The organism is Limnohabitans sp. Hippo3 (genome assembly GCF_003063665.1).
Classification (GTDB): domain Bacteria; phylum Pseudomonadota; class Gammaproteobacteria; order Burkholderiales; family Burkholderiaceae_C; genus Limnohabitans_A.
Map to the genome: position 1 here is coordinate 54523 of NZ_NESF01000003.1, position 53736 is coordinate 108258.

The 53736-nt window shown below is 62.3% G+C and carries 56 protein-coding genes (2 of these 56 cut by a window edge); 30 read left to right on the forward strand and 26 right to left on the reverse strand.

Going from position 1 to position 53736, the window contains the following annotated elements:
- Positions 1-2196, forward strand: partial view of a DNA topoisomerase (ATP-hydrolyzing) subunit B gene (gene gyrB, locus B9Z34_RS06070; protein WP_108427227.1) — the 3' portion only. It extends 408 nt beyond the left edge of the window; only the last 2196 of its 2604 coding nucleotides appear in the window; the start codon falls outside the window, past its left edge; it ends in the stop codon at positions 2194-2196.
- 52 nt (positions 2197-2248) lie between these two features.
- Here gyrB and B9Z34_RS06075 read toward each other — a convergent pair whose 3' ends face one another.
- The 3 genes from B9Z34_RS06075 to B9Z34_RS06085 are packed head-to-tail and all read right to left on the reverse strand — an operon-like array spanning position 2249 to position 4322.
- Positions 2249-3505 carry a type II toxin-antitoxin system HipA family toxin gene (locus tag B9Z34_RS06075; RefSeq protein WP_108427228.1) on the reverse strand — a complete coding sequence of 419 codons (1257 nt, stop codon included), beginning with the start codon at positions 3503-3505 and terminating at the stop codon, positions 2249-2251.
- Positions 3502-3870, reverse strand: coding sequence for a helix-turn-helix domain-containing protein (locus B9Z34_RS06080; RefSeq protein ID WP_108427229.1), 369 nt, complete (start codon positions 3868-3870; stop codon positions 3502-3504). Before B9Z34_RS06080 ends, B9Z34_RS06075 begins: the two co-directional genes overlap by 4 nt.
- A complete protein-coding gene (locus tag B9Z34_RS06085) occupies positions 3813-4322 on the reverse strand; it encodes a DUF3427 domain-containing protein (protein WP_108427230.1) in 510 nt (169 codons plus the stop codon). The genes B9Z34_RS06080 and B9Z34_RS06085 overlap by 58 nt, the downstream gene beginning before the upstream one ends.
- A gap of 104 nt (positions 4323-4426) precedes the next feature.
- On the opposite strand from B9Z34_RS06085, the gene B9Z34_RS06090 reads away from it, so the two are divergent.
- Positions 4427-6415, forward strand: coding sequence for a DUF2075 domain-containing protein (locus B9Z34_RS06090; RefSeq protein ID WP_108427231.1), 1989 nt, complete (start codon positions 4427-4429; stop codon positions 6413-6415).
- 6 nt (positions 6416-6421) lie between these two features.
- Here B9Z34_RS06090 and B9Z34_RS06095 read toward each other — a convergent pair whose 3' ends face one another.
- Complete coding sequence (locus B9Z34_RS06095; RefSeq protein ID WP_108427232.1) at positions 6422-6853, reverse strand: hypothetical protein; 432 nt, start codon at positions 6851-6853, stop codon at positions 6422-6424.
- 177 nt (positions 6854-7030) lie between these two features.
- On the opposite strand from B9Z34_RS06095, the gene B9Z34_RS06100 reads away from it, so the two are divergent.
- Positions 7031-7309 carry a type II toxin-antitoxin system ParD family antitoxin gene (locus tag B9Z34_RS06100; RefSeq protein WP_108427233.1) on the forward strand — a complete coding sequence of 93 codons (279 nt, stop codon included), beginning with the start codon at positions 7031-7033 and terminating at the stop codon, positions 7307-7309.
- Between the two features lie 163 nt (positions 7310-7472).
- On the opposite strand, the gene B9Z34_RS14770 is transcribed toward B9Z34_RS06100, so the two are convergent.
- The 5 genes from B9Z34_RS14770 to B9Z34_RS06120 are packed head-to-tail and all read right to left on the reverse strand — an operon-like array spanning position 7473 to position 10074.
- On the reverse strand, positions 7473-7604 hold the full coding sequence (locus B9Z34_RS14770) for a hypothetical protein (protein ID WP_255417446.1): 132 nt from the start codon (positions 7602-7604) through the stop codon (positions 7473-7475).
- A gap of 56 nt (positions 7605-7660) precedes the next feature.
- Positions 7661-7957, reverse strand: a complete 297-nt coding sequence (locus tag B9Z34_RS06105; protein WP_108427234.1) for a PIN domain-containing protein — start codon at positions 7955-7957, stop codon at positions 7661-7663.
- The gene (locus B9Z34_RS06110; protein WP_108427235.1) at positions 7954-8193 is read right to left on the reverse strand and encodes an Arc family DNA-binding protein; all 240 of its coding nucleotides are present in this window, start codon (positions 8191-8193) and stop codon (positions 7954-7956) included. Before B9Z34_RS06110 ends, B9Z34_RS06105 begins: the two co-directional genes overlap by 4 nt.
- A gap of 56 nt (positions 8194-8249) precedes the next feature.
- Positions 8250-8921, reverse strand: coding sequence for a metallophosphoesterase (locus B9Z34_RS06115; RefSeq protein WP_108427236.1), 672 nt, complete (start codon positions 8919-8921; stop codon positions 8250-8252).
- Positions 8922-8928: 7 nt separating this feature from the next.
- The gene (locus B9Z34_RS06120) at positions 8929-10074 is read right to left on the reverse strand and encodes a Fic family protein (RefSeq protein ID WP_108427237.1); all 1146 of its coding nucleotides are present in this window, start codon (positions 10072-10074) and stop codon (positions 8929-8931) included.
- Positions 10075-10194: 120 nt separating this feature from the next.
- Between B9Z34_RS06120 and B9Z34_RS06125 the strand changes: the two genes are divergently transcribed.
- Complete coding sequence (locus B9Z34_RS06125; protein ID WP_108427238.1) at positions 10195-10818, forward strand: PolC-type DNA polymerase III; 624 nt, start codon at positions 10195-10197, stop codon at positions 10816-10818.
- 182 nt (positions 10819-11000) lie between these two features.
- Here B9Z34_RS06125 and B9Z34_RS06130 read toward each other — a convergent pair whose 3' ends face one another.
- Positions 11001-11468, reverse strand: coding sequence for an Lrp/AsnC family transcriptional regulator (locus B9Z34_RS06130; RefSeq protein WP_108427350.1), 468 nt, complete (start codon positions 11466-11468; stop codon positions 11001-11003).
- Between the two features lie 102 nt (positions 11469-11570).
- Here B9Z34_RS06130 and mdeB point away from each other — a divergent pair, with 102 nt between their 5' ends.
- Complete coding sequence (mdeB, locus tag B9Z34_RS06135; RefSeq protein ID WP_199220080.1) at positions 11571-14207, forward strand: alpha-ketoglutarate dehydrogenase; 2637 nt, start codon at positions 11571-11573, stop codon at positions 14205-14207.
- 236 nt (positions 14208-14443) lie between these two features.
- Here the strand turns inward: mdeB and B9Z34_RS06140 are convergent, their stop codons facing one another.
- Positions 14444-15043, reverse strand: a complete 600-nt coding sequence (locus B9Z34_RS06140) for a hypothetical protein (RefSeq protein WP_108427239.1) — start codon at positions 15041-15043, stop codon at positions 14444-14446.
- A gap of 236 nt (positions 15044-15279) precedes the next feature.
- Here B9Z34_RS06140 and phaP point away from each other — a divergent pair, with 236 nt between their 5' ends.
- From phaP to B9Z34_RS06155, 3 genes are all read left to right on the forward strand, one after another.
- Complete coding sequence (gene phaP / locus B9Z34_RS06145; RefSeq protein WP_108427352.1) at positions 15280-15837, forward strand: TIGR01841 family phasin; 558 nt, start codon at positions 15280-15282, stop codon at positions 15835-15837.
- Positions 15838-15922: 85 nt separating this feature from the next.
- Positions 15923-16711, forward strand: a complete 789-nt coding sequence (locus B9Z34_RS06150) for an enoyl-CoA hydratase/isomerase family protein (RefSeq protein WP_108427240.1) — start codon at positions 15923-15925, stop codon at positions 16709-16711.
- A 43-nt stretch (positions 16712-16754) separates the two neighbouring features.
- Positions 16755-17876 carry a hypothetical protein gene (locus B9Z34_RS06155; RefSeq protein WP_108427241.1) on the forward strand — a complete coding sequence of 374 codons (1122 nt, stop codon included), beginning with the start codon at positions 16755-16757 and terminating at the stop codon, positions 17874-17876.
- A 45-nt stretch (positions 17877-17921) separates the two neighbouring features.
- On the opposite strand, the gene B9Z34_RS06160 is transcribed toward B9Z34_RS06155, so the two are convergent.
- From B9Z34_RS06160 to nthA, 4 genes are read right to left on the reverse strand one after another with little or no spacing between them, the layout of a single operon-like run.
- Positions 17922-18788: a DMT family transporter gene (locus B9Z34_RS06160; protein ID WP_108427242.1), complete on the reverse strand. Its 867-nt coding sequence runs from the start codon at positions 18786-18788 to the stop codon at positions 17922-17924.
- A gap of 17 nt (positions 18789-18805) precedes the next feature.
- A complete protein-coding gene (locus B9Z34_RS06165) occupies positions 18806-19195 on the reverse strand; it encodes a nitrile hydratase accessory protein (protein WP_108427243.1) in 390 nt (129 codons plus the stop codon).
- Positions 19192-19869 carry a nitrile hydratase subunit beta gene (gene nthB, locus B9Z34_RS06170; RefSeq protein ID WP_108427244.1) on the reverse strand — a complete coding sequence of 226 codons (678 nt, stop codon included), beginning with the start codon at positions 19867-19869 and terminating at the stop codon, positions 19192-19194. The genes B9Z34_RS06165 and nthB overlap by 4 nt, the downstream gene beginning before the upstream one ends.
- Positions 19866-20513, reverse strand: coding sequence for a nitrile hydratase subunit alpha (gene nthA / locus B9Z34_RS06175; RefSeq protein WP_108427245.1), 648 nt, complete (start codon positions 20511-20513; stop codon positions 19866-19868). The genes nthB and nthA overlap by 4 nt, the downstream gene beginning before the upstream one ends.
- A gap of 191 nt (positions 20514-20704) precedes the next feature.
- On the opposite strand from nthA, the gene yajC reads away from it, so the two are divergent.
- The 3 genes from yajC (at position 20705) to secF (ending at position 23951) form a co-directional block, all read left to right on the forward strand.
- A complete protein-coding gene (gene yajC / locus B9Z34_RS06180; protein ID WP_108331682.1) occupies positions 20705-21037 on the forward strand; it encodes a preprotein translocase subunit YajC in 333 nt (110 codons plus the stop codon).
- A 70-nt stretch (positions 21038-21107) separates the two neighbouring features.
- The gene (secD, locus tag B9Z34_RS06185) at positions 21108-22988 is read left to right on the forward strand and encodes a protein translocase subunit SecD (protein ID WP_108427246.1); all 1881 of its coding nucleotides are present in this window, start codon (positions 21108-21110) and stop codon (positions 22986-22988) included.
- Between the two features lie 12 nt (positions 22989-23000).
- Positions 23001-23951 carry a protein translocase subunit SecF gene (gene secF / locus B9Z34_RS06190; protein WP_108427247.1) on the forward strand — a complete coding sequence of 317 codons (951 nt, stop codon included), beginning with the start codon at positions 23001-23003 and terminating at the stop codon, positions 23949-23951.
- 236 nt (positions 23952-24187) lie between these two features.
- On the opposite strand, the gene dprA is transcribed toward secF, so the two are convergent.
- Complete coding sequence (dprA, locus tag B9Z34_RS06195; RefSeq protein WP_108427353.1) at positions 24188-25354, reverse strand: DNA-processing protein DprA; 1167 nt, start codon at positions 25352-25354, stop codon at positions 24188-24190.
- 84 nt (positions 25355-25438) lie between these two features.
- Positions 25439-26152: a phosphatase PAP2 family protein gene (locus B9Z34_RS06200; RefSeq protein ID WP_108427248.1), complete on the reverse strand. Its 714-nt coding sequence runs from the start codon at positions 26150-26152 to the stop codon at positions 25439-25441.
- A 206-nt stretch (positions 26153-26358) separates the two neighbouring features.
- On the opposite strand from B9Z34_RS06200, the gene B9Z34_RS06205 reads away from it, so the two are divergent.
- From B9Z34_RS06205 to B9Z34_RS06230, 6 genes are all read left to right on the forward strand, one after another.
- Positions 26359-28011 (forward strand): phosphoethanolamine transferase, encoded by a 1653-nt coding sequence (locus B9Z34_RS06205; RefSeq protein ID WP_233249447.1) that lies wholly within the window; start codon positions 26359-26361, stop codon positions 28009-28011.
- A gap of 92 nt (positions 28012-28103) precedes the next feature.
- Positions 28104-28610: a peptide deformylase gene (gene def / locus B9Z34_RS06210; protein ID WP_108427249.1), complete on the forward strand. Its 507-nt coding sequence runs from the start codon at positions 28104-28106 to the stop codon at positions 28608-28610.
- Between the two features lie 20 nt (positions 28611-28630).
- The gene (gene fmt, locus B9Z34_RS06215; RefSeq protein WP_108427250.1) at positions 28631-29593 is read left to right on the forward strand and encodes a methionyl-tRNA formyltransferase; all 963 of its coding nucleotides are present in this window, start codon (positions 28631-28633) and stop codon (positions 29591-29593) included.
- Entirely contained in the window at positions 29593-30324 is a 732-nt protein-coding gene (locus tag B9Z34_RS06220; protein ID WP_108427251.1) for an AzlC family ABC transporter permease, read from the forward strand. The genes fmt and B9Z34_RS06220 overlap by 1 nt, the downstream gene beginning before the upstream one ends.
- Complete coding sequence (locus B9Z34_RS06225; RefSeq protein ID WP_108427252.1) at positions 30321-30656, forward strand: AzlD domain-containing protein; 336 nt, start codon at positions 30321-30323, stop codon at positions 30654-30656. Before B9Z34_RS06220 ends, B9Z34_RS06225 begins: the two co-directional genes overlap by 4 nt.
- Positions 30657-30762: 106 nt before the next feature.
- The gene (locus B9Z34_RS06230; RefSeq protein ID WP_108427253.1) at positions 30763-31956 is read left to right on the forward strand and encodes a phosphoglycerate kinase; all 1194 of its coding nucleotides are present in this window, start codon (positions 30763-30765) and stop codon (positions 31954-31956) included.
- A gap of 153 nt (positions 31957-32109) precedes the next feature.
- On the opposite strand, the gene B9Z34_RS06235 is transcribed toward B9Z34_RS06230, so the two are convergent.
- Complete coding sequence (locus B9Z34_RS06235; protein ID WP_108427254.1) at positions 32110-33222, reverse strand: fatty acid desaturase; 1113 nt, start codon at positions 33220-33222, stop codon at positions 32110-32112.
- Between the two features lie 239 nt (positions 33223-33461).
- Between B9Z34_RS06235 and pyk the strand changes: the two genes are divergently transcribed.
- The 3 genes from pyk (at position 33462) to B9Z34_RS06250 (ending at position 37126) form a co-directional block, all read left to right on the forward strand.
- Positions 33462-34895 carry a pyruvate kinase gene (gene pyk, locus B9Z34_RS06240; RefSeq protein ID WP_108427255.1) on the forward strand — a complete coding sequence of 478 codons (1434 nt, stop codon included), beginning with the start codon at positions 33462-33464 and terminating at the stop codon, positions 34893-34895.
- 166 nt (positions 34896-35061) lie between these two features.
- Entirely contained in the window at positions 35062-36126 is a 1065-nt protein-coding gene (fba, locus tag B9Z34_RS06245; RefSeq protein WP_108427256.1) for a class II fructose-bisphosphate aldolase, read from the forward strand.
- Positions 36127-36217: 91 nt separating this feature from the next.
- A complete protein-coding gene (locus B9Z34_RS06250) occupies positions 36218-37126 on the forward strand; it encodes a phosphoribosylaminoimidazolesuccinocarboxamide synthase (protein WP_108427355.1) in 909 nt (302 codons plus the stop codon).
- A gap of 66 nt (positions 37127-37192) precedes the next feature.
- On the opposite strand, the gene B9Z34_RS06255 is transcribed toward B9Z34_RS06250, so the two are convergent.
- Entirely contained in the window at positions 37193-37558 is a 366-nt protein-coding gene (locus B9Z34_RS06255; protein ID WP_108427257.1) for a hypothetical protein, read from the reverse strand.
- A gap of 154 nt (positions 37559-37712) precedes the next feature.
- On the opposite strand from B9Z34_RS06255, the gene B9Z34_RS06260 reads away from it, so the two are divergent.
- Positions 37713-38234 (forward strand): DUF962 domain-containing protein, encoded by a 522-nt coding sequence (locus tag B9Z34_RS06260; RefSeq protein ID WP_108427258.1) that lies wholly within the window; start codon positions 37713-37715, stop codon positions 38232-38234.
- Between the two features lie 87 nt (positions 38235-38321).
- On the opposite strand, the gene trxA is transcribed toward B9Z34_RS06260, so the two are convergent.
- A complete protein-coding gene (gene trxA / locus B9Z34_RS06265; protein WP_108427259.1) occupies positions 38322-39275 on the reverse strand; it encodes a thioredoxin in 954 nt (317 codons plus the stop codon).
- Between the two features lie 81 nt (positions 39276-39356).
- Here trxA and purE point away from each other — a divergent pair, with 81 nt between their 5' ends.
- The 3 genes from purE to B9Z34_RS06280 are packed head-to-tail and all read left to right on the forward strand — an operon-like array spanning position 39357 to position 42057.
- A complete protein-coding gene (purE, locus tag B9Z34_RS06270) occupies positions 39357-39857 on the forward strand; it encodes a 5-(carboxyamino)imidazole ribonucleotide mutase (RefSeq protein ID WP_108427260.1) in 501 nt (166 codons plus the stop codon).
- A complete protein-coding gene (locus B9Z34_RS06275; RefSeq protein ID WP_108427261.1) occupies positions 39854-41044 on the forward strand; it encodes a 5-(carboxyamino)imidazole ribonucleotide synthase in 1191 nt (396 codons plus the stop codon). Before purE ends, B9Z34_RS06275 begins: the two co-directional genes overlap by 4 nt.
- An 8-nt stretch (positions 41045-41052) precedes the next feature.
- Positions 41053-42057, forward strand: a complete 1005-nt coding sequence (locus tag B9Z34_RS06280; protein WP_108427262.1) for an L-threonylcarbamoyladenylate synthase — start codon at positions 41053-41055, stop codon at positions 42055-42057.
- A gap of 7 nt (positions 42058-42064) precedes the next feature.
- On the opposite strand, the gene B9Z34_RS06285 is transcribed toward B9Z34_RS06280, so the two are convergent.
- Together B9Z34_RS06285 and dacB are read right to left on the reverse strand one after the other, a co-directional pair.
- Positions 42065-42319 carry a SemiSWEET transporter gene (locus tag B9Z34_RS06285; protein WP_108427263.1) on the reverse strand — a complete coding sequence of 85 codons (255 nt, stop codon included), beginning with the start codon at positions 42317-42319 and terminating at the stop codon, positions 42065-42067.
- A 35-nt stretch (positions 42320-42354) separates the two neighbouring features.
- Positions 42355-43953, reverse strand: coding sequence for a D-alanyl-D-alanine carboxypeptidase/D-alanyl-D-alanine-endopeptidase (gene dacB / locus B9Z34_RS06290; RefSeq protein ID WP_108427264.1), 1599 nt, complete (start codon positions 43951-43953; stop codon positions 42355-42357).
- A 78-nt stretch (positions 43954-44031) separates the two neighbouring features.
- Here dacB and B9Z34_RS06295 point away from each other — a divergent pair, with 78 nt between their 5' ends.
- From B9Z34_RS06295 to B9Z34_RS06310, 4 genes are read left to right on the forward strand one after another with little or no spacing between them, the layout of a single operon-like run.
- Positions 44032-45027, forward strand: coding sequence for a DMT family transporter (locus B9Z34_RS06295; protein WP_108427356.1), 996 nt, complete (start codon positions 44032-44034; stop codon positions 45025-45027).
- Positions 45024-45815: a tRNA (adenosine(37)-N6)-threonylcarbamoyltransferase complex dimerization subunit type 1 TsaB gene (gene tsaB, locus B9Z34_RS06300; protein ID WP_108427265.1), complete on the forward strand. Its 792-nt coding sequence runs from the start codon at positions 45024-45026 to the stop codon at positions 45813-45815. Before B9Z34_RS06295 ends, tsaB begins: the two co-directional genes overlap by 4 nt.
- Positions 45816-45823: 8 nt before the next feature.
- Positions 45824-46318: a ribosomal protein S18-alanine N-acetyltransferase gene (gene rimI / locus B9Z34_RS06305; RefSeq protein WP_233249448.1), complete on the forward strand. Its 495-nt coding sequence runs from the start codon at positions 45824-45826 to the stop codon at positions 46316-46318.
- 8 nt (positions 46319-46326) lie between these two features.
- The gene (locus B9Z34_RS06310) at positions 46327-47175 is read left to right on the forward strand and encodes a uracil-DNA glycosylase family protein (protein ID WP_108427267.1); all 849 of its coding nucleotides are present in this window, start codon (positions 46327-46329) and stop codon (positions 47173-47175) included.
- A 35-nt stretch (positions 47176-47210) separates the two neighbouring features.
- Here the strand turns inward: B9Z34_RS06310 and B9Z34_RS06315 are convergent, their stop codons facing one another.
- Positions 47211-48095 (reverse strand): DMT family transporter, encoded by an 885-nt coding sequence (locus tag B9Z34_RS06315; RefSeq protein WP_108427268.1) that lies wholly within the window; start codon positions 48093-48095, stop codon positions 47211-47213.
- 34 nt (positions 48096-48129) lie between these two features.
- Between B9Z34_RS06315 and pyrF the strand changes: the two genes are divergently transcribed.
- Entirely contained in the window at positions 48130-48972 is an 843-nt protein-coding gene (gene pyrF / locus B9Z34_RS06320) for an orotidine-5'-phosphate decarboxylase (protein WP_199220081.1), read from the forward strand.
- A 6-nt stretch (positions 48973-48978) separates the two neighbouring features.
- Here pyrF and B9Z34_RS06325 read toward each other — a convergent pair whose 3' ends face one another.
- Entirely contained in the window at positions 48979-50157 is a 1179-nt protein-coding gene (locus tag B9Z34_RS06325; protein ID WP_108427269.1) for an acyl-CoA dehydrogenase family protein, read from the reverse strand.
- A 219-nt stretch (positions 50158-50376) separates the two neighbouring features.
- Between B9Z34_RS06325 and B9Z34_RS06330 the strand changes: the two genes are divergently transcribed.
- A complete protein-coding gene (locus B9Z34_RS06330; protein ID WP_108427270.1) occupies positions 50377-50997 on the forward strand; it encodes a glutathione S-transferase family protein in 621 nt (206 codons plus the stop codon).
- An 81-nt stretch (positions 50998-51078) separates the two neighbouring features.
- On the opposite strand, the gene B9Z34_RS06335 is transcribed toward B9Z34_RS06330, so the two are convergent.
- Both B9Z34_RS06335 and B9Z34_RS06340 read right to left on the reverse strand, forming a co-directional pair.
- Positions 51079-52698, reverse strand: a complete 1620-nt coding sequence (locus B9Z34_RS06335; protein WP_108427271.1) for a long-chain-fatty-acid--CoA ligase — start codon at positions 52696-52698, stop codon at positions 51079-51081.
- Between the two features lie 111 nt (positions 52699-52809).
- A protein-coding gene (locus tag B9Z34_RS06340; RefSeq protein WP_108427272.1) for a serine hydrolase crosses the window boundary here: on the reverse strand, positions 52810-53736 show its 3' portion. The gene runs 249 nt beyond the window's last position; only the last 927 of its 1176 coding nucleotides appear in the window; its start codon lies beyond the right edge, outside the window — the gene reads right to left on this strand; the stop codon is at positions 52810-52812.

A 53736-nucleotide genomic window follows, 5' to 3' on the forward strand; every position in this document is an offset into this window, starting at 1 on the left:
AGCTACAAGGTCTCGGGCGGTTTGCACGGCGTGGGCGTATCGTGCGTGAACGCCCTGAGCAAGTGGTTGCGACTGACGGTGCGCCGCGAAGGCAAAGTGCACCAGATCGACTTTGCCAAGGGCTTTGTGCAAAACCGTTTGCTCGAAACCGTCGACGGCGTTGAAGTTTCACCCATGCGCGTCACGGGTGCCACCGACAAGCGCGGCACCGAAGTGCACTTCCTGCCCGACACCGACATCTTCACGCAAAACCACGACTTCCATTACGAGATCCTGGCCAAGCGTCTGCGCGAGTTGTCCTTCCTGAACAACGGCGTGCGCATTCGCCTCAAAGACGAGCGCAGCGGCAAGGAAGATGACTTCTCCGGTGCAGGCGGTGTGCAAGGCTTCGTGCAGTTCATCAACGCCAACAAAAAGGTGCTGCACCCTACGGCCTTCCACGCCAACGGCGAGCGCCCGGCCGACAGCTATGGCGGCATCCCCGGCACCAGCATCGGTGTTGAGGTGGCCATGCAATGGAACGACGGCTACAACGAGAGCGTGCTCTGCTTCACCAACAACATCCCGCAGCGTGACGGCGGCACCCACCTCACGGGCCTGCGTGCGGCGATGACCCGCGTCATCAGCAAGTACATCGAGAAAAACGAGATCGCCAAAAAGCAAAAGGTCGAAGTCAGCGGCGACGACATGCGCGAAGGCCTGTGCTGCGTGCTGAGCGTGAAAGTGCCCGAGCCCAAATTCAGCAGTCAGACCAAAGACAAGCTCGTGTCCAGCGAAGTGCGCGCCCCGGTGGAGGACATCGTGGCCAAGGCCCTGACCGATTACCTCGAAGAGCGCCCGAACGACGCCAAGATCATCTGCGGCAAGATTGTCGAAGCTGCCCGCGCCCGCGAAGCCGCACGCAAAGCCCGCGAAATGACGCGCCGCAAAGGCGTGCTCGACGGCATGGGCCTGCCCGGCAAACTGGCCGACTGCCAGGAAAAAGACCCGTCCCTCTGTGAAATCTACATCGTCGAGGGAGATTCGGCCGGGGGCTCGGCCAAGCAAGGCCGCGACCGCAAATTCCAGGCCATCCTGCCCCTGCGCGGCAAGATCCTGAACGTCGAAAAAGCCCGCTACGAAAAGCTGCTCACCAGCAACGAAATCGTCACGCTCATCACCGCTTTGGGTACCGGCATTGGCAAGGCCAGCGCCGAATCCGGCAAGAGCGGCACCGACGACTTCAACGTCGACAAACTGCGCTACCACCGCATCATCATCATGACCGACGCCGACGTGGACGGCGCGCATATCCGAACCCTGCTGCTGACCTTCTTCTATCGCCAGATGCCCGAGCTGGTCGAGCGTGGCCACATCTACATTGCCCAGCCGCCGCTCTACAAAGTCAAGGCCGGTAAAGAAGAGCTGTACCTCAAGGACGGCCCGGCGCTGGACGGCTTCTTGCTGCGCATCGCGCTCAAAGACGCCAGCATCAGCACGGGCGGCGCTGCACCGCAAGTGCTGAGTGGCGAAACGCTGGAAGCACTGGCCCGCAAACACCAAGTGGCCGAGCACGTCATTGCACGCCTGTCCAACTTCATGGACGCCGAAGCCCTGCGGGCCATGGCTGACGGCGTGTCGCTGAACCTGGACACCATGGAGCAAGCCGCTGCATGCGCCCCCGCACTGCAAGCTAAACTGCGCGAACTCAACACCACAGGCATTCCGGCCGAAGTGACCGCCGAGTTTGACGTGCGCACCGACAAACCCATTCTGCGCATCAGCCGCCGCCACCACGGCAACATCAAGAGCAGCATCATCACGCAAGACTTTGTGCACGGCGCGGACTACGGCGCTCTGGCCGAAGCCGCCGACACCTTCCGTGGTTTGCTCAGCGAAGGCGCCAAGGCCATTCGCGGTGAAGGCGAGCGCCAGAAAGAAGAAAAAGTCAGCGACTTCCGCCAGGCCATGCATTGGCTCATCAGCGAAGCCGAACGCACCACCAGCCGCCAGCGCTACAAAGGCCTGGGCGAGATGAACCCCGCCCAGCTGTGGGAAACCACCATGGACCCCACCGTGCGCCGCCTGCTGCGCGTGCAGATCGACGACGCCATCGAAGCCGACCGCGTGTTCACCATGCTCATGGGCGACGAGGTGGAGCCACGCCGCAATTTCATTGAGAGCAACGCGCTGCGGGCGGGGAACATCGATATTTGAGTGGGTGAACTGCTGAAGTCACGTCATCAACGGCCACAGAGCCGGGCGGGCTTCAGCCTTTTGGCCACGCCGCATGTGCACTGAACGCAGCGGCCGTTAGTTCGATATCTGCCCGAGAAATGCGGACTTGGCTGGCGACATCGCGCCAAGTGCCCACGACATCCATCACCTCGTCCATGATGTGCCGCCCTTGCACTGCCGTCAGACCGTAAAACGCGGCCGTGTTCAACGCGGTGCGCAAGTCAGGACGGTTGTCCATATCGTCAATGTTCAGCACATGCTCGGCTTTGTCGATGTTCGGGTTCACATCAAACGCGGGTGCCAAACGCCAGCCCGTTGAGCTCAACACAAAGCCGTGATTGCGCAAATGGTCGTCCCGATTGCCTACCGCCACATTGAACACCACGCGCCTGAACAGCTGAGACAGATCAGATTGAACAGTCTCAGCATCGCCACTGGCCCGCAGAAATTGCGCCAATTCCAGATAACTACAGCCCTCGCTTTGCTCCTTGCGCAGCAGCGTCATTGCCGATGCATAAAACCGCCGCTGACCACCGACACGGTCGAAGCGCTGCACACAAAAAGTATGAAACTCACCACCCAGACGCAACAGCTTTGCAGCAGGGACATCGATGCCTGCACGTTGGGCCATTTGATGTGTGGCGAACTCCCAAGCCCCGACATCACGGTCATCATCACGCGCCGGAAATTTGCCAATCCAAAGAGAGCCGTCCAGCTCTGTGAAGTTGGCCTTGGGACGCGCACCCCCCAGCGAAGAACCCGGTGCCACAAGCACTGTTAACCATTTCCGCAAAGCATCGAGATCGTCAATGCGCTTGTGAGTGAGTTGCCAAGCCACCTGCTCCAGTTCGCGCAGCGTGGTCACGGGTGGCGCTGCAAAAGCATCGTTGCTCAAAAACGCTTGCGTGCCAGATGGGCGAAACCGCAACGCCCCCTGCCGGGTCATGTCCTGCACGCCGATCAGGAAATCCCACGCATAAAGTGTTCTGGCCTGACGCTTTTGGTCCTTGGCCAGCAAGGCCTCGCGCCGTTTCATCAGCGTTTGACCCCAGCGGTCGGGTGATGAGTCGAGAAAGACGCCAAAGTTACCCAGCTCCGGCTTGGGGAAAAACGGGTGCGCGTCCAAAGACAAATCAGGGTCCAGCGCAAAAGCCCTCGGGTCGTTCAGCCAAGCCTTGTCGTAATGAAAGCGAATCTGCCCACGGTCATGTGCCAAGTTGCCAACCAGACAAGCTGGCCCCAAATCGCAATCCAACCAGACCTCCAGCCCATCGAATTGCCCCGTCATGGCTGCCCCTCAGAAGTGCTGTTGGCAGCGTCGGTGGACTGCGTGCTGGCAGGGCGCTTGCGTCGCGCTGCGGGCGATGGGGCCAAAGCCAAATCCTGCAACTTGCGCCCCACTTTGTCGTCGGCGGCCAAGGCGTTGAAATCTGCCTGCAGCCCAAGCACCACCAGCACGCGCAAATAGGTGCCCAAAGTGGCACCCGCATCGCCCGCCTCGACCTTGTAGACCGAAGTGCGCGACATGCCTGCCCGCTGCGCCACCACAGCCGTGCTCAGTTTGCGGCGCAAACGCGCCAGCCGCAGGCGCTCGCCTAAGGCGCTGAGCAGTGTTTGCTCTTGAGGGAAAACAACGGGGGGCTTGCTGGACATTTCGCCATTATGGACAAAAAATAAAATAATTGTCTATTTTGAAGAAATTTTAAAAGACCATTGAGACGATTGGGCTGCAGACATGGCAAATCCAGCCCTGCAAATGACCCCACCACCGCATCAAGCCCAAACACAATGCTCATGGGCCTGCTGCCCTGGTGCGACTGGTAGCGCACCCGGCCGTGGTACGTGAAGGGTGCCGCCTTGCCTGCTGCCAGCTTGGCGTCGCGCACAAAGAGGTGGATGTCGACGCCTAAAGCGGCGTGCCGGATGATTTCGTCGCCGCGTTTGCTGGTCGGGTCGGTGGCGTTCTGGCTTTGCCAGTGAAAGTGCGTGTCATCGATCCAGTGGTCCATGTACTTGTGCGCGTCAGCCCGGCCTTGTTTGTTGAGCGTGACCAGCAGGATGTGCGCCTTTTTGTGGGCCAGCACCACATGGCCGACTGAGAACATTGCATTGCTAAATCAGGTGGTTGAGTATCAAGCTGGCATCGTTGAATCATCATCAATCCGTTTAAGATCATCTCAATTCAAAAAATAAGTACTTTGGGTAACCCGTGCAATATTCCAATCGTTCCTTCTATTCGGCACACATCAAGGAATTTGTGACATCAGACCCCAGCTTGGTGCTGGGTGTCCTGGCGGACAACAGCGGTTTTTCCATCGACACGACCCAGCGGGATGCTTGGCGTTCACAGATCCAAATACTCCAGCCCGCGTTAAAGGCCTTTGAAGGCCGCGGAACGGTTTTCTTTGAATTCATCGTGCCCCGTTTGGGCAAACGCATCGATGTATTGACGTTGATTGATCACGCCATTTTTGTCATCGAGTTCAAGGTCGGAGAATCTTTATTCAACCGTGCTGCGGTGGATCAGGTTTGGGACTACGCGCTCGACCTGAAAAACTTCCACGAGACAAGCCACCACTGCGTGATCGCCCCCATCTTGATCGCCACGCAAACACAAGGCACACGCGGTCAGATCGTCACCAGCCACCACAACGACGGTGTGCTATTCCCCATCAACACATCACCCGCGTTCTTGGCCAATACCATCGAGGATGTCTTGGCCTTTTCGTCGGGCGCCAAACTGGACGCATCCTCTTGGGCCAACGGGCGTTACCGGCCCACCCCCACGATCATCGAAGCCGCGTCCGCGCTTTACGGCAACCACTCGGTGGCCGAACTCTCACGCAACGATGCGGGTGAAAAGAACTTGGCGCAAACCTCGGTTGCCATTGCGCAGCTGATCCAAGCTTCAAAGCAACGGAAGCAAAAGGCCATTTGTTTTGTGACGGGTGTTCCCGGCGCGGGCAAAACCTTGGTTGGCTTGGACATCGCCACCAAACACATGGATGCCGAGAGCGATTTGCACAGCGTGTACCTGTCGGGCAATGGCCCATTGGTGGCCATCCTGCGTGAAGCTTTGGTGCGCGACGAAGTGGCCCGAAAGAAAGCTGTGGGTCCAAAGTTGCGCAAGGGTGAAGCCAGAAAAGCCGTTGAAGCCTTCATTCAAAACGTCCACCATTTCCGCGATGCGTATTTGTCGGACGAGCGGCCGCCTGTGGATCACGTGGTGATCTTTGACGAAGCACAACGCGCATGGACGTTGGAACAAACCACCCAGTTCATGGCCCGCAAAAAGGGTTACCCAGACTTCAACCGATCAGAGCCAGACTTCTTGATCTCCTGCCTTGACCGTCACCCCGACTGGGCGGTGGTCGTTTGTTTGGTCGGCGGTGGACAAGAGATCAACACGGGTGAGGCTGGCATTGGCGAGTGGCTCAAGGCCATTCACGAGCACTACCCCGATTGGGCGGTTCACATTTCGCCGCACCTGCAAGACTCGGAATACGGTGCAGCCGAAGCGCTGACGCAACTGAAGTCACGGGATAACGTTCACCACAACGACGATCTGCATTTGTCGGTGTCCATGCGCTCCTTCCGCGCAGAGCATGTGTCCACCTTCGTGAAGCACTTGTTGGACCGTCGTACCGATTTGGCCCAAGCCATGTTCCAAGACGTTCAGGCGCGCTACCCGATCGTGGTGACCCGGGATTTGGACAAGGCCAAGCGCTGGCTGCGCGACAAAGCTCGGGGCAGCGAGCGTTTCGGTATGGTGGTTTCTTCGCAAGCCGTTCGCCTGCGTCCCCACGCCATCGACGTTCGTTCACCCATGGACCCCATCCATTGGTTTTTGGACGACCGCGATGACGTTCGGTCGTCTTTTTATCTGGAAGACGTGGCCACCGAGTTTCATGTGCAAGGTCTAGAGCTCGACTGGGCTTGTGTGGTTTGGGATGCCGACTTGCGCTTCGGCGAAACCGGCTGGGAATACCGTTCGTTTGTGGGCAACAAATGGCAAAAAATACACCTGGCGCATCGCCAGATGTATTTGAAAAATGCCTATCGGGTCTTGCTCACCCGCGCTAGGCAGGGCATGGTGATCGTGATCCCGCCCGGTGATCCCGAGGACCCCACCAGAGACCCGTCTTTTTACGATCCTATCTTTGGTTATTTGACCTCTCTGGGTATTCCCGCTGTGTGATTGAACTTATTCAATGCAATCGCTGCTTAAGGGTTCCTTGAGTTTGGCTTGTCTGCGCAAATCGTTGGGGCGGGTGTTTTGCCGGAAGGTGTCGGGTGGCCTGAAGCATTCTTCGGGCGAGACCCAGTACACCGTCCAGTCGCCATACAGCTTGCCGTCAAAGCACAGCAAGTCGCCGTTGATGGCCAAGTCCATCTGCATGTCGTGGGTGCCTGTGAACAGCTGGGCATCTGTGGGACTGACAAATTCCACATGCACCGAGCAGACGTAGGTGGTGTGAAAGTACCTGAGCGGCCCAATGGCCGGGCCATCAAAGCCCCAGCCGTGCATGGTTTGGTTGGGCGTGTCGCGGCCATGAAACAAGCCCAGATACAAGCCGGGCTTGCTGGGGCGAACGCCATAAACAGGCGTGGTGCTTGGGTTGGTTGCGGGGTGCATGTTGCCTCCATGTGAGTGAGGCAATTAGCTTAAAAAATGAGCGCAAATTTGTGTACCAGGGCTTTGCCTGGGGTGCGGTGGGTTGTTCATTTAGCTCGGTGGTGGATGGCTACAACGACGACCTGTGTGACCTGATTGGCATACCATGCCATTCCTGTTTCAAGAAGGAGCCCTCCCATGCTCACCCGAAATGTCGTGCTGACAGACCATCAAGCTGCGCTGGTCGAACAGCTGGTCTTGAGTGGTCGTTACCAGAATGCAAGTGAGGTCTTGCGCGAGGGGTTGCGCCTGGTGGAGCAACGAGACGCCGAAGACGCTTATCGGCTTAAGGCTCTGCGACGAGCTGCCCACGAGGGCATTGTCGATATCGATTCAGGGCGCTTCAAAACTTTTGAATCCAAGCAGGGCCTGCGCGAGCACTTGCAGGGTATTGGTGCAAAAGCCCGCACTGTCTAATGAACCCGGTGTGGGCAGTCGGGTTGGCAGAAAGGGCCGACATTTGGTGATTTTCAGGATGGCGGACGGTCAAGCCATCGATGTCATCCGCTTGCTTCATGACAGCATGGATTTGGCCAAGCATTTGCCGGATTGAATGGCGACTGTTGATATCGGGTGACGATCAATCCAGCCCATCCACCACCATCACCCCCCGCAGCACCACCCCAAAGCTTTGAAAACCTTGCGCGTCCCATTGGGTGCTGCTGTCAATGTTGTCGTGTTGGTGGCCGTGCACCGTCATGCGCACGCCCATGCGGCGGGCCAGGGTGTCCAGTTCTTTGAAGCCGTGTTAGCGCAGCTTGTGGGCGCTCAGTGTTGAACTGTCCAAGGATTGATCACGGTCAGCCCCGCAGCCTCAAAGGGACTGGCGTCTCGCGTAGCCACGATGAGGCCATGACGCTTGGCTGTTGCAGCGATGTAACCGTCAGCGGTCGAGATGGCTAGGCCTTGGGTGCGGGCCGTCGAAAGGATGTCTGCATAGGCCTGCGATGCGCTGGCGTCAAAAGGCAGGATTTTTTGCTCTAGGCCAAGGTGCAGGGTTTCTTTTCTCTCGCCCACTGGCAGCTTCAGCGACTTAGAGATGACGCTGGTTTCGAACAGGATCATTCAAATACGATGGGTTTTGCCGGTGCCTTGTCTCGCTCAATGACCAACTCAAAGCCGCCAGCTTGTTGGCCAATTTCGGCCAGCAGAGATCCCAGCTGGATACGCCCTTCCGGGCGGGCAGCTTGCTCCAGAATGGCACGCACTTCGGCTTCTGTGCTGCGCCCGGCCAATGTGGCACGCACGCGCAGTGCCCTGAGGGTTTCTTCGGGCAAGTTGCGGATGGTGATGGACAACATGGCAAGGTCTCCTTGGGCAAGGTGTGAATGATATGAAAATCAAAATTTCATTTCAATCAATCCATCACCATCACCCCCCGCAGCCCCACCCCAAAGCTCTGAAATCCTTGCGCGTCCCAATGGGCGCTGCTGTCAATGTTGTCGTGCTGGTGGCCGTGCACCGTCATGCGCACGCCCATGCGGCGGGCCAGTGAGTCCAACTCGGCAAAGCCGTGCTCGTGGTAGCCGGGCGCTTCGTGGGTGATGAGGATGTCGGCTTGTAGCGTGGCCAGTTGTTCCACCTCGTCGGGGTAGATGGTGGACCAGTGCTTGAGGTGCACGCTGCCTTGCCAGCGGTCTTGGCGCGGGGTGACGCGGGCGTGCGCTTCGCGGTTGCGAAACTTGGGCGCTTGTGCGTCTTTGGGGTACCACACCGCACCGCGAAACACACCGCCCAGCCCGGCGATGCGCGTGCCGCAGGGCAGCTTGACCACACGGCCGTGCAGGCTGCGCTCGCTCACTTCGTCGTGCCAGACGTTGCCAAAGGTGTCCGCATGGTCGGTGTCGTGGTTGCCGTGGATGAACCAGACCCGCTCCCAAATCGCTTCCAGCTCGATGTGCAACGGCCGGGCTGGCTCCAGATCGCCCAGCAGGATGACGGCGCGGGCGTGGGTTTGCAAGGCGGCATCGATGATGTGCTGCCATTGGCCGTGCGGGTCGCCGCAGAAGAGGATGGGGCCGGGGTGCATGGGGTTATCAATCGCTCAGCAATTCCACATAGGCTTGGTAGCTGTAATGACGGTTCTTTTTTTGCCCGGTCTGCTCGACCACGATGCCTAGCTTTTCCAGTGTTTTGACCGCTGCATTGGCTGTGGGGAACGTGGTTCCCAGTTTTTCGCAGACTTGATCGATGGAAAAAATGGGCATCAGTGGCAAGAGTTCAAACAGGCGAAGACTGGCTGGCGTGATGCGGGGCTCTTGGAGCAGGCGACGGCGGTCGGTGTTGATCAGGCGGGCCAATGCGACGATCCCACGCTCAGCGGTGTCTGCTGCGCGAGCAACACCTTCCAGGAAAAAAGCCACCCAGCCTTCCCAGTCGCCATCCGTGCGGACTGCAGAAAGTCGTCGGTAGTATTCGGTTTGATGCTGTTTGAGGTAGGCGCTCACGTAAACCAAGGGCTCTGACAACAAGCCCCATTGCTCCATGAGTGCGGCAATCAGCAATCGCCCAATGCGTCCATTGCCATCCAAAAAGGGGTGAATGGTTTCAAACTGAACGTGCACGAGCCCAATGCGCACCAGAGGCGGCAGGGTGGGCCGAGTGTCGTGAATGAAGCGTTCAAGATCGGCCAGCAGGGCGGGTACATGCGTGGGCGGCGGGGGTACAAATACAGCGTTGCCGGGCCGAGTGCCGCCGATCCAGTTTTGAGACTGGCGCAATTCGCCCGGTTGGCGACCAGAGCCACGGGCGCCATCCATGAGCAGGCGGTGGGCTTGCCGCATCAGGCGCACGCTCATGGGCAGGCCGTTGGGGTCCCGCAATGTTTGTTCTGTCCAGCGAAAGGCACGCAGGTAATTGGTGACCTCCTCCACATCGTCTGTGTTGCTGACGACCAGCCCCGCCTCTTTGCCAAACAGGTCGACCAGTGTCGCCTGGGTCCCCTCAATCTGTGATGTGAGCAGTGCCTCTTTGCGGATGGCGCTGTAGAGTAACCAGTCGATCGAAGGCACCAAGCCTGCCACCCCTGCCAGACGGGCCAAGGCCAGTTCAGCCGTGCGGTTGAGTTCGGCATAGCAAGCAGCGTCCAGTTCGGGCTCAGCAGGTGGCAGCGCATGGGGCACAAAAGCGCGCACGCTCTCGCCGAGAGTGGTGGAGGTGACGTAGGTTCCGGTGACGCGCATGCTTAGATATTAAAGATCGCTTGAATACAGGTCTGCCATATTAAAGCTTTCTTTAATATGGTGCAAGCCTGTGAAAGCGGGTTTTAATCTGAGATCCGTTTCTGTATCGGCTTACTCACCATGACCCCCATCGCCATCATCGACTTCGAAACCACCGGCATCTCCCCCAATATGGGCGACCGCGCCACCGAGGTGGCCATCGTCATGCTCGAGGGTGGGCAGGTGGTGGACCGCTACCAAAGCCTGATGAACGCCGGGGTGCGGGTGAACTCTTTCATCACCCAGCTCACGGGCATCACCAACGAGATGGTGCAGGCCGCGCCCCCGGCCGAGCAGGTGATGCGCGAGGCGGCCCGCTTTGTGGGCGGGCGGCCCATGGTGGCGCACAACGCAGCCTTTGACAAAAAGTTCTGGCAGGCCGAGCTGGCGCGCTTCGGGCAAGACGGCTCGCATGCCTTTGCCTGCACTTTGCTGCTGTCGCGCCGCCTGTACCCGCAAGCGCCCAACCACAAGCTGGGTACGCTGGCGGCGCTGCACCATTTGCCCTCGTCAGGCCGCGCCCACCGGGCCTTGGCCGATGCCGAGATGGCCGCGCATTTGCTGGCGCAGATGCAGCACGACCTGAAAACCCGCTACGGCTGCACTCAGGCCGACCACGCTTTGCTGATGGGCCTGCAACGCACCAGCCGCCACATGGTGGGGCCCTATTTGAAGCAGCGGGCGCAGGGCTTTGGATCTTCGTAGGTCGGTACCTTCAGGTCCGACATGGTGTGCTCCAGCTCAGCAGGGGGTGGATTGAGTGGCGCACACCAAGTCGCATTCAAAGTCGCAAAAAGGTCGAAGAAATTCCTGAAAAATCCATATGCGACAAAGACTTGGATGAATTTTCAAAGTCGCAAAAATACCCGCAAAAATGGACGCAAAGATCATCCCAAACCCAGCGGCAGCGCCGTCTTGTAGCGCACCTGTTTGAGCGCAAAACTGGAGCGGATTTTTTCCACGCCCGGAATCGGCGAGAGCTGCTCCAGGATGAAGCGCTCCAGCGCCGCCATGTCGCGCACGGCCACGCGCAGCAGGTAGTCGCTGTCGCCGGTCATCAAATAGCACTCCATCACCTCGTCGTGCCGGGCGATGTGCGCCTCAAAGTCGGCCAAGGTTTCTTTGCTTTGGGTCTTGAGGCTGATGGAGATGAACACCGTCAGGCCCAGCCCCAGCGCCGCTGCGCTGGCCAGCGCCACATAGCGCTGGATCACGCCGCCCGACTCCAGCGCCTTGACCCTGGCCAGGCACGGCGAGGGCGACAGGCCAATGCGTTTGGCCAGCGCCACATTGGACAGCGAGCCGTCGCGCTGCAGCTCGTCCAGTATCTTCAAATCCACGTTGTCCAGAATCATGTGCCGAATCTCATTTAATTTCGGCATATTGTGCTTCAAATGACGCATTTGATGGTTCAAATACGCAGCACATGCGCCGCATGCCTCTGTACAGTGAAACGCATGAACGCACCCATCGAACCCCGTTTGCAAGCGATGTTGAACGCCCACGACATCGACCCCGAAGAAACCGCCGAGTGGCGCGAGGCCTTGCTGGCCCTCATCGCCACCCAAGGCCCCGAGCGTGCCCGGCAAATTCTGGACGAGCTGGCCACCGTGGCGCGCCAGCAGCGCACGGGCTGGCAGCCCGATCTGAACACGCCCTACATGAACACCATCGCGGTGCAAGACCAGCCCGACTTCCCCGGCGACTTGGCCACCGAAGAGCGGCTGGTGGCCATCATGCGCTGGAATGCGCTGGCCATGGTGGTGCGTGCTAACCAGGCTTATGGCGAGCTGGGCGGGCACATCGCCAGTTACGCCAGCGTGGCCGATTTGTTCGAGACCGGGTTTCACCACTTCTTCCACGCCCGCACCGAGCAGCACAAAGGCGACCTGGTGTTCTTCCAGCCGCACAGCGCACCCGGGGTGTACGCCCGCGCTTTTCTGGAAGGGCGCCTCACCGAGGCGGACCTGATGCACTACCGCCAGGAGATCACCGCACCGGACAGCGGCGCACGCGGCTTGTCGAGCTACCCGCACCCTTGGCTGATGCCCGATTTTTGGCAGTTCCCCACGGGCTCCATGGGCTTGGGGCCGATCAGCTCGATCTACCACGCACGCTTCATGCGCTACCTGACGCACCGCCAGCTGCAGGACTGCAGCGGCCGCAAGGTGTGGGGCGTGTTTGGCGACGGCGAGATGGACGAGCCCGAGAGCATGAGCGCCCTGACACTGGCGGCGCGAGAAAAGCTCGACAACCTGGTGTGGGTGGTCAACTGCAATTTGCAGCGCCTGGACGGCCCGGTGCGCGGCAACGGCCGCATCATCGACGAGCTTGAGAAGCTGTTTGCGGGCGCGGGCTGGAACGTGATCAAGCTGGTCTGGGGCAGCGACTGGGATGGCCTGCTGGCCCGCGACACCTCGGGCGCTTTGCTGCGCGCTTTTGCCGACACGGTGGACGGGCAAATGCAGACCTTTGCCGCCAAAGATGGACGCTACAACCGCGACAACTTCTTCGGCCAAAACGAAGCGCTGGCGCGGCTGGTGCAGGGCATGACGGACGAACAGATCGACCAACTCAAGCGCGGCGGCCACGACATCGTGAAAATCCACGCGGCGTATGCGGCGGCGGCCGCGCACCGCGGCCAGCCCACGGTGATCCTGGCGCACACCAAAAAAGGTTTTGGCATGGGCAGCGCGGGCCAAGGCAAGATGACCACACACAGCCAGAAGAAGCTGGACGAGCAAGACCTGATCGACTACCGCAACCGCTTTGACCTGCCATTGAGCGACGAGCAGGCCAAGGGCCTGGCGTTTTACAAACCCGCCGACGACAGCGCCGAGATGCGCTACCTGCGCGAGCACCGCGCCCTCTTGGGCGGCAGCTTGCCCAAACGCGAGACGGTGTGTGACCGTTTACCGGTGCCCGCACTCGCCAGTTACGGCCAGTTTGCGCTGCAGGCCGACGGCAAAGAGATGAGCACCACCATGGCCTTTGTGCGCATGCTGGGCAACCTGCTCAAAGACAGCACCTTGGGCCCGCGCATCGTGCCCATCGTGGCCGACGAGGCGCGTACGTTTGGCATGGCCAACCTGTTCAAGCAGGTGGGCATTTACAGCAGCGTGGGCCAGCGCTATGCGCCCGAGGACATCGGCTCGGTGCTGAGCTACCGCGAAGCCACCGACGGCCAGATTCTGGAAGAAGGCATCAGCGAAGCCGGTGCCATTGCCAGCTGGACAGCGGCCGCCACCAGCTACAGCGTGCACGGCCTGGCCATGCTGCCCTTCTACATTTATTACTCGATGTTCGGCTTTCAGCGCGTGGGCGACGCCATCTGGGCGGCGGCCGATCAGCGGGCACGCGGCTTCTTGCTCGGCGCCACCTCAGGCCGCACCACCTTGGGCGGCGAGGGCCTGCAACACCAGGACGGCAGCAGCCACCTGGTGGCGGCCACCATCCCCAATTGCAAGGCCTACGACCCGGCCTTTGCGGGCGAGCTGGCGGTGATTCTGGACGCGGGCATGCGCGAGATGGTCGAGCAGCAAGCCGACGTGTTTTATTACGTCACCTTGATGAACGAGAACTACGCGCAGCCGAACCTGCCCGAGGGGGCAGAGCGTTGCGTGTTGCGTGGGGGTTACCACCTCGGCGCCTATGGTCCCACTGATGGACCCGCGAATGGTCCCAGCGATGCCTCGACGAAGGGACAGCGCGTGACGCTGCTGGGCTCCGGGGCCATCCTCACCGAGGTCATCCGCGCTGCCGAGCAATTGGCCGCGCAGGGCGTGGGGGTGGACGTGTACAGCATCACCAGCTGGAGCGAGCTGGCCCGCGACGGCATGGCGAATGAGGCCAGCGGCGATGCACCCTACCTGAGCCGCTTGCTGGCCCCCAGTGCCGGCCCCATCGTGGCCGCCAGCGACTACGTGCGGGCCGTGCCCGAGAGCGTGCGCGCCTACCTGCCCGAAGGCCGCCGCTACCGCACCCTCGGCACCGACGGCTTTGGCCGCAGCGACACCCGCGCCGCACTGCGCCGCTTCTTTGCGGTGGACGCGGACAGCATCGCGCAGGCCGCGTTGCAGGCGCTGACGGGCTGACGATGGACATGGCCTTGCGTCATCTGGACTTGACCTGGAAGGCCCGTCCCCTCTCGCCATCCCGGACTTGATCTGGGATCCATCCCTTCGACGACCATGGATACCCGCCTTCGCGGGTATGACATTCAGGGGGGCCATCCCCCTTGTCTGTCATCCCGGACTTGATCCGGGATCCATGGTTGCAGGGGAGATGGACCCCGGGTCTTCGCCCGGGGTGACACAAACTCAAAGCCTGATCAGCCCTGCACCACCGCCAGATAAGCCTGGCGGGTTTCCGGGCTGACCGCGTCGAGCGCTTGTTCGTAGCGGGTCTGGTGCTGGGTCACCATGCGGGCCGAGGCGATGGTTTTGGAGCGGCAAAACCAGTGGCAGCTGTGCTGCATCAGAAACATCTCGCCCATCATGCGAAAGGACCGCTCCTTGGGGGTCAGGCCTTGCTGGTTGCGCACAGTGCGCTCGATGCCTTGGGCGTGCACTTCCAGCATGCGGCGCATGTCAAACGTGGCTTTGGGCGAGAGCTGGTCGATGTAGGGCAGCGCCACCTTGAAAGCCCGGGTCACGGGGGCAGGCAGTTTGGCAAAGTCGCGGGCCAGGCTCTGAAACTCTTGGGCCAGTTGCTCTTCGGCCGGGGCTTGCAACTGCAAAATCTGTTGCTGCCGTTCTGCATCGGTCTCGTCCAGTGCCCGCATGTAGGCCCCGGTGAGCTGCTCCATGTGCTTTTCGATTTGGTAGGGCCGCAATTGCTCGGCCAGCAAGGCGGTGCGTTGGCGCTGGCCTTGGGTGTTGAGCCAGTGGATGGCCGTGGCCAGGACGAACAGCAGACTGAGAAATTCCATACAAAGCGGGGATTGGGGCCGAATCGGCGTTGCGCCAAGTGTAGTGAGTTGGGTGGGCCCGGCAGGCAAAGGCCTTGCGTTGTGTATGTCACAGGCGGTGTCCGGGCTTCAGTGGGCTTGCGCACACAAGCGCCCAATTGGAGAGCGGACTCTAAAGTGCGGGTTTTCCCTTGCCTTGTGCGCTGGGGGCTGTTCAAATTGCTGCATTGCAACAAAAACCCTCCAAGGAACACACCATGAACTTCAACACCGAACAATTCACCGCCACCCAACAAACCAACCTGAACGTGGCCGCTGGCCTGTCGCAAACCGCTTTCGCCGGTTTCGAGCGCCTGGTTGAGCTGAACATGGCTGCTGGCAAAGCCGCTGTGGGCGAGTCTTTCGCCAACATGCAAGCCCTGATGGCTGCCAAGTCGCCTCAAGACCTGATGGCCGTGCAAGCCGCTTTGGTGCAGCCCGCCTTTGAAAAGTCGGTGTCTTATGGCCGTCACCTGGCTGACATCGCCAACAGCACTGGCGCTGAGTTCACCAAAGCGGTCGAAAGCAAAATGGCCGAATCCGAAAAAGCCGTCAAAAGCCTGGTCGAAAACAGCCTGAAGAACGCGCCTGCCGGCTCCGACGCCGCTGTGGCGGTGTTCAAGACCGCTTACGAAGCCAGCCAAACCGCTGCCGAGACCCTGAAAAAAGTGGCCAAGCAAGCCGCTGACACCGCCGAGTCCAACCTGAAGGCCGCCACAGCCCAAGCCGAAGCTTCGGTCAAGGCCGCCATGAGCAAGGCCAAAACCAAGGCCTGAGCCTGGACCGCATGAGCTGGCTGTCACAGCCGGCTTTCTACAATCAGGGTGCCTCAAGGCACCCTTTTTGTTTTGGACTTCACCCATGTCATCCCTCTTTGCGCAAGCCTGCGCCCCCGTTTTGCAGATCGAAGGCGGCGTGGCCACCATCACTTTGAACCGCCCAGCCCAGCGCAACCGCCTGGAAAACGGCGACCTCAAGGCTTTGCTGGCGCACTTTGATGCCATTGAATGCAACCCCGCCGTGCGTGTGCTGGTGTTGACCGCCAACACGGCGGGTCAGCCCAAACCGGTGTTTTGTGCCGGGTATGACATTGGCGGTTTTGACGAGCCGGGTCACGGCGCCACCTTCTTTGAAGAGATTCCGGACACGCTGGCGCGGCTGCGACCCGTCACCATTTGCGCCCTCAACGGCAGCGTGTACGGCGGCGCGACCGATGTGGTGCTGGCGTGTGACCTGCGCATCGGCCTGCAAGGCATCGAGTGGCGCATGCCCGCCACGGCGCTGGGCCTGCATTACTACCCCAGCGGTTTGCAGCGTTATGTCAGCCGTTTCGGGGTGGCGGGTGCCAAACGGGCTTTTTTGACAGCGCGGCCTTTCACGGCCGAGCAGCTCCATGCAATGGGCTTGTTCGAGGCGCTGGTGGATTCAACAGCGTGGGACGCTGTGCTGGCGCAATTGGTGGGCGATGTCCTGAAGTTGGCGCCTTTGGCCGTGCAGGAAACCAAAAAGTCCCTGAACGAAATAGCCGCCGGGCAGATGGACGAGCACCGCCTGCGTGAGCGCGAGCACATGACCAGCCGCAGCGCGGACTTTGCCGAAGGACGGGCGGCCTTTGCCGAACGGCGCCCAGCCGTGTTCACAGGCCAGTGAGCCGGGCTCAAGAATCGCCGCCTGGGGTCGATTCCTTTCAGTCATGCAATCCCATTCCATCCGCGCACTCGCCCTGAACACGGGCCGTCTGATCACCCGTTGGTGCGGGGGGCTGGCGCTGGCTGTTTCGGCACAGGCCGGGCAATACCAGCTGTTGGCGGAGCAGCCCAATACGGTGGTGGTGGCCGCACGTGTGCAAAACGCCGAACAGGTTTGCAACCTCGAAATCTCGGTCCAAGGCCAGGCGACGCTGGAGCGGGAGGTGCGTGCACCCTACTTCGAGACCCGCATCGACATCACGCCGCAGGATGTCGAGTCGGTCGTGGTCAGCTGGCGCGGCAAGTTCAAGCGCGGCAACGCCGAGGCCGTGAATGCCTGCCCCACCCAGGGCAGCACCCGCTTTGTGGTGGTGTCAGACCATGCGGCGCTGCAAGCCGCCTGGCGCAATGCTTTCGCGGCCATGGGCCCTGCCAAGGCGCAATGCGTGCGCACCGCTTTGCAGCTGGACCGGGTGCGTTACGAGTGGTTTGACACGACAGCCAAGGAGAGCAGCCCCGAGGACTGGAAGATCCAGCGCGCCTTGACCCGTTGTGATGAATTCGTGGCCCAGAAAAAAGCCTGGGGAGATCAAAACCCCCAGGGCTTTGCCTGTACTTTGCCCGGCGGCTTGAAGACACGCTGTGAGGGTTATTTCACGGTCACTGAAAAAGGCAAGGCCGTGCCGATTTCTGCTGAGGCCGCGATCCGGCGACAGCTTGATGAGCAGCCTTGGGGCACGGGCGTGCGCGAAACCGCTGCGGCCAAAGCGGCCCGCCAAAAGCAGGAACAAGCCCGGCAGGCGCGGCTGCAGGCCGAAGAAGAGGCGAAAGCCAAAGCACAAGAAGAGGCGCGTTTGCGTGAGGAGCAGTTGGCGCAAGAGGCCCTGGCCGCCCAGGCCCGTGAGCGCAAGGAAAAGGCCGAGGCTGAACGCGCCCGGCGTCTGCAGGAAATCGAGCGCCTGGAGCAAGAGCGCCTCGAAAAACGCAGCTGGTTGCTCAAGCAGTTGGAAAAGCTCAAACGTGATCCCCAGGCCGAGACCAAGTCAGAGGGCAAGTCTGAAGCCAAGCCTGAAACAAAGCCAGACGCCAAGCCTGAACCCAAGGCAGAAGAGCCCAAGCCCCAATAAACCCTCCATCCCTGTAGGAGCGAGCCCCTGTTCGCGAATGGCTGTTTATTTTGTGGGAGCGAGCCCCTGCTCGCGAAGGTCTGCCGAAGCGCGACCCGCCGACCAAGCGGTGCCCATGGAAGCGGCCATCACCATGGCAATCGCCAGCCCCTGAAACAGGGTCAAGTGCTCAGCCAGCACCAGCCACCCGGCCAAGGCACCCACAGCCGGCTCCAGGCTGAGCAAGATGCTGAAGGTGTTTTTGGGCAGGTGGTTCAGCGCAAACATTTCCAGTGCATAAGGGATGGCACTCGACAGCAGTGCCACGGCCAAGCCGGCCAGCAGCCACTGCGGGTTGAGCAAGGCGCTGCCGGCATGCGCCACACCAATCGGGGCCACCACCAAAGCGGCAGCGAGCATGCCCATGGGCGTGGCCATGCCGCCGTAACGCAGCGCCACACGCTGGCCAAAAACGATGTACAGCGCCCAACAAACGCCCGCAGTGAATGCGAAGAACACGCCCATCGGGTCGAGCGCTGAGGCCGCATCGCCACCTGGCAGCGGCAGCAACAAAGCCAGGCCCACCACCGCCAGCGTCACCCACAGCCAGTCGCTGGCTTTTTTGGAGGTCCAGACCGCCACCGCCAACGGGCCGGTGAATTCGATGGCGATGGCCACGCCAAAGGGGATGGTCTTGATGGCGCTGTAAAACAGCAGGTTCATCACGCCCAGCGTGACGCCGTACAGGCCCAGCGGCAGCGCATCGGCCCAGACCCATCGGCGACGCCAGGGCCTGAACACGGCCATGAGCATGAGCATGGCAAAGACCAGCCGGTATGCGGTGGTGCCTTCTGCGCCCAAGGCCGGGAACAGGCTTTTGGCAAACGAGGTGCCGACCGCCAGCGACACCAGGCTGCCCATCAAGGCCAGCATGGCCCACAAACGCAGGTTCAAACGGAGCCTCTTTCTTCGGCGTTCAGCACGATGGGCTGGCCGTGCGGGGTGCGCTCGGCGGCCGCTTCCCACGCGTGTTCCAGTTCATGGATTTCATCGGGTGTGCCCAGTTGGCGCTCGATCACCAGCTGCTCCAGCGCATTGAGCCAGTAGGTGTAGTACAGGCTGCCGTCGTCGGCTTCGCCGCGGGTTTGGCCTGCGCGGATTTCACGGGTCAGGGCATTGGCCCACTGCGGCCAGGTGAAGACGCCTTTTTCGTGCAGCTGCAAGGTCATGGCAAAAGCGTGGGCCTGCCAGGGGGCTTCAAACACCGCGCCGTTGTTGGCCGTGGGGGGCATGGGAAAACCGTCGCCACAGGCTTGGGCCAGATCGTTCAAGGTGGTCATTCGGGCACCGCTTCCAGATAAGACTCCCAGGCGTCCACACTCACTTGGTGTCCGGCCTCGGCTTGCGGGCCCCACAGTTCGGTGCCGTCAAACACCACGGTGTAAAGGTGCTCGGCCGTGCCGTCAAAAGGCGGCAGCATCCGGCTCACATGCCGGTCGGGCAAGACATGGCTGCCGTGGTGCAGCACCACGGTGCCCACATGGCCGCGCACATAGCGCGGCAGCCGGGTGTGGCCTTGGGGGTTGAGGTTGAGGGCGCGCACGCGCTGGCCTACCGCAAAGCGCGGCGCTTGTGTGCTGGGCCGGTCGGCCGGGCTGCCTTTGGCCAGCGCTGCGTCCACGTCTGCGGCCTTCAACACCCGCACGCCCGGCACGGGGGGCGTGAGGGGCTGGCCTTGGGCCAGTTCTTCGGCGGTGATCAGGCCGCGCTCACTGAGCAGTTTCTGCAGCGCCTTGATCCAGATGGCGTAGTAAGGGCCTTGCACATAGTCGAGTGGGGGCAAAGACTCACGGGCCGAGCGGGCCAGGTCGATGTTCCACAGGCCGCTGGCCCCCATGGCCACGGTCATGCCCAGCGCCCGGCGCTCCCATTCGCCATGAAACAGCGGCTCGTTGGCCTCGATCTGAACCGGGCCGTAGCCTTGTTGGCCCCCCATGTCGTGCAGGCCGTTCATGTGGCCTCCTGGGCGATATCTTGAGGATTCAGCGGCAGGCCGGTGCCGATCATCGAATCGCGGGTGACCAGCCTGGCCAGTTGCTCCTGGCTCCAGCCTTCGGTGCCTGCGGGGCGCTCGGGCAGCACCAGGTAGCGCACTTCGGCGGTGGAGTCCCAGACGCGGATGTTTTTATTCGGGGGCAGCGTCAGCCCGAAGTCGGCCAGCACGGCCCTTGGCTCGATCACGGCGCGCGAGCGGTAGGCGGCGCTTTTGTACCAGACCGGTGGCAGGCCCAACACGGGCCAGGGGTAACAGCTGCACAGGGTGCAGACCACCATGTTGTGGGTGTCTGGCGTGTTGGGCACGGCCACCATGTGCTCGCCTTGGCGGCCTGTGTAGTCCATCGAGGCGATGGCGGCGGTGGCGTCTTGCAGCAGCCAGTCCCGAAAAGCCGGGTCGGCCCAGGCGTGGGCCACCACTTTGGCGCCGTTGTGCGGGCCCACATGCACCTCGTAGGTTTCGATGATGCGGTCGACGGCGGCGGGGTCGAGATAGCCTTTTTGCGTCAGCAGGGTTTCCAGGGCACGCACGCGCACATCCATTTCGCCCAGTGTGCTGTGTTCATGATCGTGGTGGTGGTCATGTCCGCTGGCAGGGTGCATGGTCGCTCCTCGGGGCTGTTTCGGGCCTTTCGGCTCAGGGTTTGCACGGTGCAGCAGCACGGGTTTGGGGCACTGACCGTGGGGGAAAAAGGCTTTCAGTGGGCATCATAGCGCCGCATACAATGGCGGCTTCGTTCGCGGGCCGCCCGATCGGCCCCGATAAAACCCGAATTTGCTTTTTTGGAGTTTCCATGTTCATTTCTTCCGCTTTTGCCCAAACTGCTCCAGCCGCTGCCGCAGGGGGCGACATGCAGTCCACCTTGATGAGCATGCTGCCTTTGCTGCTGATGTTCGCGGTCCTGTATTTCGTCATGATCCGTCCCCAGATGAAAAAGCAGAAAGAGCACCGCGCCATGATCGACGCGCTGGCCAAAGGCGACGAGGTGGTCACGGCGGGTGGTTTGTTGGGCAAGGTCAGCAAGATCGGTGATGCCTACATTGGTGTGGAGCTGGCCACAGGCGTGGAAGTCCAGTTGCAGCGCAGCGCTGTGGTCCAGGTGTTGCCCAAAGGCACCCTGAAGTAATTCACACGCGTTTTCTCCATGGGGCACGGCCTTGGTCGGCCCCGGTTTTTCATCCTGCACGCGAGTCACTATGAACCGTTACCCGGTCTGGAAATACGCGATCATCGTGATCGCCATGTTGCTGGGCGTGGTCTACACCCTGCCCAACTTTTATGGCGAAGCCCCTGCTGTGCAGGTGTCTTCGGCTAAGGCCACCATCAAGGTGGACACTTCGACGCTGCAAAAGGTCGAAGACGCGCTCAAGGCCGCAGCCCTCACACCCCAAACTGTGGCCTTGGACGGGACCTCGATCCGAGCCCGTTTCCAGAGCACTGACGAGCAGCTGAAGGCCAAGGACGCCATTCAAAAAGCGCTGATTCTCGACGCGGCTGACCCTCAATTTGTGGTCGCGCTGAATCTGGTTTCCCGCTCCCCGGCTTGGCTGACTGCCCTGCACGCTTCGCCCATGTACTTGGGTCTGGACCTGCGGGGCGGCGTGCACTTCATGCTGCAAGTGGACATGCAGGCGGCGTTGACGCAAAAAGTCGAGTCCATCACGGGCGACCTGCGCAGCTTGCTGCGCGAGAAAGACGTGCGCCATGGTGGCATCAGCCGCAATGGCCAGACCATTGAAATCCGCCTGCGCGATGCGCAGCAACTGCAAGCGGCCAAGCGTGTCTTGTCTGAGCAGTTTGCCGATTTGCAAACACAAGAAGCGGCCGATGGCAGCGAGTTCCGCCTGACGGCCAGCATCAAGCCCGAAGCCGCCCGCAAAGTGCAAGAGCAGGCTTTGAAACAAAACATCACCACGCTGCACAACCGGATCAACGAGCTGGGCGTGGCCGAGCCGGTGATCCAGCAGCAGGGTCTGGACCGCATCGTGGTGCAGTTGCCCGGCGTGCAGGACACGGCCAAGGCGAAAGACATTCTGGGCCGCACCGCCACGCTGGAAGTGCGCATGGTCGACGAGAGCACCGAGGCGCGTGCCGCCGAGCAAGCGGGTGGCATTGTCCCGTTTGGTGCTGAGCGTTATCTGGAGCGCGATGGCCGCCCCTTGATCGTCAAGAAGCAAGTGGTGCTAACAGGCGACAACCTGACCGACGCCCAGCCGGGCTTTGACGGCCAGACGCAGGAACCCGTGGTCAACCTGACGCTGGACGCCAAGGGCGCCCGCATCTTCAAGGATGTGACGCGCGACAACGTGGGCAAGCGCATGGCCATCATCTTGTTCGAAAAGGGCAAGGGCGAAGTGGTGACAGCGCCTGTGATCCGCGCCGAAATCGGTGGCGGCCGCGTGCAGATTTCGGGTCGCATGACCACGGCCGAGGCCAATGACACCGCGCTGTTGTTGCGTGCAGGTTCATTGGCCGCGCCGATGGAGATCATCGAAGAGCGCACCATCGGCCCGAGCCTGGGGGCCGAGAATATCGCCAAGGGCTTCAACAGCGTGACCTGGGGTTTCCTGGTTATCGTGGCCTTCATGGTGGTTTATTACGCCATGTTCGGATTGTTCTCCGGCATCGCGCTGGGCGTGAACCTGCTGTTCCTGGTGGCCATCTTGTCGATGTTGCAGGCGACCTTGACCCTGCCCGGCATGGCCGCGATGGCGCTGGCGCTGGGTATGGCGATTGACTCGAACGTGCTGATCAACGAGCGGGTCCGTGAAGAGCTGCGCAACGGCGTCAGCCCGCAAGCGGCCATTCACGCGGGCTATGACCGCGCCTGGGCCACGATTTTTGACTCCAACATCACCACCTTGATCGCGGGCGTGGCCCTGCTGGCCTTTGGTTCCGGCCCGGTGCGTGGTTTTGCGGTGGTGCACTGCATTGGCATCTTGACGAGCATGTTCTCGGCGGTGTTCTTCTCGCGTGGCCTGGTCAACCTCTGGTACGGCGGCAAGAAGAAGCTCAAATCAGTGTCGATCGGTACGGTGTGGCGGCCTGAAGGCGGCTCTGCGGTGAAAGCCGACTAAGGGGAAAAGACCATGGAATTGTTCAAAATCAGAAAAGACATTCCGTTCATGAAGCACGCGTTGGTTTTCAACGCGATTTCCTTCTTGACGTTTGCTTTGGCGGTCTTTTTCCTGTTCAGCCGTGGCCTGCACTTGTCGGTGGAGTTCACGGGCGGCACCTTGATGGAAGTGAGCTACAGCCAGCCCGCTGACCTGCAAAAAGTGCGCGGCACGGTGGCCACGCTCGGTTTTGCCGAGGTGCAAGTGCAGAACTTCGGTTCGGCACGTGACGTCATGATCCGGCTGCCCGCGCAAAAGGGCGTGAGCTCGGCCCAGCAAAGCGAAAAAGTGTTGACGGCCCTCAAAGCCAATGACCCTGATGTGATTTTGCGCCGCACAGAGTTTGTGGGCCCGCAAGTGGGCGACGAGCTGGCCGAAGACGGCCTCAAAGCTTTGGCCTTTGTGGTCATTGGCATCATGATTTATCTGGCGATCCGCTTTGAGTGGAAGTTCGCCGTGTCGGCCATCATCGCCAACTTGCACGACGTGATCATCATCCTGGGCTTTTTCGCCTTCTTCCAGTGGGAATTCTCGTTGGCGGTGTTGGCAGCTGTGCTGGCGGTGCTGGGTTACTCGGTGAACGAATCGGTGGTGATTTTTGACCGGATTCGCGAGAACTTCCGCCGCTACCGCAAGATGAACACGGTCGAGATCATCGACAACGCGATCACCTCCACCATCAGCCGCACCATCATCACCCACGGCTCTACCCAGATCATGGTCTTGTCCATGTTGCTGTTCGGTGGAGAGACCTTGCACTACTTCGCCATGGCGCTGACGATTGGCATCTGCTTTGGCATTTACTCGTCGGTGTTCGTGGCCGCCGCCATCGCCATGTGGCTAGGCATCCAGCGCGAAGACCTGATCAAGCCGATCAAGAAAGACAACGACCCCAGCGACGAGAACTCTGGCGCGGTGGTCTGAGCCCGTCAGGCCAGGCAGGATTTTTCATCCTCGCGCTGCTGTCTGTCATGCCCGCGCAAGCGGGTATCCATGGCCGCCGGAGGTGCTAGACATGGACCCCCGATCAAGTCGGGGGTGACAAATGTAGTTCGTCAGTCGGCGGTTACATAAGCTTTGTCATACCCGCGCAGGCGGGTATCCATCGCAGACGGAGGCACAAGGCATGGCCCCGTATGAAGTGCTGGGCAACGCACCCCTCACCCTGTCCCAACCCGCTGAAACAAGCCCCCCGGCAGGCGCCCGACCTGCCCCATCAACTCCAGTTCCAGCAGTTGCGCCTGGAGTTGTGCGGTGCTCCAGCCGCAGCGCGCTTGCAGCGCGTCCAGGCTCACCGGGTCGTGGCCCATGGCGTGCAGCAAGGCATCCTCGGGTGGTTCGTTGCTGACCGCGTCATCGTGGCTGGGTGAATCCTCCAGCGCGAGTGAACGTTGCGCAAACGGATCGGGCAGGCGCAGTTCTTCCAGCACGTCTTGGGCAGACTCCACCAGTTTGGCCCCTTGTTTGATCAGCAAATGGCAGCCCTTGGATTGGGCCGAGTGGATCGAGCCGGGGATGGCCATCACGTCACGGCCTTGCTCCAGCGCTTGTTTGGCGGTGATGAGCGAGCCCGATTGCAAGGCGGCTTCGACCACCAGCGTGGCTTGCGACAAGCCCGAGATCAGCCGGTTGCGGCGCGGAAAGTTGGGTGCCAGCGGTGGCGTGCCCAATGGGTATTCGCTGAGGATCAGGCCGCGCAGGGCGATCTGATGCGCCAGCTCGCGGTGTTGGCGCGGGTAGACCCGGTCCAGGCCCGTGCCCACGATGGCGATGGTGGCCAGGCTGCTTGCAGCGGCGCCGAGCAAGGCGCCTTCGTGGGCCGCACCGTCCACGCCCAGCGCCAGTCCTGACACGATGGTCAGGCCACTGGCGGCCAGGCTCCGCGAAAAATCGCGGGCGTTGGCCGCACCTTGGGGTGTGGGGTTGCGGCTGCCCACCATGGCCAGCGCTTGTTCGGTCTGCAGTGTCTGCAGTTGTGCGGTCTGGCCCAGGGCATACAACATCAGGGGCGGGTCGGGGATGTCGAGCAAGGTGGCGGGGTAGTCGGCATCGCCCAGGGTGACGATGGCCCGCGAGACCGCGGGGTCTGGCGAGTCGTGTAGCCACTGCCAGGTTGCATCGGTCAGTTCGTGCCAACCCGGCGGCGCTTCGCACAAGGCCTTGGCTTGCAGGGCGGATACGATTTGGCGAAAAGCCGATTCGCCTTGTTCAAAAATGGCGTCCGGCGGCCCCAAAGCGGCCAGCAGTCGCCTGGCGGCATCGGGCCCAACGCCGGGTGTGAGCGCCAGACGCAGCCAGCCGGCCAACTCTTCGCGGGTGTTCACCATCTTGTCTCCCTGTGCAGCCTGCAGGCTGTCTGTGGAGGCATTGTGGTTCAAACCAGCGAGTCCGCCAAGCGTGGGTTGTTGGTCTCAAGTGACGGGGGCAGGGGGACTCATCAGGGTCTTGCGCCGCCAGTAGCCGAAGCCGAGGTGGTTGATGACAGCCACGCTCCAACACATGAAGCCGGTCCACAGCGTGTGGCTGGGGTAATGGGCACCGCGCAGGGTCTGCACTGCGCCCAAAGCGCCACCCAGCAACATGACACCCCACAAAATCCGTGTGCCCCATTGTCGATCCCGATCAGAGTCAGAGACAAGCCAGGGCAAGCTGAGGGCTGCAAAGGCGAAAGCCGAAGAGGCATGTCCGCCGGGAAAGCAATGCCCCGATCCGCCATCGCTCAGGCCCCATTGCCAATGTGAGACATAGGTGCCCACACCTCCAAAAGCACTCAGGTCCCAGGGGCAGCTGGTCAGGCTGTAGCGTTTGAGGACATTGATCAGCCCCAGTCCCAAGGTGATGCCCACCCCGATTTCGAGTCTTTGGAGCTTGCTCAAGTCCTTGAATCGCCCCACGGGCAGCCACACCATCGCCAACACGCTCAGATAGAACAGGACTGCTGCACGCCGCAGCTGGTCATGCAGCAGGTGCTCCATCCACCAGTTGTGGCGAAGGGCGAAGCCCTCGGGGCGGGCGATCCAGTGCATCACACGCAAGTCCAGGCCCGACACATCCCAAGCCAGCAGAGCCAGCAACGCCAAACCTGTGAACAAACCCAGTTGTCTGAAGGGCGAGTCTTCACGCATGGGCAGTGGGTGGGTATCAAGACGGGGCATACGACTTTCGGGGCGGAGGCGATGTATGAGATTAAACAGACCCTGGATGAAGCCGCGCTGAGGACCTCGCTGTCGCATGCCTGCGTTCACCTGTAAGCGCTGTAGGGCTTGCTTCAGCAGGGGCTCAGGTGCCCTGTCTAGAATCGAGCCCGTTTATATCTTGAAATGCCCACTGCATGAAGCTTCTTTCTGAGCGCACCGCCTGGCACCCCACCCGTTTGCTGGCAGTTTTGGCCCTTTGGCTGGCGACCATCGGCAATTTGCCGTTCTGGATGGCCATCTGGAAATTGCCGGAAACCCATGGCTGGGGTGCGCTGGCCACCATGGGCAGCCTGTGGCTGATTTTGTTGGCGTTGCTGGTCTGGTTTTTGTGCCTGTGGGTTTGGCCTCGCTGGCTCAAGCCTGCGGGCCTGGCCCTGCTGCTGACGGTCACGTCCAGCAGTTACTTCATGTTGACCTATGGCGTGGTCATCGATTCGAGCATGTTGGCCAACGTGGCGCAGACCGATGTGCGTGAGGTGCGCGATCTGCTGTCCTGGCCCATGCTCGCGGCGGTCCTCATCGGCGTGGTGCTGCCGGGGGTGTGGCTCTGGCGTCAGCCTGTTCGCGCGGTGTCGGCCAAGCCGCTGCTGCTGCGTCAGCTGGGCGTGGCCTTGTTGGCTTTTTTGGTGGCGCTGGGGCTCTTCTGGATGTCGTTTCAGGACATCGCTTCGCTCACGCGCAACCACAAGCAGTTGCGCTACATGATCAACCCGTTCAACAGTGTTTACGGCATGACCCGCCTGGCCGTCGGGCAGGCGACCGTGGCGGCGCAGCCGCTGCAGGTCATCGGCGAAGACGCGAGCTTGCGCGTGGCCCCGGCCAGCGAGGCCTCGGCACCACTGGTGGTGGTGATTTTGGGCGAGACGGCCCGGGCCGCCAATTTTGGTTTGGGCGGTTATGCCCGCGACACCACCCCGCAGTTGCGCCAAATTCAGGCGCAAGGCGACTTGGTCTATTTTTCGGACGTGAAATCCTGTGGCACCAGCACCCAGGCGTCGGTGCCGTGCATGTTTTCCCATCTGGGCAAAGCGGCCTACGAAGACACCCAAGCCCGTTATGAGAGCGTGCTGGATGTGCTGCAGCGTGCCGGTTTGGCGGTGTTGTGGCTGGACAACCAGTCGGGCTGCAAAGGCGTGTGCGACCGGGTGCCGAATGTGGCGACCACGGCACTGAAAGTGCCCGAGTTTTGCAAAGACGGTGAGTGTCTGGACGAGGTGATGCTGCACGAGCTGCCTCAGCAGCTGGCGGCCTTGGACCCGGCCAAACGGGCCCAAGGCACCGTGGTGGTGATGCACCAGATGGGCAGCCACGGACCGGCTTATTACAAGCGTTCGCCCGCAGCGATGAAGCCCTTCCATCCCGAGTGCAACAGCCATGCGCTGCAAAACTGCCCACCCGAGCACATCGTCAACGCCTACGACAACTCCATTCTTTACACCGACCATTTCATTGCCAAAACGGTGAAGTGGCTGCAGGCCCAGTCGCGTCCCACTGCGCTGATCTATGTGTCGGACCACGGCGAGTCCTTGGGCGAAAAAGGCCTGTACCTGCATGGCATGCCTTACAGCCTGGCACCCAAAGAACAGATCCATGTGCCGATGCTGGTGTGGCTGTCCAAACCGCTGCAGCGTGAGCGCAATTGGCGCATGGATTGCCTGCAAGCTCAGAGCGCCAAGCCCTTGTCGCACGACCACCTGTTCCACTCGATGCTGAGCCTGAGCCAGGTCAGCACCCGTTTGGCCAAACCCGAGTTGGACCTGTTTGCGGCTTGTTCCGCGGGGCGCTGAAGACGCCCGTCCCCCAAGATGCGCCCTGCCCCCGGCAGGTGCTTCGGAAATTGGGGACAATAGACCCCTGATTTCCTTTCCGTGTTGATGCCATGGCCCTGCTCCCCATCCTTTGCTACCCCGACCCCCGCCTGCACAAGGTGGCCAAGCCCGTGCAGGCGGTGGATGCCCGCGTGCACGCCCTGATCGACGACATGCTGGAGACCATGTACGAAGCGGGCGGCATTGGCCTGGCGGCCACACAGATCGATGTGCACGAGCGGCTGGTGGTGATCGACACGTCTGAAGAGCGCAACCAGCCCATGGTGCTGATCAATCCCGAGATCACCTGGATGAACGACGAGCGCGTCAAGGGCGAAGAGGGTTGCCTGTCGGTGCCCGGCATTTACGACGGCGTGGAGCGCGCCACAAAAGTCAAGGTCACGGCCTTGGACCGCGATGGCCAAAGCCGCACCATCGAGGCCGAGGGCATGCTGGCCATTTGCATCCAGCACGAACTCGACCACCTCATGGGCAAGGTGTTCGTGGAATACCTCTCGCCGCTCAAGCAAGGCCGCATCAAGACCAAAATGGTCAAAGCCCAAAAAGCCGGGCGCTGATTCTTTTTGAAGAACCGTTCATGCGTTTGATTTTTGCGGGCACGCCCGAATTTGCCCAGGTGGCCATGGCCGCCCTGCACGCCGCAGGCCATGAGATCGTGCTGGTGTTGACCCAGCCCGACCGGCCGGCCGGGCGCGGCATGAAACTGCAGCCTTCGCCCGTCAAGCAATGGGCTTTGGACCACCATGTGCCCGTCGCCCAGCCACGCAGCCTGCGCCTGGACGGCAAATACCCCGAAGACGCCGCCGCAGCCCGCCAGACCCTGCTGGACGCCAAGGCCGACGCCATGATCGTGGCCGCTTACGGCCTGATCCTGCCCCAATGGGTGCTGGACTTGCCCCCCAAGGGTTGCCTGAACATCCACGCCTCTTTGTTACCGCGCTGGCGGGGTGCAGCGCCCATCCACCGCGCCATCGAGGCGGGCGACGCGCAAACCGGCATCACCATCATGCAGATGGACGCGGGCCTGGACACGGGCGACATGCTGCTGGTCTTGCCTTGCGCCATTGCCCCAGAAGACACCACCGCCGTGCTGCACGACCGTTTGGCCGCTTTGGGCGGACAGGCCATCGTGCAGGCGCTGGCCAGGTTGGACAGCTTGCCCCGTCGGCCGCAGCCCCTGGGAGGTGTGAACTACGCGCACAAGATCGACAAAACCGAAGCTGCGCTCGACTGGGCTTTGAGCGCTGAAGTGCTGGCGCGACGCATCCGGGCCTTTGACCCGTTTCCGGGCATGACCGTGCCGCTGGCGACCGCCTCCGGCGTGGAAACCTTGAAAATCTGGCAAGCCGTGACCGAGGCGGCCCCAAGGACGGCACAGCCGGGCACCGTGCTCAGCGCCGATGCGTCGGGCGTGCGTGTGGCCTGCGGCGAAGGCCAGCTGTGCCTGATGCAACTGCAGCGCCCCGGCGGCAAACGCCTGAGCGCGGCCGACTTTTTGCGCGGTTGCCCTTTGCAGCCGGGTCAGCGATTGGTGGCCTGATGTTTTTCCGGCCTACGCTTTACCGCCGCACCGAGTACTGGCAAGGCCTGCGCGACCTGGCGCCGCAAGCGCCCGGCATCGCCGCATGGGGTTTGATGACCGGGGTGGCCATGGTCAAGTCGGGCATGAGCGTGTTCGAGGCCGTGGCCATGACCATGCTGGTGTTCGCTGGCAGCTCGCAGCTGGCAGCGATTCCGCTGTTGGTGGCGGGGGCCCCGGCCTGGGTGATTTTGGCGACCGGCTTTTGTGTGAACTTGCGCTTTGTGGTGTTCAGCCTGCACCTGCGCCCGTATCTGATGCACCTGCCGCGCTGGCAGCGCATGTGCCACGGCTATTTCACCGCCGACATCACCTATGTGCTGTTCACCCGCCATTACCCGCACCCTGCCAACACCGACGACGAGCGCACCGGGCAAGAGGCCTATCTGGCGGGCAACTATTTCCTCAACTGGACCAGCTGGATCGTGGCCAGTTTGCTGGGCGTGGGCCTGGCCAACCTGATCCCCCCCGAATGGGGCTTGGGCTTTGCGGGCATTTTGTGCCTGCTGGGCATCCAGTGTTCGCTGGCCAGTTCGCGCATGCGCATGCTGTCGGCCGCTGTCGCAGGCGTGGCCGCTGTGGTGGCTTATCACTTGCCGCTCAAACTCAACATCGTTGTGGCAATTGCCGTGGCGGTGATTCTGTGCCTCACGGTCGAAAAATTCCGACCCGCACCCAAGGTGGCCGCATGAACGCTACCGATCTGTGGTCTTTGGCGGTGATCGTCGGCTTGGCGTTCGTCACAGTGCTGACGCGCAGTTTCTTTTTCATCTCCAGCAAGTCCTGGCACTTGCCCCATTGGGCGCAGCGCGGCTTGCAATACGCACCGATCGCGGCCCTGTCGGCGGTGGTCATTCCCGAAATCATCACCGTGCAGGGAGAGCTGGTCAGCACCTGGCAAGACGCCCGCCTGTACGCCGCCGTGGCGGGGGCCGCCGCTTACTTTTGGCGGCGCGATGTGCTGATCACCATCTTGGGGGGCATGGCGGTGTATCTGCCTTTGCACCTCGGCTTGGGCTGGTGAGCAGGGCTGGCCCTGTCCCATGGGCGCGAGCCCCTGCTTGCGAATCGGTGCCCGGCCACTGCTTTTAAAATCGAGTCCAATTTCCCGATACAGGACAAGTCTTTCCATGAACGTCATCCGTTTTTCTGATCTGTGCGCCAGCGGCAAGGCTGCCGGCCAACGTGTTTTCATCCGCGCCGACCTGAACGTGCCGCAAGCCGATGACGGCAGCATCACCGAAGACACCCGCATCCGCGCCAGCGTGCCCTGCATCCAGATGGCGCTGGACGCCGGAGCGGCTGTGATGGTGACCAGCCACCTTGGCCGCCCCACCGAAGGCGAGTTCAAGTCCGAAGATTCGTTGGCCCCGGTGGCCAAGCGCCTGGGCGAGTTGCTGGGCCGTGAAGTGCCTTTGGTCGCCAAATGGGTGGACGGTGTCGCTGTGGCCCCCGGCCAGGTCGTGCTGCTCGAAAACTGCCGCGTCAACAAGGGCGAGAAGAAAAACAACGAAGAGCTGGCCCGCAAGATGGCCCGGCTCTGTGACATCTATGTGAACGACGCCTTTGGCACCGCCCACCGTGCCGAGGGCACGACCTACGGCATCGCCCAATTCGCGCCCATCGCTTGCGCAGGCCCATTGCTGGCGGCCGAGATCGACGCGATTGGCAAGGCTCTGGCCAACCCGAAGCGGCCGTTGGCGGCCATCGTGGCGGGCTCCAAGGTGTCCACCAAACTGACCATCCTCAAAAGCCTGTCGCAAAACGTGGATCAGCTGATCGTGGGTGGCGGCATCGCCAACACCTTCATGCTGGCGGCGGGCCTGAAGATCGGCAAGAGCCTGGCCGAAGCCGACCTGGTGGGCGAAGCCAAAGCGGTGATCGAGGCCATGAAGGCGCGTGGCGCTGAAGTGCCGATCCCGACCGATGTGGTAGTGGCCAAGACCTTTGCCGCCGATGCGGTGGCCACCGTGAAGAAAGCCACCGATGTGGCCGACGACGACATGATTTTGGACATTGGCCCCAAGACGGCGGCCAAGCTGGCGGCGCAGCTCAAGGCGGCGGGTACCATCGTCTGGAACGGCCCGGTGGGGGTGTTCGAGTTCGATCAGTTTGCCCATGGCACCCAGGTCATTGCCCAGGCGATTGCCGCGTCCAGCGCCTTCAGCATCGCAGGCGGCGGTGACACGCTGGCGGCGATTGCCAAATACGGCATTGACAAACAGGTGGGCTACATCTCCACAGGCGGTGGCGCGTTCCTGGAGATTCTGGAGGGCAAGACCTTGCCTGCTTTCGAAATTCTGGCCAAACGCGCCGCAGGCTGATCGGCTTTTCCCCTTGTGGGCGCGAGCCCCTGCTTGCGAATGCTGGCCGGAGCCACAGCATTCATTCGGCCGCAGGGGCGGCCTTTCACAAACGATCAGCCCACAAAAAACCCCGCCATGCGGGGTTTTTTGTTGTTACGGACCAAGACCCGATCAGGCTTGTGCAGCAGGCGGCAGGTTGCCGCGCACCGGGCTGGTCATCGTGCCCTTGAAGTCGGTCCAGCATTCGCGGCTGAAGTCGTACAGCTTGCAGTTTTTGGCGGTTTCAAAGTACCACTTCCAGGAGAAGGGCTGGACGATGATGCGGCCGGGCAGCATTTCTTCGAGTTTGGCCTGGGCTTGCTTCAGGCGGTACAGCGGGATGCTCATGTCCACGTGGTGGGCGGTGTGCTCCATGATGTGGTGCATCAGTGCGCCGATCTTGAAGGGGAATGTCAGGTGCACGGTGGTCGACACGAAGGGCGCGGCCTTGGTCCAGGCAGCCTTGTTGTCGTGCCAGGACACTTTCACATGGGTGTGGTGCACATAGACCACAAAGCCGATCATGCTGTTCCAGAAGAAGAAGGGCACCACAAAACCCAGCAACAGCGAGAGCCAGACCGACTGACCGGAGTGGACGGCCGCAGCGGCGATGGTGGCGATCCAGAATGCACCAAACAAGGTCACCAGCAGGCTGTCCTTGAAGAAGATCGGGCGGCGGGTGGGCATGTGGGTCTTGTTGGGGAAGAACTCGCGCTTCCACCAGATTTCGATCATGTAATACAGGCCAGGAGCCCAGCCGCTGCGGTAGGCACGCTCCAGCAGCTTTTGCATGGGGCTGAGCGCCTCAAATTCAGCAGCCGTCAGCGGGGTCCAGACGAAGTCCACGCCTTTGAGGTTGGTGTAGCCGTGGTGCACCACGTTGTGGCCGGTGTCCCAGAGGCTGTAGGGGGTCAGCGAGGGCAAAAACGCGATGCGGCCCAGCACCTTGTTGAGTTCGCGGTGGGGGGTCAGGCTCTGGTGGCAGGCGTCATGGCCGATGATGAACAGGCGACCGATCACGAAACCGGCGGCCAGGGCACACACCACTTTGAGCCAAATTGATTCGAGGGCGATGGTGCCGGCAATCAGGGCAAAAAACAGGGCGTAGTCCAGGATCAGGAGCACAAAGGCGCGCAGGGTGCTGCGTTCGGACAGGGGGATCAGCCACTCGCGCAAGGTCTTGCGGTGCGGCAGAGGCTGGTCCGGTGTGATGGGGGCCGTGGTCGGTGTGTGTAATGCGGTCATGACGCTTCAAGTTAAATCGCTCAGGCTGAAGTTTAGTCGCCTGAACGTTTCCATGGGCTGACAAGGATCAATTCAGGGCCATCGCAGGGAGAAATCGGTGTATACCTTCGGCCTTGTTGGGCTGAACCCGATGCCCCGGGTCGCGCGTCTTGTCTTGTCTTGTGGGGCCCATCGGAAAGAACCTGGCGTGTAACCCGTTTCGTGTGAGAATTGAAATCAAATTACATGGAGATGTCCGAATGCCCCGTCGCGCCACCAAGATTGTTGCCACCCTAGGCCCTGCTTCCAGCGATCCCGCCCTGCTTGAAGCCATGATCCGCGCCGGGGTGAACGTGGTCCGGCTCAATTTCAGCCATGGCAAAGCGCAGGACCATGTGGACCGCGCCCGACTGGTGCGCGTAGCCTCGCAACGCGCAGGCCGTGAAGTGGCCATCATGGCCGACCTGCAGGGCCCCAAGATCCGCGTGGGCAAGTTCGCCGAGGGCAAGGTCATGCTTGAGCCCGGTCAGGCTTTTGTGCTGGACGCATCGCGCACCGAGCCGGGCGACATCCACGGTGTGGGCCTCGATTACAAAGAGCTGCCGCGTGATGTGAAAGCGGGCGATGTGCTGTTGCTCAACGACGGCCTGATCGTTTTGAACGTCGTGGCCGTCAAAGGCGAACAGGTGCACACCACCGTCAAATTGGGCGGTGAGCTGTCCAACAACAAGGGCATCAACAAGCAAGGCGGCGGCCTCACCGCTCCGGCCTTGACCGCCAAGGACATGGATGACATCAAAACCGCCATGAGCCTGCAGGCCGACTACGTGGCCGTGAGCTTCCCGAAAAACGCCACCGACATGGAAATGGCCCGCCAGCTGTGCAATGTGGCCGGTGCCGAATACGGCCACAAGCCTGGGCTGATTGCCAAGATCGAACGCGCCGAGGCCATCCCGCACCTGGAAAGCATCCTGATCGCCAGCGACGGCATCATGGTCGCGCGCGGTGACCTGGCGGTGGAGGTGGGCAACGCGGCGGTGCCCGCTCTGCAAAAACGCATGATCAAGCTGGCCAAGGTGCACGACAAAGTCGTCATCACCGCCACCCAGATGATGGAAAGCATGATCACCAACCCGGTGCCCACCCGCGCCGAGGTGTCGGACGTGGCCAACGCGGTGCTGGACGGCACCGATGCCGTCATGCTGAGTGCCGAAACCGCAGCAGGCAAATACCCGCTCGAGACGGTGGAAGAGATGGCCAAGATCTGTGAGGCCGCCGAAAACGCCGAAGACCCGGCACTGGATGCCGACTTCAAAGGCCAGACTTTCAGCCGCATCGACCAGTCCATCGCCATGGGCGCGCTGTTCACGGCCCACCACCTGGGTGCCAAAGCCATCGTGGCCATGACCGAATCGGGCTCCACGGCCTTGTGGATGAGCCGTCACCGGGTGCACATCCCCATCTATGCCCTGACCACCAAGCTCACGTCGCAGCGCAAGATGGCGCTGTACCGCAACGTGCGCCCCCTCTTGATGGACACCAGCGCCGACCGCGACACGGCCCTGGCCGAGGCCGAAACCCATCTGAAAAACCGGGGCATCGTGGGCACGGGCGATGTCTACGCCATCACCTGTGGCGAGCCCATGGGCTCGCCCGGCGGTACTAACATGCTGAAAATCTGCAAAGTGGCTTGACCCTGGCCTTGCAGGAGGCCGCCCCTGCGGCCGAATACTTTCGCGCGCAGTGGCGCGCTCCCACAAAGTATCTGTACCCAACACCAGTGGCCTTTAAAATCCAGAACAGTTACAGGCCGGGTACAGACACGGGCTGCATGCATTTTTAACTTTTGGGGAATTTCACATGGCACTCGTTTCAATGCGCGAGCTGTTGGACCATGCGGCCGTCAACGGCTACGGCATTCCAGCTTTCAACGTCAACAACCTGGAGCAGGTCCAGGCCGTCATGATGGCCGCTGACGAAGTTGGCGCTCCGGTCATCCTGCAGGCCAGCGCAGGTGCGCGCAAATACGCGGGCGAGCCCTTCATCAAGCACCTGATCCAGGCGGCCACCGAGCAGTGGCCCCACATTCCGCTGGTCATGCACCAGGACCACGGCCAAAGCCCGGCGGTTTGCCAAGGCGCGATCAACCTCGGTTTTTCGTCCGTCATGATGGACGGCTCTTTGCTCGAAGACGGCAAGACCCCGGCCGACTTTGCCTACAACGTGGATGTGACCCGCCGCGTGGTGGACATGGCCCACCAGCTGGGCGTGTCGGTCGAGGGTGAATTGGGTTGCCTGGGCAACCTCGAAACGGGCGAAGCTGGGGAAGAAGACGGCATTGGTGCCGAAGGCAAACTGGACCACAGCCAGATGCTGACCGACCCCGAAGAAGCGGCACAGTTCGTGAAAGCCACGGGCCTGGACGCGTTGGCCATTGCGATTGGCACCAGCCACGGCGCGTACAAATTCAGCCGCAAGCCTACGGGCGACATTTTGGCCATCAGCCGCGTCAAGGAAATCCACCAGCGCATCCCCAACACCCACCTGGTGATGCACGGCTCGTCCAGCGTGCCGCAAGAGCTGTTGGCCCTGATCAACCAGTACGGCGGCAAGATGAAGGAAACCTACGGCGTGCCCGTCGAGGAAATCCAGGAAGCCATCAAGCACGGCGTGCGCAAGATCAACATCGACACCGACATCCGCCTGGCCATGACGGCCGCTTGCCGCAAGTTTTTGTTCGAGAACCCCGACAAATTCGACGCCCGCGAATGGCTCAAGCCCGCCCGCGAAGCCGCCAAGCAAATCTGCAAGCAGCGTTATCTGGAGTTCGGCTGCGAAGGCCAGGCCCCCAAGATCAAGGGCGACAGCCTGCAGGTGGTGGCCGCTCGCTACGCCCGGGGTGAGCTGGCGCAAGTGGTCCATTGATCGCACCCACAGTCTGCGATAATCACGCCGAATGGCCCGTTGACTGTTCAACGGGCCTTTTTCTTTTTTGCTGCTGCCTGACTGTTTCGCCATGACCTCTGCACTCCACACTTCGGCCCTGACTTCCTTGCCCCTGCTGGCGCGTGGCAAGGTGCGTGACAACTACGCGGTGGGTGACGACCGCATCCTGATGGTGGCGTCGGACCGCATCAGCGCGTTTGACGTGATCATGGGCGAGCCGATCCCTGGCAAAGGGGTGTTGCTCACGCAGATGGCGCTGTTCTGGTTTGACAAATTGGGCCCCAAGGGCCTGAACATCTGCCCGATCCACCTGACTGGCGAAGCCCCCGAGAGCGTGGTGAGCGCTGAAGAGGTGCCGCAGGTCAAAGGCCGTTCCATGCTGGTCAAGCGCCTCAAACCCATTCCGGTCGAGGCGGTGGTGCGCGGTTATCTGGCGGGCAGCGGCTGGAAGGAATACCAGGACAACCAGGCCGTGTGCGGCGTGAAGCTGCCCGCAGGCCTGAAAAATGCCAGCCGCCTGCCCGAACCCATTTACACCCCGGCGGCCAAAGCGGCGGTGGGCGAGCACGACGAGAACATCACCTTCGAGCAAACCGTGGCCATGATCGGCGCCGACCTGGCTACCCGCATCCGCGACATCAGCATCCAGCTCTACAAAGCCGCGCGAGACATCGCCGCCGCCAAAGGCATCATCATTGCCGACACCAAGTTCGAGTTTGGCCTGGACACCGACGGCACCCTGGTGCTGATGGACGAGGTGCTCACGCCCGATTCATCGCGCTACTGGCCCGCCGAGAGTTATGCCGAGGGTGCCAACCCGCCCAGCTACGACAAACAGTTTTTGCGTGATTGGCTGGAGACCGCCCAAGTCAATGGCAAGCCTTGGGACAAAACCCCGCCTGCGCCGCGCTTGCCGCGTGAGGTGATCGAGAACACCGCCGCCAAATACGAAGAGGCCATGAAAAAGCTGATGGCCTGAAACCCCAGCATGTCGGACACAAAAAAGGCGCTGCTGGGCAGCGCCTTTTGCTTGGGAATTGGGCCATCAGCTGGTGAAGGCCAGCAGTGTCATGGCATCGAGCAGCAAGGTGGTGCTGGCCACGAGCATGCTGGCGCAGGCGACCGTGCGGCCACGCGGGTGCAAAGACGCGCCCCAGAAAGCGCCCAGGCAAAGCAACTCCAGGCTGCCGCGCATCCACAGGTAGCGGCTGCTGTCTACCAGCTTGGCGGTTTCGGGGCTCATGAGCACGGCATACAGGAAAATGCCCTTGACCAGCCAGAGCACAGCGCCAAAATGCAGGGAGGGCAGTTGTGCCAGCAGGCTGCGGACAGACACGTCCGAGCGCGCAGGCGCACCACTGAGCAGGCATTGCAACTCTTCAGGGGTGATCAGGGGCTCGGCGCGTGGCATGGTGCAAAAATGAATTCGAAAGTGATGGTTAAATTCTAGGTCGCATCGTCCCGCCAAAGCACAGACACCGACCGTCTGTCGGCCTGAAACCGGTAAATGTCTGTAACGACAAGTATTACATTTGGCGTTTTGTTCGCCAGAGCAAGGAAGTTGGATGACACTTTTTCGCCCCGCAACCGCCCTCATGGTGCAGTACGCCCACTACCACCGCGATCGCCGCAACATCGCCACCCATCTGGTGGGCATTCCCTTGATTTTTCTGTCGATCGGCGTTTTGCTGCTGGGTCCGGCTTGGGTGGTGGCCGGTCAGACGCTGACGCTGGCCTGGGCCATGTGGGCCCTCACCAGCCTGTGGTACCTGAGCCGGGGCGATCTGTTGCTGGGCGTGGCCACATCGGTGGTCAATGGCGTGCTGATCGCGGTCGCCCATGAGGTGCCGCCCCTGGCGCAAGCTTTGGGGCTGGCGGTTTGGCAGGCGGGTTTGGGCCTGTTCTTCGTGGGCTGGCTCATCCAGTTCATCGGCCACTATTTCGAGGGCCGCAAACCAGCCTTTGTGGACGACTTAGTGGGCTTGTTGGTGGGGCCGATGTTTGTAGTGGGCGAGGTGCTCATGTGGGCCGGGCTGCTGCAGCGCATGCACATGGACATCGAGCGTCAGGCCGGGGCGACGCGCTGAGACGCTTGGCGGCGCGGTCGTCAAAAAGCCCGGTTGGCTTGCATCGCTGCTGCTGGACCGGGCTTTGGATGGGGGGCTGAGCTGTGCTCAGTTGAGCGCCATGCTCAGCTTGCGCCGGTAGCTGGAGATCATGGCCAGCAGCGGGTCTTCCTGCACAGCCGCTTTGCCCATCAGCTCAATGCCGCCGGCCGATTTGCCGGTGGCGTCTTGCGTTTTGGGTTTGGGTGGTGTCATCAGCTCCAGCAGGGCGACAAAGGTTTTGCGCGGGGCTTCGTCGTCCCATTTCTTGTCGCGCATGATGATTTCCAGCAGTTCGTCCATGGCCGCTTCCCATTGGCCCACGGCGATCAACAGGCGGCTTTTGGCAAAACGGGTTTCAAAGTCGCGCTTGTTCTGGCCAATCAGTTCGTCAAATTGGGCCAGCTCCCATTGGCCGCGGGGGTCGTTGGTCACGAATTCCAGAGCGTTGAGCCACTGGGTTTGGGCCTCAAAGCGCAGCGGCACCGGAATGCGGGCCATGGCCGGGGCCAGCAAGGCGGCGGCTTCGGCCAATTCACCGTGGCCGATCAGCAGTTTGACCAGGTCAAAACGGGCATCGTCGTTGCCCGGGTCGGTGGCCAGGGCTTGCTCCAGCGCGGCGCGGGCGCTTTGGGCGTCACCGGCTTGCAAATGCTCTTGGGCTTCCTGGGCGGCGGCTTGGGCCTGCAGTTCTTCGGTAGCGGGCAGGTGTTTGTCCAGGAACTGTTTGACCTGGCCTTCGGGCAAGGCACCCATGAAACCATCGACCGGCTGACCGTTTTTGAGGAGCACGCAAGTCGGAATGCTTTTGATGCCAAAGGCCTGGGCCAGTTGCTGCTCTTCGTCGGAGTTGATCTTGACCAACTTGAAACGGCCTTCGTAGGCGGTCTCGACCCGCTCCAGGATCGGACCGAGCGATTTGCAGGGGCCGCACCAGGGCGCCCAAAAATCCACCAGCACAGGCGTGGTCATGGAGGCTTCGATGACCTCGGCTTCAAAGTTTTGTATCGTGACGTCCATCATGGCGGGCAGTGTTCCGGGTTGTGTTCCAGACCCCAAGCGGGTGAAACCTTAAAATTCGACATTGATCACGAAAAGCACCCAATGACTCAAGCGCTCATCGGCGTCGTCATGGGTTCCAGCTCCGACTGGGACACCATGCAGCACGCAGTCCAGATTCTCCAACAGTTTGGCATCCCCCACGACGCCCGCGTGGTTTCGGCCCACAGAATGCCCGACGATATGTTTGCCTATGCACAGAGCGCGGCCGAGCGGGGCCTGCAGGCCATCATCGCGGGTGCGGGCGGCGCGGCGCATTTGCCCGGCATGATCGCGGCCAAAACCATGGTGCCGGTGCTGGGTGTGCCGGTGCAGACCAAGGCGCTGTCGGGTGTGGATTCGCTGCATAGCATTGTGCAGATGCCTAAGGGCGTGCCCGTGGCCACCTTTGCCATTGGTGCAGCGGGCGCGGCCAATGCTGCCCTGTTTGCGGTGGCCATGCTGGCCAACCACGATGCGGCGCTGCGCCAAAAGCTCGAAGCCTTCCGTGCCGAGCAAACTGCGGCTGCGCGTGCCATGACCTTGCCACCCGTGGGTGCCGCATGAGCCGCGCGATTCTGCCGGGCTCCATGGTCAATGGCCAACCCGCCACCTTGGGCGTGATGGGCGGTGGCCAGCTGGGCCGCATGTTCGTGCACGCCGCGCAGGCCATGGGCTACTTCACCGCCGTGCTCGACCCCGATGCGGCCAGTCCGGCCGGGCGGGTCAGCCACCACCACATCCAGACCGATTATCTGGACGAGCAGGGCCTGGCCCAGCTGATGCAGCGCTGCGCGGCCATCACCACCGAATTTGAAAACGTGCCGGCGCCCGCGCTGATGACCCTGGGCGCACACCGTCCGGTGGCCCCGGCCTCCGAGTCGGTCGCGATTGCGCAAGACCGCGCCGCCGAGAAGGCCCACTTTGTGCGCTGCGGCGTGCCGGTCGCGCCGCATGCCGTGATCGAAACGGCCGAGCAGTTGGCGGCTGTGGGCGACGATTTGCTGCCGGGCATTTTGAAAACCTCGCGCATGGGTTACGACGGCAAAGGCCAGATCCGCGTGAAGACCCGCGAAGCATTGGCGGCGGCTTGGGGGCAATTCAAAAACGTGCCTTGCGTGCTCGAAAAAATGCTGCCTTTGCAGGCCGAGTGCTCGGTCATCGTGGCGCGTGGGGCCGATGGGCAGATGGTGAACTTCCCGGTGCAACTGAACCTGCACCGCGACGGCATTTTGGCCGTGACCAGCGTGTACGAAGGCGCGGTGCCTGCCGACCTGGCCGCCCAAGCCGTGGCCGCGACCCGCGCCATTGCCGAAGGTCTGAACTACGTGGGCGTGCTGTGCGTGGAGTTTTTCATCCTGGAAGGCGGCCGGCTGGTTGTGAACGAGATGGCACCCCGCCCGCACAACAGCGGCCACTACACGATGAACGCCTGCGACCAGTCGCAGTTCGAGCTGCAGGTGCGCACGCTGGCGGGTTTGCCGCTCACCCAGCCGCGCCAGCATTCGCCAGCGATCATGCTCAACCTGCTGGGCGATTTGTGGCCCGAAGTCACGCCCACAGGCAAAGGCCCGACCAGCCCCGCCTGGGGCCAGGTGCTGGCGCTGCCCGGCACGCATTTGCACCTTTACGGCAAGTTGTCGGCCCGCCCCGGCCGAAAAATGGGCCACCTGAACATCACGGGTGCCACCCCGGAGGCCGTGCGGGCCACCGCCTTGCAAGCGGCCGCTTTGCTCGGCATCGAAGCGTTTTAAAGACCACCATGATCCTGAGTCCCTCGGATGCTGCCATCGCGCAGGCTGCACAGGCTTTGCGTGACGGCCAGTTGGTCGGCTTGCCCACCGAAACCGTGTACGGACTGGCCGCCAACGCTGGCGACGACGCGGCGGTGGCCAAAATCTTTGTGGCCAAGGGCCGCCCGGCCGACCACCCGCTGATCGTGCATGTGGCCAGCCGGGACCAAGTGCCGCTGTTTGCGGCGCAGGTGCCCGAGTTTGCGCAGCGCTTGATGGATGCTTTCTGGCCCGGACCGTTGACCTTGATCCTGCCGCGCCAAAGTGGCGTGGCCACGGCTTCGGCGGCAGGGCAAGACTCGATCGGGCTGCGCTGCCCTTCGCACTCGGTGGCGCAAGCTTTGTTGCAGGCCTGCCTGCCGCTGGGCGTACTGGGGGTGTCGGCCCCCAGTGCCAACCGCTTTGGCCGCGTGAGCCCCACCAGCGCCGCCCATGTGCAGTCCGAGCTGGGCCCCGATTTGTTGATTCTGGACGGTGGCGATTGCGACGTGGGCATCGAGTCCACCATCATCGACTGCACCCGTGGCGAGCCGGTGTTGCTGCGGCCCGGGCACATCACGCGGGTGCAGATTGAAGTCGCTTGCGGCCGCGCCGTGCTGGACAAGGACACGCCGCAAGCGGTGCTGGGCCAGCCTGCGCCCCGTGCATCGGGCACGCTGGAATCCCACTACGCACCCCGCGCCAAGGTGCGCCTGATGTCGGCATCCGACATTGCCCAGAAGCTGCAAGCCCTGGGGCCACACACCAACAACCTGGGGCTGTGGTCTGCCGAGCGTCCTGCGAGCGAGCAGGGCATGGGCGCGGGTGTGTTGTGGCGCCAGCAAGCCACCACGGCCGAGCAAGCCGCCCACGACTTGTTCGGTGTGTTGCGCGATCTGGATGCCCGGGGCGTCTCGCAAATCTGGGTGCAACTGCCGCCCGACACGCCCGAGTGGGAAGGCGTGCGGGACAGGCTGCAGCGGGCAGCGGCCTGAAGCGGCTTCAGCGGTAACGCAGCTTCATCACCAAAATCATCAACGCCAGGCTGGTGGTGATGGCGTTGGCGATGATGATCGGCCAAGCCACCAGCAAGATGCCGTAAACCAGCCACAGGGCCACGCCCATGGTGAACAGGCTGTACATGCCCAGCGAGATGCCGCTCACGTCGCGGGTGCGAAAGGTCTGCCAGGCTTGCGGAATGAAGCTGGCGGTGGTCAGGAAGGCGGCCAAGGAGCCGACCCAGTCAATGAGGTTCATGTGGGGAAGTCCCTGCGTGTGCGGGTGTCGTGTGTTCAACGTGCTGCACTGCGTTGTGCGGTCTTGCGTTCTGGGGTGTGGGGTGGCCGACGGCTGGCGGTGCTCGCGTCCAAGTCGCACACGGTCCATTCGAGCAATTGATCGAGCACAGCCCGTGCCTGGTGCGCGTTGGGGTGGTGCAGCACGGCCACCAGGGTGTAGCGCTGGCCGCTTTGGCCTTGCACATAACCGGCCACCGAGGCCACATCGCGCAGGGAACCGGTTTTGAGCCACGCGTTGCCGATCACAGGCGACTGTGGGCTGCGGTCTTTGAGGCGGGCAGCGGTGCCGTCGACCCCGGCGATGGCCAGCGAGTCGACAAAATGCCGGGCGTGAGGGCTGGCGTGCGCGGCCAGCAGCAAGGCTGTCAGGGCATGCGCGGTGCTCCGCTCGGTGCGCGACAGGCCCGAGCCGTTGTCCAGCACCGGCTCGTCAACTCCGGCAAAGCCTTGACGCCACCATTGCGACAGGCGCAGGCGCGAGGCCTCCAAACGCCCGGGTGCGCCCAATTCGCTCGACAGCGTCAGGTACAGCTGCTGCGCCATCACGTTGTTCGAGAATTTGTTGATGTCCTTGATGATCTCGGACAAGGGCAAGGACGGCGCTTCCAGCAGCAGCTTGGCCGAGGCTGGGCGCGAGCCGTAACGCACCTGTCCTGACAGTTGCCCGCCCGCTTGCTGCCACAAGGCCTGCATGACGCGGGGCGCATAGGCTTCAGGGTCCGGGTAGGCCACGGGCCATTCGCGTTCGCCGCAGCTGGCGGGGTAGCGGCCCGCAAAGCGCACTTGCAGGGGCTGGCTGAAGTCGGCCTGCAGTTGACGACGCCAGTCGCTGCAAGGGGCCTGGCTCAGTGGCAGTTGCGTGGGCGCGGAGAACCCGGCCAAGGGAGGTTCAAAGCGCACCTGCACCTGGCCGCTGGGAGCATCGGGCGTGAAGGTGTAGACCACGGCCTTGAAGTTGAGCAGCAGACCATCCGGCCCCACGTTGTAGGGACGCAGGGGTTCGTCGTCAAAAGGCTCACTGCGCTCGCGCACATCGAACACGCTGCGGTCGAGCACGATGTCGCCACGCACCTCGCGCACACCTGCTGCACGCACCTGGGTCAGCAACTCTTGGAGGCGCTCGACCACCAGCTTGGGGTCACCGCTGCCGCGCACGATCAGGTTGCCCTGCAGCACGCCATCGCGCACCGGGCCGTCGGTGTAGATGCGGTTGCGCCAGACGTGTTCGGGTCCGAGCAGGCTCAAGCCCGCATAAGTGGTGAACAGCTTCATGACCGAGGCCGGGTTGACGCTGGCTTGTGCGTGGTGCGACAACTGCCTAGGCATTGCCCCATTGGCAGCAGCTCCATCGGGCAAGGGGGCGATGCGCACGCTCAGGGCCGAAGGGGGAACTTGGGCCTTGTGCAGCGTCTGCAGGACATGCCGGGGCAGTGCGGGGTCACCCGCAGGGGTCTGGCGGGTCCTGTCGTCGTTGATTGGGGCGCTGCTTTGGGCCTTGGCAGGCCAGGCCACCGCACTGCTCAGGGCCAGCACCGCGCAAGTGGCGTGGACGAGTGCGGATAAAAAGGGTCGCTTGACGCGTGAGACAGTCATCGGGCAAGTCTAACGGGCATGGGCCGTGTTCGGGCCGCCAAGGGCAAGCGTGGGCGGCGGCCCCGTATGATTCGGGCCATGCGATTTTCTTCAAAAACCGTGGGCCTGGCTTCGGCGGTCATCACGGTGCTCATCTGGACGGGTTTCATTGTCATTGCGCGGGCTTCGGCGTCTCGGGGCTTGCTGCCCCTGGACATCGCGCTGGCCCGCATCCTCGGGGCCAGCAGCATCTTGCTGCCTTGGGCCTGGTGGTTGATGCGCTCTGCTCGTCAGGCCGGTCAAAAAGTGGGCTCTTTGGGCGGCTTGTCCCCTTTGCCCCTGGCCCCAACCGTGCAGGCCGGCTTGTTGGGCGGTTTGCTTTATGCCGTGTTGGCCTACACGGGCTTCTTTTTTGCGCCCGCCTCCCACGCCTCGGTGTTGTTGCCCGGCAGCTTGCCCTTGTGGACCACCTTGCTGGCCTGGCTGGTGCTGCGTGAGCAAGTGTCCTCGGCCCGCGCAGTGGGGCTGGGCTTCATTGTGCTGGGCGATGTGCTGGTGGGGGGTGTCAGCTTGCTCAAGGCGTTTGACGGCGGCGAGGTCTGGAAGGGCGATGTGTTGTTCATGGCGGCTGCTTGCTGCTGGGCGGGTTACAGCGTCATGGTGCGTCGACACGGTCTGGATGCGGTGCGAGCGACCATGGCCATCACCGCGTTTGCGTTTGTCAGTTTTGTGCCTGTGTACCTGACCTTGATCGGCTTGGGGGTGTTGCCCACCCATTTGCTGCAGGTGCCTTGGACCGAGGTCCTGTTCCAGGCGGTCTTCCAGGGCATGGGTTCGGTGGTCATTTCGGGCATCACCTTCACGCAGATGGTGCGCCACTATGGCCCGGTGCGCTCGACCATGATCACGGCCCTGGTGCCGGGTCTGTCGGCCCTCGGTGCCGTGTGGTTTTTGGGCGAACCGATGCACTGGAATTTGCTGGCCGGGCTGGCGCTGGTGACCAGTGGCATCTTGTTTGGTGTGCGGCAGGCCAAAAAAGCTGTGGCCGTCCCCGCGCCCGCCCCCGCTTCTTCGCCAGCCGGAGGCCAGCCATGAGCACCAGCCCCGAGCGCCGCTGGCTGGCTTTTGACACCAGCACCGATGTCTTGTCGTTGGCCGTGGCACGCGGCGAGCAGGTCTGGACCCAAACCTTGCCCGGTGGCGCACAAGCTTCCAGCGGTTTGATTCCGGCCGTGCTGGCCTTGCTGGCCGAAGCCAACATGCCGCTGGCCTCGCTCGACGCCATCGTGTTCGGCCGGGGTCCTGGGTCTTTCACGGGCCTGCGCACCGCCTGCGCGGTGGCGCAAGGTCTGGCCTTTGGGGTCGATGTGCCCGTGTTGCCCGTTGACACTTTGTTGGCCGTGGCCGAGGAGGCGCGTTGGGCGCAAGTGCAAGCCGGGGCCATCGCACCCGATGCCGCGCTCACCGTGTTGGCCCTTTTGGATGCCCGCATGGACGAGGTCTACAGCGCTGTTTACTGCTGGCAGCCCATGGCGGGGACAAACCCCGGGCTTTGGCAGGAAGCCACGCCCCTGCGGGTCGGCGCGCCCGAAAGTGTCGCGATGCCTGAAGGCCAGCCCGTGCTGCAGGCTGGCAATGCCTTTGCCGCGTATGGCCATCGCTTGCCCCAAGCGGCGTCCGATGGCGGGCGCTGCGAGGCCCTGCCCACCGCTGTCGCTTTGCTGCGCCTGGCCCCGGCCTTGTGGGCGCAGGGTCTGGCCGTGCCTGCCGAGCAGGCCATGCCGCTCTATATCCGCGACAAAGTGGCCAACACCACCGCCGAGCGCGAAGCCATGAAGGCGCAGGCGCAGTCTGCTTTGGCCAAGGCCACGGCGCAACCATGAGTGCGGTCATGAGCGCTGACAAGTTGTTCCGCCCGCAGCCATCCGAGGCCACGCGCAACCGCGTCACGTTGGCTGCCATGACACAGGACGATCTGGACACGGTCATGGCCATCGAACAAACCGCCTACAGCCACCCTTGGACACGCGGCAATTTCCGGGACTCGCTCAACCCGCTGTTTGAGGCCCAGTGCCTGTGGCTGGACGGCGAGTTGCTGGGCTACTTTCTGGCCATGCGTGGCTTCGAAGAAATGCACCTGCTTAACATCACAGTGGCGCCTGCGCACCAAGGCCAAGGGTGTGGTCACATGATGCTGGATGCCTTGACGCTGTTGTCGCGCCAGTCAGGTGCGCAATGGTTGTGGCTGGAGGTGCGCCAAAGCAACCTGCGTGCGCTGCAGGTGTACGAGCGTTATGGCTTCAAGCAGGTCAGCATCCGCAAGGATTACTATCCTGCAGGCCGCCAGCAGCGAGAGCATGCGGTGGTGATGAGTTTGAAACTGTGAGCCCCAACATGAGCGACCCCACTCGATTCGACCTGGACGACCGCCAACGCGCCATGCTGGCCGAAATGGGCGTGCGCGTGTGGTGGCCCAAGCGCACCGTCGAAGCACAAACCCAGGTTCAGGCAGAGACCCCAGTTCAGGTGCTTGCCGCTGCGGCTGATGTGGCCCTGCCCGCATCTGCCCCTGTGGCGTCGCCCTTGCCGCGACCTGCGGCCCCGGCCCCCACACCGGTTGCGGCGCCCATGCCAGTGACCGAAGTGCTGGTGGGTAAGCCCTTGGCCGAAGGCGTGGACCAGATGGATTGGGCGGCCTTGCAAGCCACCGTGGTCAGTTGCCGAGCCTGTGATTTGTGCGCGAACCGCCAGCAAGCGGTGTTCGGCGTGGGCGATGTGCAAGCCGACTGGCTGGTCATTGGCGACCCGCAAGTCGAAACCGAAGGCCAGCATGGTGAGCCCTTTGTGGGCCAGGCCAGGCAGTTGCTGGACAACATGCTCAAAGCGGTCGGTTTGAGCCGCGACACAAAAGGCGAAGGGGGTGTCTACATCACCAGCAGCTTGAAGTGCCGCCTGCCCGGCAGTCGCAACCCCAGCCCGCAAGAGCTGGCCACTTGCGAACCCTATTTGGCACGGCAGGTGGCCCTCGTCAAACCCAAAGTCATTCTGGTGATGGGACGGTTTTCCATTCAGACGGTGCTGCAATCGACCGAGCCGCTGGGCAAACTGCGGGGTCAAGTGCACAGCTACCAAGGCGTGCCCGTGGTGGTGACCTACCACCCCGACACGCTGCTGCGCAGCCTGCCTGACAAGGCCAAGGCCTGGGCCGATCTGGTGTTGGCGCTGAACGTGGTGCGCGGTTGATGTCCACGTGGGAGGCCGCCCCCGCGGCCGAAGGCTCAAGTTGTGCTGCGCTTGGGCCACAGCACGGCCGCGATCGACAGCACCATCAAGCACACGGCTGCCCAGTCTTGCCAGTGCAGCACTTCGCCCAGCCACACCGCCCCACTGAACACGCCCAAAACCGGGATCAGCATCACGCTCAGGGTTGAAGCCACTGGGGGCAAACTGCGGGCCAGGTAAAACCAGGCGGCGTGTGCAAAGCCAAACACCAGCACCGCGTTGAAGCCAATCGCAAACCAGTTGGATGGTGATGGGGCCACCCAGCGATCGCTTTCCAGGCTCAAGGCCAACCCGCTGATCACCATGGCCGTCATCAGTGTCATCCAGAACGAAATGGCCAAGGTGGGCACAGGCATGCGGGTGCGACGCAGCAATTGTGTGCCCAAGGCCCAGGTACTGGCAGCACCCAAGGCGAGCAACACGCCCACGGGTCGGCCACTCAGGTTGGACAGTTCATGCCACAACAACAAAACCACCCCGAGGCTGGCGGCTGCCACCCCGGTCCAGGACCGTTTGGTCAGCTGATCTCCAAACACCCAAGCCCCCAGCAGAGCCGAAAACATGGGCATGGTGTAACCCAATATGGCAGCACGTCCGCTGGAGAGCGATTGCACGGCGATGATGATCAGCGCATGCCAAATGAACATGTTGAATACCGCCAGCACCAGTAACTCGCGCCAATGCGGACGTGGAATGCGAAACGGCACTTTCATGACCACCAGCGCCATACCCAAAATGGGCACCCCCAACCACAGGCACATCATGCGGAAGGTGAGCGGTGGAAAGCCCGTCACCCCCAACTTCATGATGGGCCAATTGACTCCCCAAACCAAGGTGAGCAAAACCAGAAGAGTCCATTGGAGTGGCGATAGCTTGTGCATAGGCTGCATCTTAGACGGGCTTTAAAATCCCCCGATGACCTTCCTCGACATGCTGCGCGCCGCCGAGCGCCAAAACGGCTCCATGCTTTGTGTGGGCCTGGACCCTGAACCCACCAAATTCCCTGCGGGCATGAAGGGCGACGCGAACAAGATCTACGACTTTTGCGCCCGCATCGTGGACGCCACGGCCGACCTGGTCAGCAGCTTCAAACCCCAAATTGCCTACTTTGCCGCACACCGTGCCGAAGGCCAGTTGGAGCGCCTGATGGAACACATGCGCCGCGTGGCCCCGCATGTGCCCATCATTCTGGACGCCAAGCGCGGCGACATCGGCAGCACCGCTGAGCAATACGCCAAAGAGGCCTTTGAGCGCTACGGTGCTGACGCCGTGACTCTCTCACCCTTCATGGGCTGGGACTCTGTGGCCCCCTACCTCAAGTACGAAGGCAAAGGCGCATTCCTGCTGTGCCGCACCTCCAACCCCGGTGGTGATGATTTGCAAAACCAGCGCTTGGCTTCGGTCGAAGGCGAGCCTCGTCTGTATGAACACGTGGCCCGTTTGGCTCAAGGCCCCTGGAACCTGAACGGCCAACTCGGCCTGGTGGTGGGCGCCACCTACCCGGCTGAGATCGAGCGTGTGCGGGAACTGGCCCCCACCGTTCCCCTCTTGATCCCCGGCGTGGGCGCACAAGGCGGTGATGCGGTCGCCACTGTGAAAGCTGGCTGGCGGGCCCATGCCGATGGCAGCAGCGCTGGTTCCATCATCGTCAATTCGTCACGCGCGGTGCTCTACGCATCGAGCGGTGACGACTTCGAGCAGGCTGCGCGGAAAGTCGCGATGCAAACGCGGGACACGCTGGAAGCGGCCAAGGCTTGAAAAGCCTCAGTTCTTAGCCGACTGCTGCGCCTTGTAGACCAGTTTGCGCGCCATGCTCCAGCGGTGCACTTCGCTGGGGCCGTCATAGATTCGGAAAGCGCGCATGTCCATGAAGATGCGCATCACCGGCGTTTCGGCGGTCACGCCCTGGCCGCCCAGAATTTGCACGCAGCGGTCTACCACGCGCCACTCGGCTTCGGAGCAGGCCACTTTGGCGCGGCTTGATTCAAAGCCGCCTTTTTGGCCTTGGTCGAGCAGCCAGGCCGTGTGCCAGATGTGCAGACGGGCGGTGTGCAGGTCGATGTCGTTGTCGGCCAGCATGAAGCCGACGCCTTCGTGTTCGGCCAGTGGTTTGCCAAAGGCCTGGCGACGGCTGGCGTAATCGAGCGCGATGTCGTGCGCACGGCGGGCCTGGCCCAGCCAGCGCATGCAGTGCGTCAGGCGTGCAGGTGCCAGGCGCACCTGCGCGTAGCGAAAGCCCTGTCCCACTTCGCCCAGCACATCGCTGGCGGGCACGCGCAAGTTGTCAAAGCGCAGCACGCCGTGGCCACCCGTGAAGCAGTTGTCCAGGGCGTCCATGCTGCGTTCCAGCTGGATTTCGGCTTTGTTCATGTCGGTCAAAAACATGGTGGCGGTGCCGTCTTCCATGCGGGCCATGATGATGGCGTAATCCGCGCCTTCGGCCCCGGTGATGAACCATTTGCGGCCGTTGATCAGGTAGTCCTTGCCATCGCGAACGGCGGTGGTTTTGAGCATGACCGGATCAGCGCCCGCGCCGGGGTCGGGCTCGGTCATGGCAAAACACGAGCGCGTGAGGCCCGCCACCTGCGGGCGCAGCCAGCGTTCTTTCTGCGCGGGTGTGGCCACTTCTTCCATGAGGTGAATGTTGCCTTCGTCAGGCGCGTGGATGTTGAGCGCGGTGGGCCCCAGGTTGGAATAACCAGCTTCTTCGAACACCACCGCTTTGGCGATGTGGCTCAGGCCCAGCCCACCCATCTCGACCGAGGCGTGGGGTGTGAGTAAACCCGCAGCGCGTGCGCGGGCCACCAGCTCTCGGCGCAGGTCTTCCGACGGGCCGTGCAGTCCGTGGCGCGGATCGCCTTCTAGCGGGATCACCTGTTCGGCGATGAACTGCCGCGTGCGTTCGCGCAGGGCTGCAATGTCCGGTGGGATATCGAAGTTCATGTCGGATTTTCTCAAATGGGTGAACAAAGTGGATGGCCTGATTGGAAGGCCTGAGCCAGCGCCGGGCTGTCCGGCCTGTGACTGGCTGTCGCCCGGGTGCCTGGTTTTGCAGCAATGAGTCAGTCTGTCATCTGCGTGGCATGCCCCAGATCAGGCGGGTGCTAATCTGCAAGGCACGGGCAGGTCAGCGGGATATGCCCCTGTCAAAAAGGACACACCATGAAGCTCTACACCGCCCACCGCGCCCCCAGCCCCCGCCGGGTGCTGATGTTTTTGGTGGAGAAAAACATCACCGGCATCGAGATGGTCAACCTGGACCTGAACGGCGGCGAGCACCGCCAGCCTGACTATTTGGCCAAAAGCCCGCTGGCCAAGGTGCCCGCGCTGGAGCTGGATGACGGCCGCGTGATCACCGAGACGCGGGCCATTTGCACCTTGCTGGAGGGCCGTTACCCCGAGCCCAACCTGATGGGCGTGGACGGTGACGAACGCGGCTTCATCGAGATGGCCGATCGGCAGGTGGAGCTGTATTTGTTGGGCGGCATTGCCAACGCGATCCGTCACAGCCACCCGGGCTTGGCGGCTTTGGAGAAACCGCAGTTTCCCGAGTTCGGCCGTTCACAGGCCGAGAAGGTGCGGGAGGTGGCGCGGGGTTTTGACCAGCGGCTACAAAGTCAGCCGTGGATGGCGGGGGAGCGATTCACCATCGCCGACATCACCGCGTTTTGTGCGCTGGAGTTTGCGCGGGGCCTGATGAAATTTGTGCCCGGTGACGAGGGCATGAGCGCCTTGCAGGCCTGGCGCGACCGCATGAATGAGCGGCCAAGCGCCAGGGTTTGAGTGACGGATGTCACCCCGGACTTGATCCGGGGTCCATGGCTGTCCAAGCATGGATGCCGGATCGGGTTGGCATGACGCGCTTCAGCTGAACACGCCGCCGTATTCCTTGCGCAGGTCGTTCTTTTGCACCTTGCCGGTGCCGCCCACGGGCAGGGATTCGAGGAACACCACATCGTCAGGCACCCACCACTTGGCGACTTTGGTGGCTAGGAAGTCGAGGATTTCCTGCTTTTCGACGCTTTGCCCGGGCTTGCGCACGATGAACAGCAGTGGGCGCTCGTCCCACTTGGGGTGCTTGACGCCGATGACCGCGGCCATGGCCACGGCGGGGTGACCGATGGCCGCGTTTTCCAGGTCGATCGAGCTGATCCACTCGCCCCCGGTCTTGATCACGTCCTTGGTGCGGTCGCGGATTTGCATGGTGCCGCTCGCGTCGATGGTGGCGATGTCGCCTGTGGGGAACCAGCCGTCTACCAGCGCGGTTTTGTCGGCCTTGTAGTAGCGCTCCACGATCCACTGGCCGCGCACCATCAGCTCGCCCTGCGATGTGCCGTCGCGGGGCAAGGTGACGCCGTTTTCATCGACGATCTTGATTTCGATGCCCGAGACAGTTTTGCCTTGTTTGGCCACGATGGCGTGCTGTTCGGCCGCTGGTTTTTGGCGGTCGGCGCGGCTGAGGTTGCTCATGGTGGCCACGGCGGTCGTTTCGGTCATGCCCCAGCCGTGGCGCACTTCCACGCCATAGTTGTCCATGAACTTGGCGATCAGCGCCATGGGCATGGCCGAGCCGCCTACGCAGGTGCGCCGCATGCTGGTGAAGCGCAAATTGTTTTGTTCTGCATGCTGAATCAGGCCCATCCAGATGGTGGGCACGCCCGCGCTGATGGTGACCTGCTCGGCCTCCATCAACTCAAACAGGCTCGGGCCGTCGAGCTTGGGGCCGGGCAGGACCAACTTGGTGCCTGACACCAGCGCGGCGTAGGGGATGCACCAGGCGTTGATGTGGAACATGGGCACCACAGGCAAGATGGTCTCTTGCGTGGACAAGCCCAGCACATCGGGCAGGCAGGCGGTGGTGGCGTTCAGCACGATGGCACGGTGTGTGTACAGCACGCCCTTGGGGTTGCCGGTGGTGCCCGAGGTGTAGCAAAGCGCCGCGCCCGTGTTCTCGTCCAGCTCGGGCCAGTTGAAGGTGTCCGGCTGGCCGGTGATCAGGTCTTCATAGTTCATCACGCTCACGCCCTCGATGGCGGGCGTGTTGGCGGCATCGGCCAGGCACACCCAGGCGCTGACCTGGGGGCAATGCGCGGCAATGCCTTTGACCAGCGGTGCGAAGGTGGCGTCGAACAGCACCACCTCGTCTTCGGCGTGGTTGATCACATAGATCAGCTGCTGCGGGTGCAGGCGCGGGTTGCAGGTGTGCATGACCATGCCACTGCCCGAGACGGCGTAATACGCCTCCAGGTGGCGGTGGTTGTTCCAGGCAATCGAGCCGACTGCGCTGCCGACCTTGAGGCCCATCTGGGCGAGGGCGTTGGCCAGTTGGCGTGAGCGTTTGGCTGCATCGGCATAGGTGTAGCGGTGCAGTGGGCCATGCGTTTCGCGCGAAACGATGTCTTGGTCACCGAACTGGGCAGCGCCGTGTTCGAGGATGCCTGAAATGAGCAGAGGGCGGTTCATCATGAGGCCGGGTTGGGGCATGGTTTTTGTCTCCAGAAAGTTAATGATTTTTGTAGGTCGGTGGCTTTAGCCCCGACATGGCGGGTTTGGCGACAGGTCCATGTCGGGGCTGAAGCCGCCGACCTGCCTGATTTAGACCAGCGCCGCATACACCAGGTCGCGGAACAAAGGCCGATAGTAATCCCGCTGGTTGGGCGCCTGGATCATCAGCATGGCGTACATGTCCAGCGCCGGGTCCACAAAGAAGGTGGTGCCCGCGATGCCACCCCAGTAATACAAGCCCACCGAGCCCGGCACGGGTGACATGCCCAGATGCGTGCGCACCGCAAACCCGAGGCCAAAGCCGTGCCCCGGCGGCAGCAAGGTGCCGTCGGCCGGAATGTTGCCCAGGTGGTCGGCGGTCATGAAGTCCACCGTGTGCGGGCCCAGCAGGCGTACGCCGTTCAACTCGCCCCGGTTGCGCAAGCACTGCAAAAACCGGGTGTAGTCCATCGCCGTGGACATGAGGCCACCACCACCGCCTTCCATGGCGGGCACTTGGCGGGGTTCCAGTACTTTCATGGGCACGCCGCCGTCAGGGTCGTGTGCAAAAGGCTCGGCAATGCGGTGGTGCTGATCGGGTGGCACGGCAAAGCCGGTGTCCACCATGCCCAGCGGTCCAAAAATCTCAGCTTGCAAAAATGTGCCCAGGCTTTGCCCGCTGACCACCTCGATCAGCCTGCCCAACACATCGGTGGCGCGGCTGTAGGCCCACACGCTGCCGGGCTGGAACTGCAGCGGCATGGCGGCCAGCGTTTGTGAAAACTCGGCGTTGGTGCGCTCGCGCGAGGCGATTTTCACTTGCGCATATTGCCGCTGCACGGTGGAGTCGCCCAGAAATTCATAAGTCAGCCCGGCGGTGTGGCGCAGCAGGTCCTGAACCGTGGCTTCTTGCTTGACTGGCTCCAGTCCCCGGGTGGTGGCGACCTGCTGCTTGGCATATTCAGGCAACCAGCGGCTGACCGGATCGGAGAGCAGCAACTGCCCGCGTTCGACCAGCATCATCACCGCCACCGACAC

Bases quoted from the DNA above. Each gene is read 5' to 3' on its own strand.
- B9Z34_RS06075 (WP_108427228.1), bottom strand. From the start codon at position 3,505: ATGACGGGGCAATTCGATGGGCTGGAGGTCTGGTTGGATTGCGATTTG.
- B9Z34_RS06080 (WP_108427229.1), bottom strand. From the start codon at position 3,870: ATGTCCAGCAAGCCCCCCGTTGTTTTCCCTCAAGAGCAAACACTGCTC.
- B9Z34_RS06085 (WP_108427230.1), bottom strand. From the start codon at position 4,322: ATGTTCTCAGTCGGCCATGTGGTGCTGGCCCACAAAAAGGCGCACATC.
- B9Z34_RS06095 (WP_108427232.1), bottom strand. From the start codon at position 6,853: ATGCACCCCGCAACCAACCCAAGCACCACGCCTGTTTATGGCGTTCGC.
- B9Z34_RS06100 (WP_108427233.1), top strand. From the start codon at position 7,031: ATGCTCACCCGAAATGTCGTGCTGACAGACCATCAAGCTGCGCTGGTC.
- B9Z34_RS14770 (WP_255417446.1), bottom strand. From the start codon at position 7,604: ATGGGCGTGCGCATGACGGTGCACGGCCACCAACACGACAACATTGAC.
- B9Z34_RS06105 (WP_108427234.1), bottom strand. From the start codon at position 7,957: ATGATCCTGTTCGAAACCAGCGTCATCTCTAAGTCGCTGAAGCTGCCA.
- B9Z34_RS06110 (WP_108427235.1), bottom strand. From the start codon at position 8,193: ATGTTGTCCATCACCATCCGCAACTTGCCCGAAGAAACCCTCAGGGCA.
- B9Z34_RS06115 (WP_108427236.1), bottom strand. From the start codon at position 8,921: ATGCACCCCGGCCCCATCCTCTTCTGCGGCGACCCGCACGGCCAATGG.
- B9Z34_RS06120 (WP_108427237.1), bottom strand. From the start codon at position 10,074: ATGCGCGTCACCGGAACCTACGTCACCTCCACCACTCTCGGCGAGAGC.
- B9Z34_RS06125 (WP_108427238.1), top strand. From the start codon at position 10,195: ATGACCCCCATCGCCATCATCGACTTCGAAACCACCGGCATCTCCCCC.
- B9Z34_RS06130 (WP_108427350.1), bottom strand. From the start codon at position 11,468: ATGATTCTGGACAACGTGGATTTGAAGATACTGGACGAGCTGCAGCGC.
- mdeB (WP_199220080.1), top strand. From the start codon at position 11,571: ATGAACGCACCCATCGAACCCCGTTTGCAAGCGATGTTGAACGCCCAC.
- B9Z34_RS06140 (WP_108427239.1), bottom strand. From the start codon at position 15,043: ATGGAATTTCTCAGTCTGCTGTTCGTCCTGGCCACGGCCATCCACTGG.
- phaP (WP_108427352.1), top strand. From the start codon at position 15,280: ATGAACTTCAACACCGAACAATTCACCGCCACCCAACAAACCAACCTG.
- B9Z34_RS06150 (WP_108427240.1), top strand. From the start codon at position 15,923: ATGTCATCCCTCTTTGCGCAAGCCTGCGCCCCCGTTTTGCAGATCGAA.
- B9Z34_RS06155 (WP_108427241.1), top strand. From the start codon at position 16,755: ATGCAATCCCATTCCATCCGCGCACTCGCCCTGAACACGGGCCGTCTG.
- B9Z34_RS06160 (WP_108427242.1), bottom strand. From the start codon at position 18,788: ATGCTGGCCTTGATGGGCAGCCTGGTGTCGCTGGCGGTCGGCACCTCG.
- B9Z34_RS06165 (WP_108427243.1), bottom strand. From the start codon at position 19,195: ATGACCACCTTGAACGATCTGGCCCAAGCCTGTGGCGACGGTTTTCCC.
- nthB (WP_108427244.1), bottom strand. From the start codon at position 19,869: ATGAACGGCCTGCACGACATGGGGGGCCAACAAGGCTACGGCCCGGTT.
- nthA (WP_108427245.1), bottom strand. From the start codon at position 20,513: ATGCACCCTGCCAGCGGACATGACCACCACCACGATCATGAACACAGC.
- yajC (WP_108331682.1), top strand. From the start codon at position 20,705: ATGTTCATTTCTTCCGCTTTTGCCCAAACTGCTCCAGCCGCTGCCGCA.
- secD (WP_108427246.1), top strand. From the start codon at position 21,108: ATGAACCGTTACCCGGTCTGGAAATACGCGATCATCGTGATCGCCATG.
- secF (WP_108427247.1), top strand. From the start codon at position 23,001: ATGGAATTGTTCAAAATCAGAAAAGACATTCCGTTCATGAAGCACGCG.
- dprA (WP_108427353.1), bottom strand. From the start codon at position 25,354: ATGGTGAACACCCGCGAAGAGTTGGCCGGCTGGCTGCGTCTGGCGCTC.
- B9Z34_RS06200 (WP_108427248.1), bottom strand. From the start codon at position 26,152: ATGCGTGAAGACTCGCCCTTCAGACAACTGGGTTTGTTCACAGGTTTG.
- B9Z34_RS06205 (WP_233249447.1), top strand. From the start codon at position 26,359: ATGAAGCTTCTTTCTGAGCGCACCGCCTGGCACCCCACCCGTTTGCTG.
- def (WP_108427249.1), top strand. From the start codon at position 28,104: ATGGCCCTGCTCCCCATCCTTTGCTACCCCGACCCCCGCCTGCACAAG.
- fmt (WP_108427250.1), top strand. From the start codon at position 28,631: ATGCGTTTGATTTTTGCGGGCACGCCCGAATTTGCCCAGGTGGCCATG.
- B9Z34_RS06220 (WP_108427251.1), top strand. From the start codon at position 29,593: ATGTTTTTCCGGCCTACGCTTTACCGCCGCACCGAGTACTGGCAAGGC.
- B9Z34_RS06225 (WP_108427252.1), top strand. From the start codon at position 30,321: ATGAACGCTACCGATCTGTGGTCTTTGGCGGTGATCGTCGGCTTGGCG.
- B9Z34_RS06230 (WP_108427253.1), top strand. From the start codon at position 30,763: ATGAACGTCATCCGTTTTTCTGATCTGTGCGCCAGCGGCAAGGCTGCC.
- B9Z34_RS06235 (WP_108427254.1), bottom strand. From the start codon at position 33,222: ATGACCGCATTACACACACCGACCACGGCCCCCATCACACCGGACCAG.
- pyk (WP_108427255.1), top strand. From the start codon at position 33,462: ATGCCCCGTCGCGCCACCAAGATTGTTGCCACCCTAGGCCCTGCTTCC.
- fba (WP_108427256.1), top strand. From the start codon at position 35,062: ATGGCACTCGTTTCAATGCGCGAGCTGTTGGACCATGCGGCCGTCAAC.
- B9Z34_RS06250 (WP_108427355.1), top strand. From the start codon at position 36,218: ATGACCTCTGCACTCCACACTTCGGCCCTGACTTCCTTGCCCCTGCTG.
- B9Z34_RS06255 (WP_108427257.1), bottom strand. From the start codon at position 37,558: ATGCCACGCGCCGAGCCCCTGATCACCCCTGAAGAGTTGCAATGCCTG.
- B9Z34_RS06260 (WP_108427258.1), top strand. From the start codon at position 37,713: ATGACACTTTTTCGCCCCGCAACCGCCCTCATGGTGCAGTACGCCCAC.
- trxA (WP_108427259.1), bottom strand. From the start codon at position 39,275: ATGATGGACGTCACGATACAAAACTTTGAAGCCGAGGTCATCGAAGCC.
- purE (WP_108427260.1), top strand. From the start codon at position 39,357: ATGACTCAAGCGCTCATCGGCGTCGTCATGGGTTCCAGCTCCGACTGG.
- B9Z34_RS06275 (WP_108427261.1), top strand. From the start codon at position 39,854: ATGAGCCGCGCGATTCTGCCGGGCTCCATGGTCAATGGCCAACCCGCC.
- B9Z34_RS06280 (WP_108427262.1), top strand. From the start codon at position 41,053: ATGATCCTGAGTCCCTCGGATGCTGCCATCGCGCAGGCTGCACAGGCT.
- B9Z34_RS06285 (WP_108427263.1), bottom strand. From the start codon at position 42,319: ATGAACCTCATTGACTGGGTCGGCTCCTTGGCCGCCTTCCTGACCACC.
- dacB (WP_108427264.1), bottom strand. From the start codon at position 43,953: ATGACTGTCTCACGCGTCAAGCGACCCTTTTTATCCGCACTCGTCCAC.
- B9Z34_RS06295 (WP_108427356.1), top strand. From the start codon at position 44,032: ATGCGATTTTCTTCAAAAACCGTGGGCCTGGCTTCGGCGGTCATCACG.
- tsaB (WP_108427265.1), top strand. From the start codon at position 45,024: ATGAGCACCAGCCCCGAGCGCCGCTGGCTGGCTTTTGACACCAGCACC.
- rimI (WP_233249448.1), top strand. From the start codon at position 45,824: ATGAGCGCTGACAAGTTGTTCCGCCCGCAGCCATCCGAGGCCACGCGC.
- B9Z34_RS06310 (WP_108427267.1), top strand. From the start codon at position 46,327: ATGAGCGACCCCACTCGATTCGACCTGGACGACCGCCAACGCGCCATG.
- B9Z34_RS06315 (WP_108427268.1), bottom strand. From the start codon at position 48,095: ATGCACAAGCTATCGCCACTCCAATGGACTCTTCTGGTTTTGCTCACC.
- pyrF (WP_199220081.1), top strand. From the start codon at position 48,130: ATGACCTTCCTCGACATGCTGCGCGCCGCCGAGCGCCAAAACGGCTCC.
- B9Z34_RS06325 (WP_108427269.1), bottom strand. From the start codon at position 50,157: ATGAACTTCGATATCCCACCGGACATTGCAGCCCTGCGCGAACGCACG.
- B9Z34_RS06330 (WP_108427270.1), top strand. From the start codon at position 50,377: ATGAAGCTCTACACCGCCCACCGCGCCCCCAGCCCCCGCCGGGTGCTG.
- B9Z34_RS06335 (WP_108427271.1), bottom strand. From the start codon at position 52,698: ATGCCCCAACCCGGCCTCATGATGAACCGCCCTCTGCTCATTTCAGGC.